Raw genomic sequence first — 57,671 nt, 5'->3', positions numbered from 1 at the left:
TACATTTTCGACCTGGGCATGCATCCTTCTATTTTCGTCCCGGATCATTTTTAGATACCGTTGTAAAAATTCTTTATTTCCTTCAACCTTCGGATTTTTAAGCGCGTCTAAAGCTAGATTAATGGTAGCAATAGGTGTCTTAAACTCATGTGTCATATTATTAATAAAGTCAGATTTGATCTGTGATATCTGACGTTGCTTAAATACCTGCGATAAAGCACTGGCATAGGCCAAAATAATTACCGCTGTAAACAACAGTGACAGAATAGCCATTCCTATAATTGAACTCAACACTTCCTTATTCTTATCTGTAAAGTTAACATGCAACATATAGTTGGTATTCAACTCTTCGTTAACGAACAAAGGAACACTAGTTGTCTCCTTTGGATCAAACACAAATTTCTTAGTACGAACCTTGGTTGCTAAATCGTTACTATATACCGCAAACTCGAAGTTTGTCGTTAATTCCCGTTCATCTAATTTCGCTCTAAGCAACCTAGCAATTTCTTCTTCAGTAACTCGCTTATGGATGGGTGTTTTAGCCGAAATATTTTTAAAAGCCTTCTCAAACTGCACTCGCTGATAATCGCGCATCGTGTTAAAAGCTTCGGTCACGATCTCTGTTTCTGTCTTTCCATCCAGACCACCAGTAATCTTTGTGGTTTTTGTTTTATTTGTGATCTTCTTAAACGGGATGCTGTCTTCCTCAGGATCGAGAGAACCAGAAGACAATTTGTAATCCTGCTCTATGATTCCATCAGAAAAGATATATGTTTCATTGTCGTTCTCATTACCCGTTCTGTAGATAAGCTCACTAAAACTAACACTTTCGGGAGTAGTCAAACTATCTGCTAGCCCACTGTAAACATCAAAATATTCACCAAGTTCTCGCATTTCAATTTCATTAGAAACCTCATGCATTACCTGTCTTATATCAAAATTCAATTGGTCATCCTTACTGTTGAAAGAATTTGAGATCCAATACCCCTGAACAAAAATTATCCCCAAAAGGGATAGTGTCATCATTGCGATTAGTAAAGCAAAAAGCTTCTTGTTCATATCTCAAAAGTAAGATTTTAACATTTAGAAGACTTTCAGTTTAACCAAATGTTAACAAAATCAAATCATTACTTAATTTAACAGCGATTTATGGATATTTTTCACCTGTCTTTTTACGTCTTGTAAGTCGATATTTTCTATTACATAATCTGCTAATGCAATTTTTTTTTCATCGTTCCATTGATTGGCCATTCGCGCCCTGACCTCCGCCTCTGTGCTATTATCACGTGAAAGCACACGTTCTATGCGTAACTGTAAAGGTGCCACAACCAATATAGTAGCATCACAGTTCTTGTACCCCCCAGTTTCAAAAAGTATTGCAGCCTCTTTTATACAGTAAGGTGCGCACTGTTTTTTGACCCATCGATTGAAGTGCGTTGCCACTTTTGGATGTATTATTGAATTGACTTCTTGTAGCAGCTGTTTATCGTTAAAGATCTTTTCAGCTAAAAACGCACGATTTACCTTTCCGTCGATATAAGCCGACGGGCCTAATAACTGGGTTAATTTACGATGAATGATCTTTGACCTGTTCATAAGAGCTTTAGCCTCAATATCAGCAATATAGACGGGGATACCCAAATCTTCAAACATTCGGGCAACTGTTGTTTTTCCACTTCCAATTCCACCAGTAAGACCTACAATTTTCAAAATACGTTTATTTAAAGATGAGGAAATCTACTTTCTTTGTTTCAAATTCTACATCTGTGATCATGTCAGGTTGTTTCCGAAGATGTGGAATCATAAAGTTTTCGACCTTATTCCGCTCATTATAGTCGCAAACCAGTTCAAAATCGGATGCGCTGATCTCTTTAAAATCGTCTAAGGAAACATTAAAAGTAATAGAAATGAGTTCCGGAATTAATTTTACACGTAGACCTGAAGGGACATTTAATGGTTTAACCATCAGCGTTATGCGCTTTTGAGTATATTCCGCTACTTGCTGATAAGCTTTAATGTTTTCTTTGGACATTGTAATCTCCTTATTCTTCGGCTTTTTTAAAGCTAAAACAATGCTAATATCCTTTTCAACATTTTCTACGGAAATGGGAATAGTTTCAATATAATGAAGACTATCAACTAAATGTGCTGGCCCAGAAATGGTGATAGAATCTGGATCAGATCGCATAACTCCCACCGGTTTAAAACCTTCTTTAAAGTTAAGTTTAGCCGTTGGTCGAACTGGGATTTGTTTAGAAACTATACCGTTTAGGTGAACTTGAATTTCAGCAACCGAAAGGTTACGAAGTGTACTCGTATTGCTAAGTTGGTTACTAACAAGGCGTGCAAATTCTTCGGAAGAAACAACAACGTTCTCATCGCCTCGCTCATAATATTTTGAAACAGGGATATCAATGGAAGGTTTCTTTAATTTATAGAAAAAAACTTCAAAACCGGTAGTGAACAAGTCAAAAGAGACCTCTTCTAGATTATCTTGAGCTAAGAGCGTGTTATTAGGAATATTGACGTAATTCAGTGTAGCACCGACCGTGGCAGAATACTCTTTCGAAAACTTCGCAAGCACCCAAAATAAGGTCGCTAAAAGAAGAAAAAGTAGAAAACTCTTTAATTTTGCGTTGTTGACTCGTTTTAACTTGGTCTGTGGCATGGCCTGAATTTGCTCTTAAAATTAGTCAAAAAATAACTTCGGAAATTGTTTCTTTTCGTCTTTCTTCAGAAATCGAATGTAAAATGTAGATTTTAAAAAAGCCATTCCATAACCGAAAAACTGTACAAAAACGGCAAATAAAGTAAGTAATCCTATGTACAGACTTTTATTTTTAATCGTGGAATCAACAAAAAGTATGATTAGATACAAGGCCAAGGGAAGTATGGCCAACACATTAAAAAATAGTGCTCCGATCAAGGAAATTATGGTAAACAATACAAACAAGGTTGGAAACCAAAAAGTAAGTTTAGCAGCACTTGGGTGCCATTTGGTAAGTATGGGGCGAACAAGACCAAACTTCTTTACTTGGGTATAAAAGTTTTTCCAAGAGATGCGTCGTTTATGATAAACAAAGGCATCGGGTATAAAAGTTGTTTTAAAACCTGCCTTCCCAATACGGTGAGATAGGTCTGGATCTTCGCCTGGATGAATCTTAGAAAAACCCTCCGTTTTTTGAAAGGCTTCTTTTGAAATTCCCATATTAAAACTACGTGGCTCAAACTTCTTGACACTCTTTTTATTTCCACGTATTCCGCCGGTGGTTAAAAAAGAAGTCATTACATAATTTATTGCCTTTTGCAGTGGAGTAAAGGATTCATGTGCTCCGTCTGCCCCGCCATAACAATCGACATAATTTGTTTGAAGAAATTTACTAACTGTATTTAAGTAATGTGGTGGTAGTAAGCAATCTGAATCTAAGATAATAAAGTAATTCCCTTTGGCTCGTTCCATTCCGTAGTTTCGAGATGCTCCTGGACCACTGTTAGGCTTATAATAATACGAGATGTTTAGTTGATTTTGATATTTTTTAATGATCTCTTCTGCACGCTCTGATGAGCCATCTTCCACGATAACTATTTCAAAGGCTTGATCATACTCTAGAGAAGTGAAACTGCCTAACAACTCATCAATTTCGTTGGGGCGGTTATATACAGGGATAACAAATGAGAAATCTAATTTCATTGCCTGTAAAGATAAGGAATAAAAAAGCCACCCCAATTTAAATTGAGGTGGCTTTATAATTAAGTATGACTAAGGATTTACTCTTTGATCACTTTGTATACGCCTAATTGACCATTTACGATCACCTTCATTAAGTACGTTCCTGTACTTAAGTCTGAAACGTTAAGTTCAGTAGAAGTTGCATTGATCGTTTGACTCATAACACGTTGTCCGATGATACTGAATAATTCAATACTCTCGATAGTATCGGCAGCTGTCAAATTAATCGTCTCATTAGCTGGGTTTGGATAGAATCCAAATCCTTCAATGGTATTGTCATCTGCTCCAAGGTTTACACCATCGATCATAATATCGGTAGCACCACCATGATTAGCAACATAAACGTAATACGCCTGACCAGCAGTTGTATTAATTGTCGCTTGAACACCAGCTACACATTGATTCATTTGAGAATTGATGTGTACCAGATCAGTTTCTACAGCAGTTTCGTTTGGTGCTGTATAGAATGTTACAGAACTAGGTCCTGCTGGCGTAATGATTGTTGCTGTAGCAGTTCCGTTTCCTTCTGGAACGAAATTGTACCAAACTCCTTTTACACCTGCATTATCACAACCTGCAGGAGTTCCTGCTTCAGTAGTTGCAAATGGCATAGCCACATTAGGATCTGTATAAGGGAAACCTATTTGATCAACATCAATTGAGTTTGCGATCATATCGTTTGGTGGTGGTACACCTTCACAAGTAAGGTTTAGAGAAAATTCTCCTGTTGCACCTCCAAAACCATGTACAAGGATGTAATATGTTGTAGAACCATCTCCTTGGAAGGCTACTTCAGATTGTAATCCACATGAATCATCGTTATCACCAACACATGTCAATGCAGCACAATCAGTACCGCTATACACAGTTAATTTAGAATCGTAAGCAGTTCCACCATCACATAAAGAAACCGTGTAGTTAGTCAACAAACCAGTTGTATCAGTAAATGTATACCAAACACCTGGAGAAGTAATTCCAACACCACAATCGGTTGCACCTGAATCGATCGTTGCAAATTCGGTAGAACCAATTACGGTCTCACCACAACTCATTGCAATTGCATCTGCACACTCATCGTTTTCTGCAACAGTATTACACGTTACATCTAAGCTAAAGTTACCTGAAGAAGATCCAAAACCTTCAACCATGATATAATATGTTGAAGTTCCATCAGAAACAAAAGACACTTCAGACTGAAGTCCACATGAATCATCATTTACAGCAATCTCATTTGCTAGTGTACAATCTTCAAATACGCGTAATAAAGAGTCATAATCTGTACCTCCACCACAAAGTGAGATGGTAACAAATTCAGCAGCTCCTGTTCCAGTAAATGAGAAGAACTCATCTGGAGCAGCGTTTCCGCCAGAATCAGTATCATTAATTGTTTCACCAACAACAGAATCACCACAAGCTAATGGTATTGCATTAGCACAGTCATCATTTGTAATGATTTCAGAACACTCTCCAGCTACATTATAAACAGTCTCAAACGCACCATTTATTCCAGCCCATGAAACTCCACCGTCAATAGAAACAGCTTGTCCGTTACCCATTGCACCAGCAGACGATGACTCTGGAGCAGCACAACCAGTATTTACATTTGCAGATGGTGTAAAGAAAGATGAGATCCAATAGGTAGTTGTACCACCAATTTGTCCATTTAATACTACTGGAGTTAGATCAAATACAAATTCTCTTATATCAATAGTTCCATCTGTAAATAATATAGTTTCTGAAGTTGGAGCAAGTACTTGATTATCGATTATTACCCCAGCATCTGGAAGACCTGCGGCATCCCCAAGGAATGTAAAGTCTCCTGAAAGTGTAGCTCCTGTGTCAATTAATATGCTCATTGTAATTGTTTGAACAGCGAAATCTTCTGCATCGGCAATTGTAATATCATGTGCTAATAATTGATCCGGAGCAACTGAAGTTGGGTCTGAGCAGAAAAATGATTCAAAACTATTGCTAAGAACCTCTTCGTTACAAAGCATACCACCTGGAGCATCATCACAGCTATATGTTCTAAAGGTATAATCAAACCCAGGAAATTGATTGTATCCTGTATTTGCGTAAACATCACCACCAGCATAAGGATCATTTGTAGATCCAGCCACACAAGGAAGCGCAAGATCTCCTTCAATAGTGATGAAATAAGTATCTCCTGGTGTTACAGCAATTACGTTATCCCAAAATACATCTACCCAAACATCAACGCCACCAGTAACTGTTTTAGTTGCTAACATTGTTCCACCAGCATTTGGAAGCGCATCCCAAAGTGATAGAGTAACATCTAAACCATCAGGTGTACCGCCTGTAAATTTAATTCCTGCTCCAGCAGACATATCCTCAACAGCAATATAGCTTTGTGCTAAATCGCCTTGAGAAATGTTTGCCATACATGTATCTTCAACATCTTGATTAACTTCAAGCAAAGCCATAGCACAAGCGCCACCGCCGCCTCCCATAGGAGTACCTTCGATTGCTACTATACCTAATTCTGCACAGTCTGCGTTTACAGTACCTAAGCCTGTTGCCGCACCAGTTGTTGTATCTACAGAAGCCCATTGATTTACACCACCACCAATATAAGCAGCCATATACAAGGTTCCTGTATCAGGATCAAAATCTGCATCTTGTGCAAATGAAATATCAATTCCTAGAGGTCCAATCGTAGTAGTAGTTCCAGTAGTAAGATCTACTGACGACAACGTATCCAATCCGATATCTGCCATAAATGCATTGCCCGCGTTGTCAATGGCTAGCCATATTCCAATGCTACCTGCAGTAGTAGAAGTACCAATTTCAGTTAGTGTTCCAGTAGCAAGATCAACCGTATAAAGGGTTACATCATCTCCTAAACCGCTTAAAAGATACATAGTACTATCAGCTTCATTCCATGCTAATCCTCTAGTCCCGTGACCTGCCACTAAATTAGTTAACGGCCCAACAGTCGTTTCTACTCCCGTGGCTTTATCAACTGTAATTAATGTTAATGCTGTGTTATCCATAGCATATAGATCACCATTCCCATCAAGATCTCCTGAAAAAATAGCTGTAGTTGAAGTTCCTAATACATTAATATTGTAAGGACCTCCTACTGGGAAAGTTCCAAAGTCATCAGAACAGAATCCTGCATCTAGGGCAAATACATCGCCTGGAGCAGCCGCATTTCGATTAGAAGGATAAATAGAAGCGTAATAATTGTGTAAAAGTACTCGCTCATTATTGGTAAACAATTCTGCTGGCTCAGCCATTGCTGAATTTGCACTTTGTAAACGATCTAGCAAAGCACTTACTTCTGCCGAAGGTGCTGCCATTTGCCGCACTTGCTGTGTAGTGCTTCTGTCGAAGTTAGGCATTTGTACTGTCTGCTGCGCAAAGGCAACACTCGCAATTAGGAGTGCACAGAGCGCTGTAGTAATTCTCTTCATAATTTGATGTAATTTAATTGGTTAAGAAACAAATATAAAATTAAAATTATCAAGTTGGAGCTTTGTAGGAAGTAATTATCAGAGAAGATCCAATAAAAAAACCACCCCAATTTAAATTGAGGTGGCTTTATAATTAAGTATGACTAAGGATTTACTCCTTGATCACTTTATATACGCCTAATTGACCATTTACGATCACCTTCATTAAGTACGTTCCTGTACTTAAGTCTGAAACGTTAAGTTCAGTAGAAGTTGCATTGATCGTTTGACTCATAACACGTTGTCCGATGATACTGAATAATTCAATACTCTCGATAGTATCGGCAGCTGTCAAATTAATCGTCTCATTAGCTGGGTTTGGATAGAATCCAAATCCTTCAATGGTATTGTCATCTGCTCCAAGGTTTACACCATCGATCATAATATCGGTAGCACCACCATGATTAGCAACATAAACGTAATACGCCTGACCAGCAGTTGTATTAATTGTCGCTTGAACACCAGCTACACATTGATTCATTTGAGAATTGATGTGTACCAGATCAGTTTCTACAGCAGTTTCGTTTGGTGCTGTATAGAATGTTACAGAACTAGGTCCTGCTGGCGTAATGATTGTTGCTGTAGCAGTTCCGTTTCCTTCTGGAACGAAATTGTACCAAACTCCTTTTACACCTGCATTATCACAACCTGCAGGAGTTCCTGCTTCAGTAGTTGCAAATGGCATAGCCACATTAGGATCTGTATAAGGGAAACCTATTTGATCAACATCAATTGAGTTTGCGATCATATCGTTTGGTGGTGGTACACCTTCACAAGTAAGGTTTAGAGAAAATTCTCCTGTTGCACCTCCAAAACCATGTACAAGGATGTAATATGTTGTAGAACCATCTCCTTGGAAGGCTACTTCAGATTGTAATCCACAAGTATCATCGTTATCACCAACACATGTCAATGCAGCACAATCAGTACCGCTATACACAGTTAATTTAGAATCGTAAGCAGTTCCACCATCACATAAAGAAACAGTGTAGTTGGTCAACAAACCAGTTGTATCAGTAAATGTATACCAAACACCTGGAGAAGTAATACCAACACCACAATCGGTTGCACCTGAATCGATCGTTGCAAATTCAGTAGAACCAATTACGGTCTCACCACAGCTAATTGCAATTGCATCGTCACACTCATCGTTTTCTGCAACATCAGTACATGTAATTGCTAAACTAAATGCTCCGTTCGCAGCAGCATTGAATCCTTCAACAGCGATATAATACGTAGTTGTTCCGTCTGAAACGAAAGATACTTCAGATTGAAGTCCACATGAATCATCATTAGTAACAATTTCAGTACCACCACACGAATCATAAACTGTAAGTCTTGAATCATAAGATGTACCTCCATCACATAGGGAAACAGTTACAAATTGAGAAGCACCTGTACCTGTAAATTTAAACCACTCATCAAGCGAGTCATTATTTCCACCTTGATCTGTATTATCAGAAGTATCTCCTAATACTGTTTCACCACAAGCAACAGCAGTTGCATTTGCACAGTCGTCATTATCAACTGGCGGTGCATTCTCAGTAGTTGCCCAAGCAACCTGTGCTAATGCTCCAGATAAAATTCCATCAACCAAAGTTGTTGCGCCTGATGCAGTGTCAAGAGATCGTAATTGAGACTCAAAAACAGTTGCGTTAAAAGCACTAAGAAAAACAGTATCTGATGCTCCGTCATAGAACATCCCTTGTCCGAAGTTACCATCAAATCCAGCAGCACCAAGAAGCGTTGCAGCCCCAGTACCTAAATCGACACTATACATGTTGTCATCAACAATATCAAATACATAACCTACTCCTGCACCATCAATTGCAAAAGAAACAGCTATTCCCGCTCCACCTGCAGTACCTAATGGCCCAACTAATGCAGTGCTTAGAGCTCCAATATCAACGGTGTGTAAGTTTAAAGATGTAATAGCATATAGTGTTCCAGATAGAGGATCAAATTCAAGTCCTGTTATATCTGCTAGCCCTACATTTCCAAGAGATGTATATACTCCGGTTACTAGATCTACACTCCAGGCATCTCCAACATTATCAATTGCATAAGCTGTTCCTGGATTTGCAGGATCTGCAGCTCCAGCACCTTCAAAGTTAACTGTACCTGAGTTTGGCCCAATAACAGTAAAGTTTGTTGGAGCCATCAAATCGAAACTACCATAATCACCATTTACGTTCTCCGGACCATAAGCAAGACCAGACATTGGTGGTGGTGTTGAACCACAGCTATATGTTCTAAAGGTATAATCAAAACCTGGAAACTGTGTGTATCCGGTGTTTGCATAAGTATCACCACCTGCATAAGGATCATTTGTAGATCCAGCCACACAAGGAAGTGCAGCATCACCCTCTATCGTAATAAAATAAGTGTCTCCTGGCGTTAGTGTAACCACAGGATCCCAGAACACATCAACCCATTCGTCGGTAGTTCCTGTTGTAGTCCCGGTAGCTAGCATAGTTCCTCCTGCATTAGGAAGTGCATCCCAAAGAGATAAGGTAACATCTAACCCGTCTGGTGGAGTACCTGCTGTAAATTTAATTCCAGCACCCGCAGATTGAGGCTCAACGGCGATATAGCTCTGCGCTAGATCTGTTTGAGTCACAAATGCCATACATGTATCTTCTACATCTTGGTTAACTTCAAGTAATGGCATCGCACAAGCACCGCCACCGCCACCGCCACCAGCAATAACTTCAACTTCCCAACCACAAGTGTTTACCACTGCCGTTGCTGAAAATTCAAAAGTAAGTGCATCAGACGTAGAATCAAAAACGGCCGAACCATTTGCAGCAATAAGACCTGCCAATGTATCTGTATTCGTATTTAAGTTACTGTCATAGATTTGTGGTGAACTTGTATCTGGACCATCATAAATGTTTAATACATCAAAGTTTCCAAAAATATTAAATGACAAAAATTCTACAGATAAGTCTGTTCCCGTTAAGGTAGTTACTGTAGTACAACCACAATTTGGATAGTCACCAAGGTCTCCCGAAGAAGTTGTAGAACAATCTCCTCCTGGTCCTCCGTTAGTACCATCTGTTGGATCGTAAAAGAAATCTCCCACAACTACCGGAAAAGTTTCAGTAGCACCCGCGTTAGGAATAATCGCTGCTAAAGCACCTCGATTAGTCGAATTTAAATGCCCACGAAGCCTTTGCAGCTCATTAGCTGTGAAATGATCTTTAATTGAGTTTATCTGATTTCCCAGATTTTCATAGCGAGCTACAAGATCCTGTATAGGAACTTGTGACTCAGAAGTCTGCATTGATGCAGCCTGCTGTAACTCACGTTCAGTATCTGAAAGTGAGGATTGCGCACTCATGGTCAGCGATATGCTAAACATAATGCAAAATAGAAAAGTAATTCTTCTCATAATTGTTAAAAGTTTAATTAGTTAATACTTCCTTAAATGTATCGAAAATAAAAGTAAAACCGAACACAAATTCGATAATATCACACATTTACAAGATTAAAAACATCAAAAAACCCCACCTTAACATTTCAAGGTGGGGTTCTCAAATAAATTTTATCTTTTAAATTATTCTTTCATAAAATAATCCATTACCTCATTACTCACTCCCATATTTGAAAAGCCACCATCATTGTATAAATTCTGGAGCGTTACACGCTTGGTCAAATCACTAAATAAGCTTACCGTGTAGTTTGCGCAATCCTCGGCAGTAGCATTTCCTAACGGAGACATTTTTTCAGCATACGCAATAAATCCGTCAAAGCCTTTTACTCCTTGCCCTGCGGTAGTAGGTGTTGGGGATTGAGAAATAGTATTAACCCGCACTTTTTTATCTTTTCCGAAGAAATACCCAAAACTACGTGCAATCGATTCAAGATAGGCCTTGTTGTCTGCCATGTCATTATAATCTGGAAAAACACGTTGTGCGGCCATATAGGTAAGCGCTACAATACTTCCCCATTCATTCATCGCATCTTTCTTATATAACGTCTGCATGGTTTTGTGAAAGGATACGGCCGAAACGTCCCATCCCTTTGTTGTCCAATCATAATTCTGATCCGTATATTTTTTACCTTTTCGCACATTTACCGACATTCCTATCGAGTGCAATACAAAATCTAATTTACCTCCTAAGATCTCTACAGCCTGGTCTACCAAGTTCTCAAGATCTTCAATACTTGTGGCGTCTGCGGGAATAATCTGAGAACCTGTTTTCTCCCCAAGCGCCTTAATTTCACCCATTCTCATGGCAATAGGTGCATTGGTCAAAACAAACGTACCTCCTTCTTCATGAACACGTTCTGCGGTTTTCCACGCAATTGAATTGGGATCAAGTGCCCCAAAAATAATTCCTCTTTTTCCTTTTAGTAAATTATAAGCCATAATATCTTTCCGGTTTATATTAGTCGTTTATGTAATGTAAAGATACATTAATTAAGTAATTCTTTCGCGTGCGCAATACTTGCATCTGTAAGTTGAGAACCTCCTATCATCTGCGCGATCTCTACAATTCGCTCTTCTTCATTAAGGGCTTTTAAACGTGTTACGGTCACATCTTTCTCATCCTCTTTATACACTTTAATATGGTGCGTTCCTTTAGCAGCAATCTGCGGAAGATGCGTAATACTAATGATCTGCATTGACCTACTCATATTTCTCATGATCGTGGCCATTTTATGTGCTATCTCACCCGAAACACCCGTATCTATTTCATCAAATACAAGTGCTGGCAATTTCCGGTACTGTGCTAAAACAGCCTTAACAGCAAGCATAATTCTACTCATCTCCCCTCCCGAAGCGATCTTTTTTAAAGGCCCCATGGCAGTACCCTTGTTCGCAGTAAATAACAAGGTAAGGGTGTCGGTCCCATTAATCCTAAAGGTTTTAGACGCTAAAAGATCAAATGAAAAGCGGGCGTTTGGAAGTCCTAATTCAGATAAATAGTCTTCTAACTTTTCTTTTAACTTCGGAATTGCCTGTACACGTTTTTGGTGTAGTTCTTCGGAAACTGTTAAAACCTGTAATCGTTGCTCCTCGCGTTGCTTTTCAAGTTCGGCGATACGTTGATCAACCGTTCCTGTGACATCGATCTTGGCGGCTAATTCGGTTTCAATAGCCACCAATTCTTCTACCGAAGCCACATTGTGTTTTTTCTGAAGTTTATAAAGTGTTTGAAGCTTTTCATTCACTTCTAAAAGTTGCTGCGGGTCTGCATCAACCCGTTCTCCTTCAGAGTCAAGGGCCTCTGTTATATCTTCCAACTCAATGATCACACTATTTACCCGTTCCCAAAGCGAATCATACGCTACAGAAAAGTTTCGCAACCTTCCCAATACAATACGCGCTTCCTTAGCTGTTTCTAAGGTTCCTATGGGCTCTTCTGTAAACAACTGGGTGATCTGCTGAATTCCTTCGGAAATTTCTTCAGCATGGTTTAAAAGCTCATAACTTTCTTCCAGTGCCGTTTGGTCTATTTTTTCGAGCGAAGCTTCTTGTAATTCGTTATATAGAAAGGTATTGTAATCTAATTCTTTTGAGGCTTCATTTTTCTTCTGAAGCACTAATTCAAGCTCGTCAACTATCGTTTTAAACCTATCCAAACGTGTTGTATACTCTCTTAAAAGTTCGCTATTTCCAGCCAGCGCATCTATGACCTCCATCTGGAATCCTTCTTGAGATAAGGCTAAGGTTTCATTCTGACTGTGAACATCAACCAAATATGGCCCTAATGCTTGCAACTGATTTAAATTGACTGGAGTGTCATTGACAAAGGCACGCGATTTACCTCCTGGAAGAATTTCTCGACGAATGATCGTGTGTGCATCATAATCTAAGTCGTTTGCCTTAAAAACCGATTCTAATTGGTGGGCTCCTATTGCAAATTCGCCTTCAATTACACATTTTTTTGAAGCGTCCTTTACACTCGCTAATTCGGCTCTATTACCTAAAAGCAGCGCTAAGGCTCCTAAAATTATTGATTTTCCTGCACCAGTTTCCCCTGTAATAATGGTAAATCCTTCCTGTAGATCTACACGAATATCTTCAATTAAGGCATAATTATGAATGGCAAGGGTTGTGATCACAGCGTATATATTAGCCGTTTATTGGCAGTCAACTAATGTAAAAGAGATTTGTTACTTCTGCAAGAAAATGCAGCTCTTTAAAAGGTAATATTACTCCAGTTGGTTCGCTTGGTTGGAGCCATGCGATTCAAATTCTCAACAAGATCGGTGATGGTAACCTTGGGTCCGCCAGTAAATACAGCCTCGATCTCGTCGCTTTTGGCATCAAAGAAGGTGCGTAGTAGGTATGAATTTGGTCGGCGGTCATTGATACTCTTTAAAGTAGCAACGGCCGTCACGATCTCGTTCTTCGCCGTTTTTTGATTGTTGTGCATCACATCCAATCCTTTGCGATGGTACTCATACATAGCAGTATGAAATTCTTTATACACATTAGAGATCAATGCATCATTATAACGATAGCGTGATTGTGTTCCATCGGTGGGTTTCCAGCCTTGAAAATTTGATGACGCTGCGGTATTTACAATTTGCTTTGCTGTCTCAAAATATTCTTGTCCGCCATTCATTTCAAAAGTATCAGCATCTAAGCCAATAACCGTATACACATGAAACGCCAATACAGAGATTAAGTTAGAATCGAAATTATTGATATTAAAATTAAGCGGTTCAAATTCTTTATACTGAAAAGTTACCTGTCTGTCGTTGTAGTTATAAACAGGGCTATCGTAAGACGAATTAAAGATGGGTCGCGAAGACTGTATCTGCAAAGATCCTGAAAAGGTGTTACTTTCAAAATCATTTACGATCACTGTAAAATTACAATCAATACGTTCCTGATTTTTGTAGATCTTATTAGTCCATTTGGTGTTGCTTAAAAACTCGGTCAGCTGAGTTTCAAGTGTTCTAAAAACCTGATTATCCGGCTGAGATGTCTGTGAAGCGTCTACCGTAACGGTAGCATTAAGCTCCTGTCCTTGGGCCGTAAATATAAAGCAGAAAACTACAAGTAAAGTAATGATACTACGCATGAAATTGATCTATAATATGATGTAAAATATCTTTTGCGACTTCGGTCTTAGATTTAACTTCAAAAGGGATGACTTTATTGTCTTTAGTAAGTAAAGTAACCTTATTGGTATCCGATTTAAATCCTGCGCCTTTATCCTTGAGCGAATTTAACACAATTAAATCTAAATTCTTTTTAATGAGCTTGCTTTTTGCATGCTCCAATTCATTTTCAGTCTCTAAAGCGAAGCCAACTAAATATTTATTTGCTTTGATCTCTCCCAGCGAAGCCAAAATATCTTTTGTTTTTTCTAACTGTAGAATCAATGAATCGTCTTTTTTCTTTATTTTTTCTGAAGCAACCGTCTTTGGGCGATAATCTGCCACAGCGGCGCTTAATATCGCGATATCACATTTTCCGAAATACGTATGTGTTGCCTGATACATTTCTTCTGCGGAAGTAACCCGAACCACCCGAACATTTGGATGCTTTAGCACCAAACTCGAAGGCCCCGAAATTAGTGTAACCATGGCTCCAAGACTAGCAGCAACCTCAGCGATCCCATAGCCCATCTTTCCACTTGAATGATTTCCAATAAAACGAACCGGATCGATCGCTTCATAGGTTGGCCCTGCGGTGATTAATATTTCCTTTTCGCGTAGCGGAAGGGATTTTGACAGGTCTTCTTCAAGAAAAGCGACAATGTCTTCGGGTTCTGCCATACGACCTTTCCCTACAAGACCACTTGCCAGTTCACCAGAAGTAGCTTCAATTTGTATATTTCCGAAGCTATCTAAAGTATTAAAAGTTGCAAGTGTTGAAGGGTGCTTATACATGTCCAGATCCATTGCTGGAGCATAGTAAACAGGACATTTTGCAGAGAGATAAACTGCCAACAATAAGTTATCACAATTGCCAGTAGCCATTTTAGATAAGGTATTGGCAGTGGCTGGAGCGACTAAAAACAAGTCTGCCCAAAGGGCTAACTCGACATGGTTATTCCATTGGGCATTTTCATCATCTTCGTTCGTAAACGAAGAAAAGACTTCATTCTTTGAAAGTGTAGATAAGGTTAATGGTGTGACAAATTCTTTAGCCGAAGGTGTCATTACAACCTTGACGTTTGCACCACTTTTAACCAATAATCGTACAAGAAAAGCTGATTTATACGCGGCTATACCGGCAGTAACGCCCAAGAGTATATTTTTTCCGCGTAGTACAGACATCGCTTATTCTTCTATAGCTTCTTCTGCAGTGTTACGGTAATAGATCTTGTTTTCGATCCATTCCTGTACAGCCAATGCATGTGGCTTTGGAAGTTTTTCATAATATTTAGAAACCTCGATCTGCTCTTTGTTCTCAAAGATCTCTTCCAAGCTATCGTTATAGGTTGCAAACTCGTCTAATTTCTCTAAAAGCTCTTTTTTAATGTCCCCATTAATTTGATTTGCTCTTTTTGAAATGATCGAAATTGCTTCGTAAATATTATTTGTCGGCGCATCGATAACATTCTTATCCATGGTCGTAGTCGTTACGGGTGCTTCCGTGTTTTTGATATCTGCCATACTATTTAATTTATTGTGTTAGGTGTTTCGGCAGCCGCCAAACGCTGGTCTATATCCAACGCCATTTTAGCTGCATCCTGCATTAGGTCACTATTCTTGTAATATTTTATAAAGGCATTATAATACCCTTTGGCTTTAAGCAAGCGTTCTTTTACCAACGATTGGATACTTCTTGTTGCCAAGATATACGCTGCTTCCATTCTTCCGTAGAAAGCATCTTTACGCAATTCAGAACCGGGATGATCTGAAATAAAATTATCAAAAGCTTCTATCGCTGCCTTGTAATCTGCGATCCTCAGGTATTGTGCTGCGACTTCAAAGTCTTTTTTCTCCAATTTTCCACGTAATTCAGAAACCATGGTATTGGCATCTTCTCGATAATCGGTGTTTGGATATTTATTTACAAAACTCTGTAACTTTTCTAAGGCCGTATAGGTGTCTTTTTGATCTAGTGTAAAGACAGGCGAAAGCTCGTAATAGCTTCGTGCACTTCGGAAGGAAGCCACTTCAACACTGTCACTTTTAGGATATGACGTTTCAAAACGCTCAAACTGATAGCCCGCCAAATAATAATCTTCCAAAACGTAGAAGGTGTTGGCATACATAAACATAAGGCGTTCTGCCTGTGGTTTCCCACGATATGCAGGAACTATGTTCTCCATTAAAACCAAGGCTTTTTTATACTTTCCTCTGTTGTATAATGAATCTGCCATTGCGTACTTTTTTCCTGTATCGTCTGAACGCAGCACCTGTTGGTACTTACTGCAACTCGACAGGAAAACCGAAGCAAAAAACAATAATAAAAAAGGTATTTTCATCTTTCTAAAAAACATCGTGCAAAAGTAGTAAATTAAACGTGATAATAAAAACTTATTGTGCAGCTAAACACGGCAGCTAACAATGTGTTGCTGTTATTTTGTTATGATTAAATACAATCTTCGTATTAAGAGGCGTTGAAGCTATCTGAAAAACGTTCAATTTTATTGTATAAACCCGCACCAACATTAACAAGAGGCAATCTTACGGTATCCCCGCAAATGCCCAATATTTTAAACACCGCCTTAATACCCGCTGGGTTCCCTTCGGCAAAAATATAATCGATCACTGGTGCCATTTTGTGATGAATAGCATATGCTTCGTCTACCTTTCGGTCTAGTCCGAGTTTTACGAGCTCTGAAAACTGCTTCGGAAAACCTTGACCAATTACTGAAATAACCCCCGCCCCACCGGCAAGGATCATCGGTAGTGTGATCATATCATCACCACTAATCACTAAAAAGTCGTTTGGTGTTCCGGCGATCAATTTCATTGCTTGAACAATATCTCCGGCGGCTTCTTTGATAGCAACAATATTTTCAAAATTATGTGCTAATCGAATCACCGTTTCTGGTAAAACATTAGACGCTGTTCTTCCTGGCACATTGTATAAGATAATAGGCTTTGGAGCCGCTTTTGCCAATGCTGCAAAATGCTGATAGATTCCTTCCTGTGTTGGTTTATTATACATAGGAGAAACCGATAGAATCGCAGTAAAAGCAGTAAGATCGCGGGTTTGCATTTCATCAATCACTGCACGGGTATCATTACCTCCTATCCCCAAAACCAATGGGAGTCTTCCGTTGTTTGTTTTAACGATCGTATCAATCACCAATTGCTTTTCGTCCTTTGTCAACGTCGCACTTTCGGCAGTAGTTCCTAAAACAACCAAATAATCAATACCATTGTCAATGTTAAAATTAACAACGGCTTCTAAGCCTTCCACATCAACTGAAAAATCTTCTTTAAAGGGCGTAATTAACGCAACGCCTGTGCCTATTAGTGCTTTCATCTTTCTTGTATTATGATCAAAACTCATCATCATTTTATAAGACGAGTAAAAAACCGAATTGTTTCGTTAGATCTTTTTTAAAATTTTCAAATATTTTATCAATTCCTGCTTAAAAAGCTTTACGTTTTTAACATCAACCGCAATCAACAGGTCGAACAAACGCTCGTCTGCTCCTACAAAACCCACTTTAAATTTGGCATTACTTTGAGCGATCATCGCATCTAAAAACGCATTCTTATCATTGTAATAACCAATAAGTAGGTCGAAGTCTCTTTGTACAAACTCCTTTGCGTTCTGGTTATGCATCTCTCCCTTCCAGTTAAAATCTTTGCATTGCACTTGATTTTGCCGTAAAGAGGGTAATTTTTTTTTAGCTTCAATGAAAGAAAACACTTTTATATCCTTCGGTACAAGTCCGAGATCTGAATAAAAATCATAAAAGGTTTCAAATTCTTTAAAGATCTTTTCATCGACTAAAAAACCAACTGTTTTTACAGGGTCATTGACTTTTGACAAATCCCGATTCATCACATGACGTTCGGTAATTTTACGCAATGATCTTCTTTTTAATTTTTCAAACATATGGTAGCCCCTGACCTTACAAAAATACAGTTATTCAGTTTTAATTTTGACCTTTCATTAAATCATTTCCAGAAAATCATCTTCGGTGATAATAGGAACTCCCAAGCTTTCTGCCTTTGTACGTTTACTTGGTCCCATTTTATCACCGGCGACAACAAATCCAGTTTTTGCTGAAATAGAACTCGCTACTTTTCCTCCATTATCTTCTATCAATTTTTTGAGTTCGGTACGTGAAACTCTTTCAAAAACTCCTGAAACGACAAAGGTTTTTCCTTCTAAAGTATTGGTTTGATTCGCTAATTTTTCTGCAGAAATCTCCATTTGAACACCGTAATCTTTTAAACGTTGAATGGTATTTCGATTTTCTTCGGAAGCAAAAAAAGCAACAACGCTTTGGGCGATTCGCTCGCCGATCTCATCAACCTGTATCAAGCTTTCTTCCGAAGCAGCCGCTAAAGCATCAATGCTTTTATAATATTTTGCCAATTTTTTAGCTACTGTCTCGCCCACATAACGAATGCCTAAAGCAAATAAAACCCGTTCAAACGGAATATTCTTGCTAGCAGCTACACCTGCCACTAAATTTTCGGCGCTTTTTTGAGCCATTCGTTCAAGCGGAATGACTTCTTCAGCAGTTAAACGATACAGATCGGCATACGTATTAATGAGCCCGTTTGTAACTAACAAACCTACCGTTTCGCCGCCCAAGCCTTCAATGTCCATCGCTTTTCGTGAAATAAAATGTTGGATTCTACCAATGATTTGTGGCGGACACCCATCTGCATTCGGACAATAATGCTGTGCCTCGCCTTCTGCACGCTCTAAAGGAGTATTACATTCAGGACAATTTGAAATATATTTGGTTGGCTCAGATTGCGGGTCGCGCTGCGACAGATCAACGCCAATGATCTTTGGAATGATCTCGCCGCCCTTTTCCACAAAAACCGTATCGCCTTCGCGAACATCCAACCTCGCGATCTGATCGGCATTATGCAAAGAAGCTCGTTTTACAATGGTTCCTGCTAGCTCTACGGGAGTTAAATTAGCAACAGGCGTTATAGCACCTGTGCGCCCTACTTGATACGTGATCACCTCGAGTTTAGTCGATACCCGCTCTGCTTTAAATTTATACGCCATAGCCCAACGTGGCGCCTTTGCGGTATAACCTAATTCCTCTTGCTGCTGCAGATCATTTACCTTAACCACTACCCCATCGGTTTCATAAGGTAACGCATGACGATGCACATCCCAATAGTCAATAAAGGCCAAGACCTCTTCAATACTATGCGTTATTTTGGCAACTTCAGGAACTTTAAAACCCCAACTTCTGGCTTTTTCTAAGCTCTCATATTGGGTTTTAATCGCTAAACGCTCTCCTTGAATGCTATAAAGTAAAAATTCTAAAGGACGTTTAGCCACTTCGCCACTGTCCTGTAGCTTTAAGCTCCCTGAAGCCGTGTTACGCGGATTCCGATAAGGTTCTTCGCCAGCTTCAATACGCTCTTCATTCATTTTATTAAACCCGTCAAAAGGCAAAACGATTTCTCCTCTAATTTCAAAAAGAGGCGGATAATCACCTTTTAATTGCAAAGGCACACTGCGTATGGTTTTAACATTGGTGGTCACATCATCACCTTGAAACCCATCACCACGGGTTACAGCGCGAAGGAGTTTTCCATTTTCGTAGGTAATGCTCATGGAAGCACCGTCGTATTTAAGCTCGCAGGTGTAAGAGACATCTCCATCGACCATCTTTTTTATTCTTTTTTCCCAATCTTCCAGATCTTCCTGTGAATACGAATTATCTAAAGAATACATTCTATAAGTATGCGCTACCGTCTCAAAATTCTTTGTAACCGCACCTCCCACACGTAATGTAGGCGAATTTGGATCATAAAATTCTGGATATTTCGCCTCAAGAGCCTGCAATTCTTTCAGTTTAATATCAAATTCATAATCTGATATAGTTGGATTATCAAGCACATAGTAATTATGGTTGTGCCTGCGCAGTTCCTTTCTAAGTTGATCGATTTGTTCTTCGGTAGTCATACAACAAATATAAAAAAGAGGAAGGGTTTGATTTCAGCTTCCGAAGAGAGAATATCAACAAATATCTTTACTCATATTTGGGCGTTCCCCAGACACTCATTTCATTCGGTCTGCGTCGGGCCATTCGTTCCAATCTCTTGGCTGCACCAAGAGGATTTCCTCTTCTACCCCTAACGCTGCGGGAATAAACATCTTGCTAAAAAACAAAAAAGGCCCCCGAATGGGAGCCTCTTCCGAAGAAAGGTTTGTTAACTTATTCTTTAATAAAACGTTTGGTAACTGCTAAACCGCCAGAAACAAAACGCACAAAATACATTCCTGAAGCAAATTCAGAAACATCCATGGTGAGTTTGTCGCTTGTTGGCTTGATCGTTCTAACCAATTGCCCTGTGGTAGAAAAAACCATGATCTCATCAAAACTACCTTCCAAAATTTCGATGTTTAAAACCGACGTTGTTGGATTTGGATATAATTTTACATTCGAAATGGTCTTATCTGTAAACGCTTTGATCGGTGCTTGCGTAGCTCTTGGAATCACACGAAACGGTGCTGCTGTTACATTATCACCCGAGACAATAACTTGATCAAAATAGATCTGATCGTTATTCGCGCTCGCATCACAACGAATACGGAATCTGTTATTTGAATTAAAATTATAGGTTCCCGCATCTAACAAAATAGTATCGGTAAAGAACGCGCCATTGTTAAAGTCGGTTCCCCTAGCATAGTTTCCTACAACTTGAAAGCTCGATCCGTTAAAGAACTCAACAAAAAAGTCCTCTCCTACTTCCATACTATTGGCATACGTGTGAAATTCAATGGTCACCTGATTATTTCCTGAAAGATCTAATATTGGTGAAAGCGCATACGACGTTGAACTATTATCGCGTAATCGCACTGAATAGTTTCCTTCATATGATCTTGCCGGAAAATTTTGACGAGCACAATCGCTACCGCCATCAGACCATCCTTCAAGTCCTGTTTCAAAGTAATAACCAGCTATTACGCCAGCACCACCACCGCCACCTGTAGTTACACCTGTGGCCGTATTACTTAAAGCTGAAGTATTTCCTGCCGCATCAAAAGCACGTACATTGAAATCATATGTAGTATTTGCAACTAAGCCCGTTATTGTTGCGGCTGTCCCAACAATACTACCAATATTCGTTCCACCCACAAATACATCATAGCCCGTAACACCTACATTATCTGTAGATGCATTCCAGGTTAGATCCATCGTAGTATTGGTAGGATTTGAGGTCAACAAGTTTGTAGGTACAGATGGTGCTTGTGTATCACCACCACTGGCAGCACTTAGATTTACCGTATAATCTTCTACTTCACCCCATGTAAAGGTTTCGCAAGAGGTTGGAATTGCATTGTATTTCATAGAAACCCGCATCCGCACTGATGCTTCCGAAGTACCCGTAGGTACCGTAAATGATCCCGAACTAGGAGAGTCGGTAGATGGTGCTTTAGACCAAACTAATTCACCCGCATCATCGAAATCTTGATCATTATTATAATCAATCCAAGCCGCATATCCTTCATTATAAACTGTTCCCGTCCATGTTGGCGTAACGCTAACCGTATAGCTTTCACCTTCCGTAAGGTTGGTAGAAATACCCGTAAAATCTGAGTAAAACTGAGCTCCTGAACTGTTATTGATGGTATTCAACTGCACGTTACTGATGTATTCATCATTGGTATTCGTACTTGCTGAGTCACAATAAACAGCACCACCTCCTGCGATCGTTGTAAAAGAAGTGGTTGCACTACCCGCAGAAATGTTCCCAGCAGCATCTTGAGCTGTAACAGATGCACTATAAGACGTCAACGGACTCAACCCACTTACATTAAAAGTTGGATTTGGCGAAGTTCCTACCTGTGTTCCATCAATTGAAATATTGTATAGCGCTACACCCACATTATCGGTTGAAGCTGTCCAAGTTAAGGTCGCTGAATTTGACGTTATATTACTCGCAACCAAATTGGTTGGATCACTAGGAGCTTCGGTATCAGGTACACTTGGTTGTATTTGGAATTTTCCAACCACTCCCTTTCTACCGCTATTCATATACTCTGTAATATACCAAAATGAAGAATCGTCTGATGGATCTACATCCACTTTACTGTAATCACCATAACGGGTTCCAGAGAAGTTACTATTTCCATTGGCAATAAGCTCTTCCGCAGCAGTCATGGTCCCCAAAGGATCACCCGCATTACGTCCAGTAAAATAAGAACTCACTCGTATAGTTGACGGTGTTGACGGCCCAGACATGGAAGAATATCCCATCCCTATATTTCCTTGACCATCCATAGCTAAACTAGCATTCCATGCATGTTTCCCATTGGGCGCAGCATAAGTTCCTTCCTGATATAACGACCAAGGTTGGTTATCTCCACTTTGACGAAATTCTACCCATCGTACTGCCGCTAACTCGCCAGAAGTTGCATCAGCATCAACCACAAAGTTAAACAGTGCCGAATTGTGAGTTCCAAATTTCCGGAATTGCGCCTGATTCATGATGGTAGCCTGCAATGCGTCAATTGCAGAACCGCCTCCAGGCTGTGATAAATTGGAGAAACTTCCATTGTCAAAAACGCTAATAAAAGGAGTTACATTAATCTGTTGTGCCGCAGAGACAGAACTATTTGATGAATTGTTCCAATCAACATCAATAGTCCATACTTTAATATGATCTGTAGAAACACCGCTCCAAGCGTTGTCCTGCATATAAACAACGGTCGCGCCCCCTGCTGCAGGCAATGTGCCATCTGTTATATTTAATACTTGCGGACTAAAAAATCCACTCGTTACGATTCCAGGAAGATTAAAGCCTTGAATCCCTGCATTTGAATCCCCAGCTAGCATGGCTGAGCGCTCAAGCGCCCATACTTTGTTTGATGAAGTTGTATTGTCGGTGATATAATAACCATCACTCCAAATTGAAAGTTTCTGATAATCATTAATCGCTGAAATATTATAAATGTACCACCCCGCTGTTAGTGGGTTTGGCCCATCGGAAACTGCAATTTGAGCTCCACTACCTAAGAAAGTGAGTACCCAACGGTCTGCGGCGTTATCATATGAAACTGTAAGATCACAGCAACCTCCAGAAGGAAATATAGCTGGATTAGGAGCTACAGGAGCCTGTAACACATTTCCAGATTTGTCATAGACGGCAAAACCAGTATTAAATACAACCATCACATGATTAGGTCCAACCGCCAGAGAAGGATCTGTGGGTTGAGAGTTAGAAGTGTACGTGTCAAAAACAAGGCTCGGTGGGGACATTCGAACGCTTTGTTCCATTTCATTTCTATTTCTAATGAAATAGTCATCCTCTGTCTGAGGGTCTTGCCCTTGAACTATAAGGTTGGCAATAGACCGTTTGTCTTTTGCTTCGCGCACTGTATTATCGGGTGCGATTAAATCATCTGGCCTAGAGGCCATTGAGGTTACATATTCTACGGAAGATACCGTACCTACATAATTTGGTTGCTCGGTCACATTAATCTGTGCTTGTGCGGCACAAGTAAATATGAGAAGCAACATACTACTTAAAAGATAGTTTGCTTTCATGAATTGGTTTGTTATTGTTAATAGTATGTTAAATTACAACAATAAACTTTTGTTTCAGCAAAATGTCAGCTAAAAAGTTATAAACAAGATAGATAGCGCATAAAAATCTATGGGTAATTTTGCAAGAGGAGATTTTCTAGGTAATTTCCGAAGATAATAGAATCACCTTTCGTAATAATTATATCCTCTGCCTTGTAGATATTAAAGTAAACAGTATCAAGGTATTTTAAGCGTTCGAAGGAAAAAGGCTCATTGGCCAAAAGACCTTTCGAAGTTTTTCCGTCCAGATCGAGAATTTCGATCCATATATGTTCTTCATATTCGCCTTCGTGTAATTCAAGTTTTGCCATAAACCAGCGATCGGGATCTTTATTTTCTTCAAATTGCGAAATAAAAATGGGGAGGTTGTTTTCAGTAATCCGTATAGATTCTTGCAAGTACGCATCATCTTCATCGATCATACGAACTCCTTCCTCATTAAATAAGTCGTCAGGTGCTTGCTCTTCAGGAGTATTCTTACACCCAGCAAGTGCTATCGTAACCAACATCAAGTAGAAAAATGTTTTCATCTAGCAAATATAAAAACAAAACCGCAAGATGTCGAAATGATCTTGCGGTTTTGATACTTTTCAATCTCTTTTAATCATCTAAAAATACATTTCTCAGCAATGCTGCGCATAAACCACCGGCAATAGGTGCCACAATAAATAACCAAAGCTGACTTAAAGCCATGCCTCCAGCAAAAATTGCAGGACCTAAACTACGCGCAGGATTTACCGAAGTACCTGTGATAGGTATAACGACCATGTGTATAAGCGCCAACGATATACCAATGGCCAATCCAGCCATCATCGGAGAGGCGTTTTTTGCTGTAGTACCAAAAATGACCAATAAAAATAGAAAAGTAAAAACGAATTCAGCTATTAATGCCGATTTCATATCGTATTCACCGAGATACCCTTCTCCCCAGCCATTACTGCCTAAGCCCCACTCTGGCATGGAAAAACCAGCACTACCTGTTGCAATTACATAAAGAAGCCCGGCAGCAGCAATCGCTCCTATACATTGGGAAATGACGTACCCTACAGTGTCTTTACCTGATAATTTTCCAGCAGCGAGCATCGCAATTGAGATTGCTGGATTGATATGGCAGCCTGAAATAGGTCCGATAGTATAAGCCATCACAACCACAGCCAACCCAAATGCAAGTGAAATTCCTAGGAGTCCGATGCCCTCGGGGCCAGACTCAGAGACACTAGCGATAGTGGCGGCACCACAACCAAATAGAACAAGGGCAAAGGTCCCTAGACCTTCGGCAAAGTATTTTTTTGAAGATTTCATATATAATGGTTTTTTGTTATAGCATGAAGTTAGCTATTATTAGCTACTGACTGTCAATTTGTTAAAAAATGTGGCAATAAAGTTAATAACTAGCCTTTAGGTACGGTCTGGGCGTAACCATTTTGGAAGATTTGGCGCCTTAAATGCGCGCATTTTCTGGAGTAATTCTTCTTCGGAAGAGGCAATAAGAAGTAATTTATAATTGTCTATGCTTAAGAACCCTTTCTTAACCATGGTTTCAATCATATTTAATAGATCATCATAAAATCCATTTGTATTCAGCAAACCAATAGGCTTAGCATGTAATCCTAATTGCAGCCATGTGATGATCTCGAACAATTCTTCAAGTGTGCCAAAACCGCCTGGCATGGCAATAAAACCATCGCTTACTTCCTGCATTTTGAGTTTGCGCTCATGCATATTTTCTGTGGTGATCAATTCAGTTAAACCCAAATGAACCACTTCTTTTTTCTTTAAAAACTGAGGAATGATCCCTACAACCGATCCTTTAGCATCTAAGACCGTTTGTGCTAAGGTTCCCATAACCCCAATCTTCGCAGCACCATATACCAAGGTGATATCTTCACGAGCAAAAAGTTCTCCCATACGCACCGCAGCAGCTGTAATAGCTTCGTCATTGCCATCGCTACTTCCGCAGAAAACACAGATGTTTTTAAGAGATTTCATAGTATTAGTTGATATGACTTATAAACTACATTTGATCATTCGATCTTTGCCAAACATATCTTTCCTGATCTCTATGGTTTTATAGCCTTCGGCGATCAGCATTTGGCGCATTTCCTCACTAAGGTACGCATTAATCTCGAAATAGAGCTTTCCTCCTTTGCTCAGATACCTTTGCGCTAATTGAGCAATCGCTCTATAAAAAACCAATGGATCTTCATTAGAAACATATAAGGCTGTCTCCGGCTCATGCATTAAAACATTGTTGTGCATCGCTGCTTTTTCAAGCTGACGCACGTAGGGCGGGTTTGAAACGATGACATCATAGGCTTGAGGCAACTTTGACACTTTTAAAATGTCTTTTTTGCTAAAATCAACTTCTACCTTGTTTAAAACTGCATTTTGCCTTGCTATTGCAAGGGCGTCTTCGGAAATATCAAAAGCGGTCACCGAAACACGCTTAAGCTCCTTAGCAAGGCTAATTGCAATACAACCTGAACCTGTACCAATGTCTAAAACCGAAATAGATGTAAGATCTTTATGATCTGAGACCACCCACGAAACAAGTTCTTCGGTTTCGGGACGTGGAATTAAAGTGTGTTCATTAACACGGAAAGGCAAGCCAAAAAATTCCGTTTGCCCTAAGATATATTGAATAGGTTCAAAACGCTTTAAGCGCGTCAAAACCCCCTGGAACTGTTGTTTTTTTTCTTCGGAAATAGGACTTGCAGCGTTCAAACTTAGGTCGAGCCGACTGTAATTCAGAAAAGTATCAGAAAGGATCCAAAAAAACGATTGAATTTCCTCGGGCGGATACTCCCCAGCCAATTCCGAAGTAAAATATGTTTGAAATTCTTTTAAAGTCACAAGAGATGTGTTAGTGTAAATCTTTAAGCATATGTACCGGGCAGGAATAATGACCTGTATCACCCATTGGTCTGTCAATATACTTAAATCCGCTGCGCTGATACAACTTCTGAGCCGCTTCCATATAAGTCATCGTTTCAAGGTAACACTGATCAAAACCAAAGTTTTTTGCAGTATCTAAGCACTGTTTCATCATTGCAGAACCCACACCACGGCCCCGCGCAACGGGGAGATAATACATTTTTTGAAGCTCACAGACATTGCCGTCAAAATTGTCGAGTTGCGCAATTCCGGCGCCTCCAATGATCAATCCCTCTTCTTCAACCACAAAATATTGAGCGCGTTCTTTTTGGTACGTCTCATACATGCAGTCGAGCGCCGAATCAGCATAGGCTGTTCCTACTTTAGGAACTCCAAAATCAACCAATACCTGACGTATTACGGTTGCAATAAAGGGATTATCTTTTTTTTCGATCGGTCTAATAAGAGGTTGGCTCATCTGCGTAAATAACTGTATTTTTGAGGCGCTTATAACGCTCAAGCGCTTGTGAGCAAAGATAACGATTTAAACAGCTTTTTTTGCTTAAAGATCATACAACATATATGGCACGCTGTCTGCAATTGGCTCAAAATGGGCTTGGCACTACTTACCCCAATCCGTTGGTGGGAAGCGTCATTGTATACCAAGGCCAGATCATTGGGGAAGGTTGGCATTACAAAGCAGGAATGCCCCATGCTGAAGTCAATGCCATTAATGCTGTATCTGATCAAAGTGTACTTTCTGAAGCTACTATTTACGTGAGTTTAGAGCCTTGTAGTCACTTCGGAAAAACGCCACCCTGCGCCGATCTTATTATCGCTCGAGGCATTAAACATGTAGTAATTGGCACAACAGATCCAAACCCGCAAGTTGCCGGAAAAGGCATTCAAAAATTGATCGCTGCGGGTTGTGATGTTCGTTTGGGTGTTTTGGAAGATGAATGTAAAGCGCTAAACAAACGATTTTTTACTTTTCAGCAGAAAAAGCGTCCTTATATTTTTCTGAAATGGGCACAGACACAAAACCGGCTTATTGCGCCTTTAGTGCGTGATAAAAAAGCACCTGTTTGGATCACCACCAACGCTACCCGACAACAAGTTCACAAAATGCGCACTGAAGAGCAAGCTATTTTGGTAGGAACCAATACTGTTTTAACCGATAATCCTAGCTTAACGGCGCGTGATAGGAAAGGAAATTCACCTATACGGATCGTTTTAGACCGTCATTTGAAAATTCCGAAGAACACAAATGTTTATAATAAGGAAGCGCAAACTATCATTATCACTGAAAAGGCTCAAGATCCTGAAGAAAACATTTCCTTTGAAACAATCAACTTTCAGGAAAAGGTTGCAGAACAGATCGTTGATTTGCTATATCATTTTAAAATTCAATCGCTCATTGTTGAAGGAGGTTCAACTACCTTACAAACGTTTATTGATGCTAACTTGTGGGATGAAGCACATATCTACGAGGGCAGCACTACTTTTAAAGAAGGAATCGCCGCACCCAACGTGACTGGCGAACTCATAGCGACAAAAAATTATACTAATGATATTCTGCGAATTTTTAAAAACACCATGCTGTGATCTATTTGATATTTAGCGTAATTGCCTCTACCCTGATCTTTGTGATCTTTAAACTATTTGCCCGTTTTGAGGTCAATACCTTACAGGCTATCGTAGTAAATTATATCACGGCTTGTATTTGTGGGTTAATTGGCTTTAAGAGCTCGCTTGTTTTGTCTGAAATCCCTCAATTTGAATGGTTTTATTACACTTTAGTTCTGGGGAGTCTCTTTATAATTGTTTTTAATCTAATGGCGATTACAACACAGCGTAGCGGACTCTCGGTAGTGTCGGTTGCAACTAAGATGAGTGTGGTGATTCCTGTAGTTTTTGGATTGTTATACTATAAGGACAGTCTGAATTTTTTAAAAGGGCTTGGAATTGTGCTAGCCTTGGCCGCTGTTTATCTTGCTTCGGTTAAGTCGAAACAGGGAATTGTGATAAAGCGAAGTAATTTGATCTTTCCCGTACTTGTATTTCTAGGAAGTGGTATAATAGACACGAGTATCAAATTTTTAGAAGAAGCTTTTGTTGCCGAAGATGATATTCCTTTGTTTTCAGCAACTGTTTTTGCAGCTGCCGGAACCTTAGGCATGGTATACCTAGTATTTAAAGGCGGCTTAAAAATTAAGTTGAAAAATCTGATAGGCGGAATTGCATTGGGAATTCCTAATTACTTTTCAATCTATTTTTTGGTTAAAGCCTTGCGAAGTGGAGTATTTGACAGCTCTGGGATCTTTACCGTGAATAATGTGGCCATTGTTATGCTCTCCACTTTGGTTGGAATAGTGGTCTTTAAAGAAAAATTACTTCCAAAGAATTGGATCGGTATTTTACTAGCTGTTTTAAGCATCATTTTAGTCGCATTAGCCTAATAATCATGGAAACGGAGAAAGACACCTATAAAACGATCACTAAGCCCAGTAAAGAAGCTTTATTTAAGGAACGTGGAAGTAAATTCTTTGGATATGCCTTTCCAGTTACTTCTGAAGAGCAAGTAAAAGAACACCTTGATGAACTAAAAAAAAAGCATCATACAGCACGTCACTGGTGTTATGCCTGGCAATTGGGAAAAACCTACGAAAGCTATAGAGCGAATGATGATGGAGAACCTACAAATAGTGCGGGCATGCCTATCTACGGACAACTGCAGTCTTTTGATGTTACCAACGTACTTGTGGTGGTAGTACGCTATTTTGGCGGAACTAAATTAGGCGTTGGAGGCTTGATACAAGCCTATAAAACGGGGGCACAGCTAGCTTTGGAAAATTCTAAGATCGTTACCCGAACTATAGATAAGGATTTTTTGATCACCTTTAAGTATCCTGAGATGAATACCGTAATGCGTATTTTAAAGGATGAAAAGATCGATATTCTAGAACAACATATGGAGCTGGATTGTAAATTTAAGATTGCGGTTCGAAAAAAAGACGCCGAGCGAATTTTTCACCTTTTTGAAAATACTTATAAAGTGAGTATCAAAAAACTGGGGGACTAGAACCGCTATTTCCGAAGAAAAAAAAGCAGATAAAAAACACTAAAAACTGTTTAACTTTTAAGTGAGTTTATCTAACAGATACGAAGGTGCTTTTGTCAGCTTTTTTGTAAGACTATTTACAAATACCAAGGTGGTTGACGCCGTGATTAAAAGTTCATCCTTTTCATTGTGTATTTCATAGTAAAACTCAATTTTGACTGTAGGAGTTTTCTTTAATTTTGTTGTAATCGAAATTATGTCGTCATAATAGGCTGGTTTCTTGTAGTCTATGGTTAGGTTTACTACCGGAAGATGAATGTTGTTTGCCTCCATCCACTTGTAAGAAAAGCCCAATTCACGTAGCCATTCGGTTCTTCCCTGCTCTAAATATTCGGCGTAGTTCCCGTAGTAGACCACACCCATTTGATCGGTTTCACCGTATCGAACTCTTAGTTTTGTACAATTTTCTTTCACAGTTTTTATAGTAAAAAGGGGGTATTTTTTTGTAACTTGTTCCCTAATACAACATGAGGAAAAAAAACTACAAATTCAATAGGGTTTCTATTTTTTTTTTCAATAATTTGTTCACATATTTGCAACGTTAAAGAACCGCACTGAAATGTTCATTTTCATCATTCTTTAGCCACTCATTAACTAACTGAATAATTTCTAATTTTAACTATGAGCAAAACTGCCCAATCAGTTTGGAACAATTGTTTGTCCTTTATCGAAGATAACATTACTTCACAAGCGTACAAAACTTGGTTCGAACCTATCAAGGCGGTTAAGTTAACAGATAGCGCTCTTAGTATTCAGGTTCCTAGTAAATTTTTCTACGAATGGCTTGAAGAGCATTATGTCAAATTACTCAAGGTTGCTCTTACTAAAGAATTAGGCACCAATGCGAAACTCGTATATGTGATCAAAATGGAGAACACCTACGGAAACAAGCAGCCTTTTACAGAGCGTATTCCTAGTTCAAACCGAAGCAACTCACAAGCCTCTCAGGAAGTTGACGTCCCTTTAAAAAATAAAAGTCCGGAATTAAAAAATCCGTTTATCATCCCGGGCATTCGCAATGTCAAGATAGAATCTCAACTCAACCCTAATTATAATTTTGAAAATTTCCTGGAAGGAGAATCAAACAGGTTGGCGCGCTCTGCAGGTCTTGCAGTAGCCAATAAGCCTGGAGGAACTTCTTTTAACCCACTACTTATTTTTGGTAGTGTTGGTTTAGGGAAAACACACTTAGGGCATGCTATTGGGGTTCAGATAAAAGACCAATACCCTGAAAAAACGGTGCTTTACATTTCCGCGGAAAAGTTTACACAACAGTATATTGAGTCTGTCAAGAAAAATAATAGAAACGACTTTATTCATTTCTACCAGATCATTGATGTTTTGATCGTAGATGATATTCAATTGCTTTCTGGGAAGGCAGGAACACAAGATGTATTTTTCCATATCTTTAATCACTTACACCAAAACGGGAAACAAGTTATCTTAACAAGTGACAAGGCTCCTGTTGATATGATCGATATTGAACAACGGTTATTATCTCGTTTTAAATGGGGTCTTTCCGCAGAGTTGAATCATCCAGATTACGAAACACGTGTTTCAATCATCAAGAACAAACTGTATCGAGATGGTGTAGAAATGCCAGAAGATATCGTTGAATTTCTTGCAAACAATATCAAAACAAATATTCGGGAATTGGAAGGAGCTATCATCTCGCTTATTGCACATTCATCGTTCAATAAAAAGGATATTACCATCGAGCTTGCCAAGAAAATTGTTGATAACTACGTTAAACACACAAAACGCGAAGTTTCTATAGACTACATTCAGAAAGTAGTTAGTGAATACTTCCAAATGGATGTTGACACCTTACAAAGTAAAACACGTAAACGCCATATTGTTCAAGCTCGTCAACTAGCTATGTTCTTTGCTAAAAAATTCACTAAAGCATCATTGGCATCGATCGGCTCTCAAATTGGGCAACGTGATCATGCTACAGTACTACACGCCTGCAAAACGGTTGACAATCTCTCTAGTACAGATAAGCAATTCAGAAAATATGTTGAAGACCTCAACAAAAAGTTAACACTTTAATTAAATCCTGCCATTGTGCAGGATTTTTTTTATCTTCTTTTCTGAAATAACCCAAAACTCAACATCTTGAAAACAAAAATTTTAATGGTATGTCTTGGTAATATCTGCCGCTCGCCTTTGGCTGAAGGCATCCTAAAATCGAAGATAGATCCAACACGATTTGAAGTTCATTCGGCAGGAACAGGCGGATGGCATGTAGGTGAAAAGCCAGATCCACGAAGTATGGAAGTTGCTAAAAAACACGGACTTGACATTTCAGATCAACGAGGTAAAAAATTCTCTGAATACGACTTTGAATTATTTGATCATATTTTTGTAATGGATAATAGTAATTACACCGATGTAATTAGACTAGCTAAAACCCAAGCCGAAAAGGAAAAAGTATATCGTATTTTAGATGAATTATTCCCTGGAGATAAGGTCGATGTTCCAGATCCGTACTATGGCGGCGATAATGGTTTTGAAGATGTGTATCAAATGCTCGATCAAGCCTGTGAGAAAATTGCCCAACGCCTCTAGTTTATAAGTCGGTGATTTTCTGTACATTTAAACTTCAAAAACGTAGCTATGAAAAAAATTCCTCTTATACTTCTCCTATGCCTTATTTTTGGGGTAGCAGATGCTCAAATTACTATAAACTTTATACCATTCGCAGACGGCTTCAACAGTCCGTTAGATATTCAAAATGTGGGTGATGATCGCCTTTTTATTGTTGAACAAGGTGGTAGGATTAAAATCTTAAATGCAGACGGCACCACAAACCCAACACCATTTTTAGACATCTCTTCACTTGTTTCAAATGGTAGTGAACAAGGTTATTAGGATTAGCCTTTCATCCAGAGTATGCAACTAACGGCTATTTTTATGTCAATTACACCAAAATCGATGGGAATACACGTATTGCTCGCTTTTCGGTAGACCCAACCGATCCTAATATTGCCCTGTTCGATTCAGACCTTACAATGATTGAATACGATCAACCCTTTTCTAACCATAACGGCGGAGGCATTGCATTTGGACCCGATGGATTTTTATACATAGCCACCGGAGATGGTGGTAGTGGTGGTGATCCGGGGAATAGAGCACAGAATACTGAATTATTGCTTGGCAAATTACTCCGTATCGATATCGATTTTGTAGGAGGTTCTCCGTATTCAATTCCTCCAACAAATCCGTTTGCTGGAGATCCTTCTAAAGCCGAAGAAATTTGGGCGTACGGACTTCGGAATCCGTTCCGTTTTTCCTTCGATTCCCTAACAAATGATCTTTGGATTGGCGATGTTGGCCAAAATGATGTAGAAGAAATTGATCGTGTTGCTTCAACGGAAGCAGGCGTTAATTACGGATGGCGCTGTTACGAAGGCTCCGAACCATTCAATACCACAGGCTGTCCAGACCCAGGTGTATTAGAATTTCCTTTTGCCGAATACTCTTCAGCATCAGGTTCCGGAAATTGCTCTGTTACGGGCGGTATAGTTTATCGAGGAACAGCGTATCCCAACGAATACGGACTCTATTTTGCAGGAGATGTTTGCAGCCAACGCATCTTTACAGTTGATGACGCTGGAACTCTTATTGACCACGGAAGTAAAGGTGGCTCTTGGGTGGGTTTTGGAGTAGATAAGGACCAAGAACTTTACGCTGCCGATATTGGCGGAACTATTTATAAATTTGAAGGTACTATTTTAGGCGTGAATGATTTCGATGCTGCCGAAATAGCAATGACTCCCAATCCTGCAAATGATCAAATAACCGTTACCCTTGAAAACAGCTTGATTGCTTCTATTTTAATTTCTGATATAAAAGGTAGCTTGCTTATTTCCGAAGAAAACCTATCAGAAAGTTCTAAAACACTATCAGTTTCAAGTCTTAGTACGGGTCTGTATATTGTAAAAATAGCAACCAATGACGGAAAATCGGCTTTTAAAAAACTCATAATAAAATAAGGCATTTTCATGAACCCCAAAAATGGAAACCTCTATCTAATACCCTGCACTTTAGGAGACACACCTCCTTTGGAAGTATTACCCTTATTGGTAAAAAAGGCAGTAGAACACATTGATCACTATATTGTGGAACACGAAAAATCTGCAAGACGCTTTATCAAGCAAATAGTTCCGAGAAAATCACAACCCGATCTAAAGTTTGAGCTGATCAATAAATTTACAAATGAAGCAGACATACCTCAAATGCTTGCACCCTGCTTTGAGGGTTATGACGTAGGTGTGATAAGTGATGCAGGCTGTCCTGGGATTGCCGATCCTGGCGCTGCCGTAGTTGAACAAGCCCATCTTAAAGGAATAAAAGTAGTTCCACTGGTTGGCCCCTCCTCTATTCTTTTAGCAATGATGGCAAGCGGATTCAACGGACAGAATTTCGCTTTTAACGGGTATCTCCCCATTGATAAAGCAGAACGAAAGGAAGCAATTAAACGGTTAGAGCGAATTTCCGAAGAAAACCACCAATCACAATCTTTTATTGAAACTCCCTATCGCAATAACCAAATGCTAGAGAGTCTTGTAACGGCCCTACATCCAAAAACACGTATTTGTGTTGCTTGTGATATAACCCTTTCTACGGAATATATCAGAACCATGACCGCAGATGCCTGGAAAAAAAATAAGGTAGATCTTAATAAAAGACCTACCTTATTTATAATTCAAAAGTAGTTTTCCTACAGTAAATTGGCTTTTGCCTTTTTATTGGGAACCACACTGGAAGTATCATAACCCGAAAACTTCTTTAAATAATACCCTATAGAAGTTCCAAAGGCATCTTCAAAGTCTTCAGCCCCGTAACTGCGTAAATATTTCTTTACAGCGCCAGCACCCGCTAAATGGGCAGCTGCTAGTACGCCAGATTCTGTCACGCGAATACCATTCACATAACGACCTTCAAAACGCTTGATGTCACGACGCAAGATCCATTTATTACGAGATGTATAGGCATTAAACGCCTTTTCTTGTAAACGTGAGCTACTTAAAAAGTGATCGGTATTATAAACACCTATCATTTTTAATGTAGACCTTCCAAATTGGTATTTGCCCATATAGCCCAATTCGTTGATAATAGAATAACGTCCTTGTGACTCTTTAAAGCCTAAAGCCTCTTTAAACCCAACATATCCTTTATCTAAGAATAAGTTAAAACTAGTTAGTTCAATAGGCTCATTGAGCACGTCTTCTTCTAAAGGAACATCATAACAAAGTTCCAAATCCCCCATGCGATACATAGAAAAATCAAATCTCTCTTTCGAAGAGAAACCCGTGGTAACCAAAATTACCGCGAGAAGCAATAACAATACTGGATATACACTTTTTTTCATTTGTTTAAATTTCGAGTGTGAATTTTCCCACTCTGATTTCAGCGCGCAAAAGTACAACAATTTTGCCGTATTTTCAGTATATAGTGTTAAACTATGTTAAAACCGTAAAACACGCAGACTTTTACACTGTTTCCTTAACAATTCTTTAATAAAACTACGTTAGAAAGACTAGTAAACCACAAACATTGTTACACAGTAATTAACAAAGTTTTCCACATTTTTAGGATCGCCAAATGCTTAAGACTGTCCGTATCACGGCAACTTTTCACGATCTTAATTCAAAAAAAATAGAATTTCGAAGAAAAAATAAATTTTTAATCGGTTGAAAATCGGCAGATTAGTAGAAATGTAGAAAAAAAACTATCTGTTTACGCCATTGGCATTCACCCACCGAACATATTCTTGCTTGTTTCGGTTATGCTGCGCAAGTGTTTTTGCAAATTTATGATAACCAAAGTTTGTTACATCGGCCACAAAATAGAAGTAATCGTGCTTTTCATAATTTAAAACTCCATCTACAGAAGAGATATCGGGCATAGCGATAGGTCCTGGTGGCACTCCTGTATATTTATAAGTATTGTATTTGGAGTCAAGTTCAAGATCTTTATACAAAACACGTTTGATCACTTGGTCAAAATCGTTTTCTGCTAATTTCTTCGCATAGATCACTGTAGGATCAGCTTGTAATAACATTCCGGTTTTTATACGATTCATATAAACACCAGCTACACGCTTTCGTTCATCAACCTTTGCCGTTTCCTTCTGCACGATTGCTGCTAACGACATTACCTCATCGCGTGTAAGTCCGATATTCTTCGCCTTTTCATTGCGAGTATCGTTCCAAAACCGATTGTATTCTTTTAGCATCTTACTTCGGAAATCGGCTGCAGTTGTATTCCAGTACACTTCATAGCTATTCGGAATATACATCCCTAGTGCCGTCTCTTCTGAAAAACCAGAGGCTTCAAGAAATCCGGGATCTCGGAAAGAATTTAATAAAGTTAAGCTGTCGGCTTCCAATTGATTGGCCAGATGCCCCGCTAACAACTCAAGCCGTTCTTGATTATTAAATTTGACCACAATAGGTGTATTCTCACTGCGTAGGGTGTTGATAATGTCGTTGTTATTCATTCCCTTCTTTATAATATAATGTCCGGGTTTGATATTTGAAGGATATCCTTTTCTATTAGCAACCGCTTCAAAAGCCACCATATCACGAAGTAAGGGGCGCAACTCATTATTTACATCACTAAAACGAGCATTTGTAGTTATATATACATGCGCTTCTTCATTATTAAAGGCCGTATTGTCTGTAAACACACTTGAATAGACATAATAGGCAAAACCAGCCATGGCTACAAGACCCAAAAGCGCTACGATCCAAAGAATTTTTTTTAAGTACATATAATAAGTTTACTTTTTAATATATAATTACTGCTTTAATAACTGGTAGAAATACTCATTTTTATACTTCCCTTCCTGAAAGATCCAGTCTTTTTTTGTACCAGTACGTACAAAACCTACTTTTTCAAATAAGTGAATACTTCTAGCGTTATCTTCTGAAATACTAGCATACACTTGGTGTGACTGTAAATGAGTAAAAGCGTAATTACAAACGGCTTCTAGCGCTTCTGTAGCGTATCCTTTCCCGCGATCTATTTCAGAAAATAAAATGATCCCTACTCCTACGCGATGGTGTCTTGGCTCAAAATCAAAGAGATCTATAAAACCAATGGCGCGTTCATCTTTAGCAATAGTGATGACCAAACGCAATTGTTTGACTTCAAATATATCGCGATGCGCATTCAGTAAATAATCTTTTAGGATAGCCCTTGAATATGGTGTGGTGGTATTGCTAACTTCCCAAACGCTTTCGTCGTTTTCGAGCGTATACAAAAACTCAAGATCTGTAGGCTCAAGTGCTCGTAATTTGATATGTTCTCCCTGTAGTGTTAACATGGCCATATTCCTTTAAAAACCTCAATTGCTGGCCCTTTTAACCAAATATCATTATAACCGTTCTCTACTTTTCTAAACGTAACGTTTAACAAGCCGCCCGGTGTTTGTAATTGTACTTCATTAGACTTGGTTTTTCCATTAGCATGCATGGCGAGAGCAACAGCTGTTACGCCGGTACCACAGGACAAAGTTTCATCTTCTACGCCTCTTTCATAGGTGCGAACTGAAAAAATGTCACTTTCTAGTTGTTCCACAAAATTTACATTAGCCCCTACTTTTCCATAGAGATCATTTCTAATTGCGCGCCCGTCGTTAAAAACTGTAAAATCTTTTAAATTTTCAACAAGCTGCACATGGTGTGGTGATCCTGTATCTAGAAAGGTATAGGTATCATTTATTGCAATGTTTTCAACCGAATTCATCTTTAACGAAACGCTTTCCTCATAAATTAAAGCTTGATGCATTCCATCGACGGCTTCAAAGTTAGCCTCAGTAGAAACGATCCCTAGGCCATGTGCAAATTGTACAATACAGCGTCCGCCATTTCCACACATTGTGCTCATATTTCCATCAGCATTGTAATACACCATGGTAAAATCTGCCATTTTATGTTCCTCTAAAAGGATGAGTCCGTCAGCCCCTATGCCAAATTTTCTGTCACACATTTGCGCTACCAGTTTGGTATTATTTTTGGGGAAATTTCCAGAACGATTATCAATCATGATAAAGTCGTTTCCAGTTCCTTGATATTTATAAAAGGATATACTCATTGCCACGCAAAGATATAAAAACCCGCGAGGTATTACGGGGCGTAATTCGTGTTAAATAGTCGTTAAAACTGAAATTCAAACGAAATATAATCGTCTTATAATTGTTAACTTTTATGTAATCTAAAAATGAACTCGAAAATGAAAAAGACATTCAGCTTATTTATGGTGGCACTTTTAGCCGGTGCAGTAACATTGGGAGGTTATAAATACTTTATAGAAGCAGATACTTCTCCAATATCGGTTCAAAGCGAAACCGCCTCTTTTATCCCAACATCATTTAATTCAAATGCAGCTTTTAACAATACAAATATTGATTTTGTTGCGGCGGCCGAAAAGACGGTCCATTCAGTGGTACACGTTAAAAATACAACGGTTAGCACCCAACCTAACAGTATGATGGAGTACTTTATGGGTCGCGGAACGGCTCGTGAAATGGTTGGTTCTGGTAGTGGTGTAATTATCACCCCAGACGGTTATATAATTACAAACAATCATGTAATTGACAATGCTTCGGCCTTAACGGTCACTTTAAATAACAATAAAACATATGCCGCCGAATTGATAGGAGCCGATCCTAAAACCGATATTGCTCTGATCAAGATCGAAAATGATGGCGACGAATTTCCTTATGTGACCTTTGGAGATTCCAACGATATTAAAATTGGAGAATGGGTTCTTGCCGTTGGAAACCCTTTTAATCTTACCTCAACGGTTACGGCCGGAATTGTAAGCGCAAAAGCACGCGATCTCAATGAATTTGACGGAAATCCGCAGTCGTTTATTCAAACCGATGCTGCCGTAAATCGCGGAAACAGTGGTGGCGCTCTTGTAAATACACGCGGGGAATTAATTGGTATTAACACGGCAATTACTTCCGAAACAGGATCATATATAGGTTACGCCTTTGCGGTACCTTCTAACAATGCGCGTAAAGTGATTGAAGACATCATGGAGTTTGGAAACGTTCAGCGTGGGATCTTAGGAATTACGGGAGGTAATCTCAATTCGCAACGCGCAAAAGAGCTGGGCGTAAATGAAACTGAAGGCGTATACGTAGCGGGGGTTGAAGCCGGAAGTGGTGCCGATAAAGGCGGAATACAAGAAGGAGACATCATTCAAGAGCTCGACGGACTCAAAGTTGGAAAGTTTTCAGACCTAACTGGGTATTTAGGGTCAAAAAGACCTAATGATGTGGTTAATGTTCGTGTGCTTCGGAATGGAAAACACAAGAGCATTCCGGTAACTTTAGTAAAATTGGAAACTCTAGAAGTAACCGATCTTGGTATCGAAGTAAAAAATGCAAATCAGGCCGAACTTCAAAACTATGGTGTAAAAAATGGTGTGATCGTAAATAAATCATTGACCAGAGATATGCAGCAATTTGGTTTAGATGGCACCATCATTACAGCGATCAATGATAAAAAAATTAATGATATTGAAGATGTAAAAAACTTGATTGACAATCGCATTTCTGGTGCTCCATTAAAGCTTACTGTTGTAAATCGACGAGGAGAATTCAACTCATTTATATTTAGATAAACATATTACTAAGTGTTTTTTTAAGAAGCCTGTTGTACTCATTGCAACGGGCTTTTTTGCGTCTAAAACTTATAACTCAATCCTGTATAGATTCCAAAGATATAAGGCCTAAAGGTACTGCTGTTATTAGTGTAGCTATTAAATGGCACTTTCAGTACAGGCTCTAGATTAAACTGAAACGCTTTGCTGAAGTCATAATGAGCACCTAACCCAAAGGTGCCGCTCATCGTTAGCTTGTTTAGATTATTTGAACTACCAAAAGGAGTGGTAATATCATCCTGAGTTCTGTTAATTACTTGCGATCCTAAGATAAGTGCACTAACACCGCCAACTAAATGTACACCCAATTTTGAATCTACAATGGCAAATGAAACTTCTAATGGGATCTCAAAATAACCAATTTCTTGCGTGAGCTCAATAGCTGGGGCATTTGGATCAATCTCTTGCGGAATACCCAAACCATCTCCACTTCCACTCCCTAGTACATCAAACCCGTCAAAATCTAAAAAACCTAAAGCATCTGTAGCATCCTGAATCCGTACATTTTCTGTAGTATAACTTACATTTGTTTTGCCAAAACCACTACGCAACTGTAACCTATCAGTCACTGTATAGGCAATCTTTACACCATAACTTACATTTGCCTCAGACGTTCTCGTGTTTGAAGAAAAAGCAGGGTCTAGAGAAGATCCATCTTCAAAACTTCCGTAGAAAACCGGCGCTAATTGGGTTGTTACTGCCCACCGACTTCTATTTTTATTTTCTGTAATAGTAGTGTCGACACCTTTGTTTTTTTCTGACAATACCTCCAATAGGTCTGTTTTTTTCTTTGCCTCGGCTATTACAGTCTCTACACTATCCTTCGGAAGTAAAATGTTCTTTTCCATTAGAATTTTGTTGGCATCATTTTTTTGATCGGAATCTGTAACACGCGTTTCCCTTTTTCCGAAGAAAACAGAATCCGGCTGTTTTACTATGATCTTGTTATTTGTTTTATTCTTAAAATTCTTCGACATTTCTGAAGCCACGCTACTCGTAGTGTCAATTTTTAAAACTTCAAGCTCAGTCTTTAACAGATTGTTTGAACTTGGTGCTTTTTGCTGATCTATTTCCGCAGCCACTTCCGACGAAGTTGGAACACGATTGTTTTTTTTAAATGTCTTTTTAGGCAAATCATTCTTGCGCTGTGCTGCTTTCTCAACAACAATCTCTCTTTCTTTCTTCGGAAGATCTTCTGGCTCTTGCACCACTTCTTCCGCCCTTAAAATTTGTTGATTATCCTGCAATAATTCTTGTGCCTCAGCTTTCGTAACTCGCTCTGAATTAACTTTAGGGATCGTGTCCTTTGTTACATCCACAATTTGAACATCGGTATCATTTCCGAAGGAATCATCAAAATATATCGAGCCTAAAAACAGCAGCAGACTCAAACCTGCAGCCACGCCAGCCACTTTTCCCCAAAGTGGAATGATCATACCTCGTTTTTTCTTCTTTCGTTTGTCTAACGCGTCAGTGATATTAGTCCAAACCCCATCGCTTGGAGCCGTCTGTAAAGCATCTAGCCGATCTTTAAAGACTTTCCCTATTTCTTCTTTATCTGCCATAGCTCGTCAGTATTTTTTCTTTTTCCAAAAGCCTTTTCTTTAAGAGTTGTTTTGCTCGGTGTAGATTCGATTTAGAGGTAGTTTCTGCGATGCCAAGTAGCTTCGCAATTTCTTTGTGTGAAAAATTGTCTAATTCATACAAACTAAAAACCAAACGATACTGATCTGGCAGTGCTTGAACCAGCTCAAGAATTTCATTTAATGTATGTTTTGGCTGTTCGATCTCAATGATGGGCTCTGTGATATATGTATCCTCAATAGGCTTGGTATAAATGTGTTTTTTATACTTATTGATGGCGTTATTGATGGTAATGCGAGTCATCCATCCTTCAAAACTCCCTTGACCGTGATACTGATGGATCTTTGTAAAGATGGCTATAAAACTCTCTTGTAAAATATCTTCGGCTTCATCGTAATTTCTGCAATATTTGAGACAGAGCGCGAACAATTTGACTTTATATGTATCATATAAAAGTCCTTGTGCACTTCGATCGTCTTCCTTGCATTTTGCGATGAGGGTAGTTATCTCCAAATAGGCAGTCTTGTTAATACGTTATATTTCAGTAGAAATTTGCTCAAAAACGGCTATAAATCCATCAACACATGCTTCAGAAATAGTGATCTCACCATCTTGCAGATCATCCAAGATCAAAACCCCAAGTCGTTGCCCGTCCACGATCTGAATATACTTGTTATCGTTATAATTACACGAATTATCAATAAGCTCATAATTATATGTTCCAGGTTCTAATAATATATCACCACCCGTATTAAGAACAACATTAATGGTATTTGCCTGCGTATCAAATTTCCAAATAATCTGTCCGGGTTCATACGTTATTGTATGTGGAAGAATAGGGCTTGGCGTATAGGAAATTAGCGTCCATGATGAATCAAGCGTTATTTCATTGGCGGTGTCATCATCACTTTTACATCCTAACAATACTAGTGCGATACTAATTAATAAAAGCTGTTTCATAATACTATTTTTAAAGTTTATTAATCAATTAAAACGGCTATTGCTTCGATTGTAACATGGTCAATACAATCGCCATTGGCCTCAGACCAGTTAAAACGAACCGCTAGAGGGAATTCTACCGTGTTTAGATCAATATCTGAATTTTCGGGTAAGGTTTGAAACTGTCGTATACGTAAGTCATCTCCAATTGTCAAAAGCCAGTTTCCACAACAACCACACTGCGCAACATCCAGTCCCAAAATAGTCCCTTGAGATTCATAGGTAATAGCCCCATCATCATCATTTCCGCAGAACGAAAAGCTCAAACCAATAAAACAAAATATTAATAATTTTAATTTTTTCATAGCAATTCCTTTTTGTCTTCATAAGTATGACAGCTAAAACGAAAAAGGTTGCGTACAAGCTACGTATAAATTTTCCTTCGGAAGAAAAAACGCGCTAATGAACGGCTGTTACTAGCATCTTGTATAGGTTTTTTTCTTCGTACTTTATTTTTACAATTATGCTTTACCGAAACCACAGAAATAACTACTTTTGCAGCAAATTTTAAACCCCGTTCTTACCCATGTAGGAACCTAAAAACCACATAACTATGAGTTTTGATGACGTTTATGCAAAAGAACTGTCTTTTCAAACCGACCGCCGCAAGGCCACTGTAGAATTTATCAATATTGTAAGTGATTTATGGTATGATAAATCTATTGAATTGGTACTCTTTAGAAACCAACTAATTGATCGCAATGTTAGTGAGATCCTAAATCTTCACGAATATGCAGGTGAATTTGTACAAAAGCCTATTTCTATTTTTGATTCGGTTGAAATTGCGCAAGCAATCAAGACTTTAGACCTTCCGCCAGCAAAACTAGATATTGGTAAATTAACCTACGAATATCACCTTGAAGACAATCAGTATCCAGATGCCGTTGCTTTTGTAAGTGATAAACTTGGAGATGCCAAAGAATCTAAAGACATCACACCTAAAGATGTTGTTTTATATGGCTTCGGAAGAATTGGTAGATTGTTGGCACGTGAGCTAATGACACGTACAGGAAAAGGAAATCAAATGCGCTTACGAGCCATTGTAACCCGTGGTGCCATAGATCAAACAGTTTTAGAAAAAAGAGCCTCGTTACTTCAATATGATTCAGTACATGGTGACTTCCCTGGTACCGTTCGGGTAGATCTAGAAAACAAAGCTCTTATCATAAATGGTACGACCGTACATATCATTTCAGCAAACGCTCCGGAAGATATCGACTATACAGCTTATGGTATCAATGATGCCCTAATTATTGACAACACAGGGGCTTTCCGCGATAAGGAAGCTTTAAGTCGTCACTTAACTGCCAAAGGTGCCAGTAAAGTATTACTTACTGCTCCAGGAAAAGGTGTGCCAAATATCGTTCACGGAGTTAATCATAAAGAATACGATCCGAAAAAGGTTGATATCTTTTCTGCTGCCTCTTGTACAACAAACGCGATCACGCCAGTTTTAAAGGCGATGGAAGATTCGTTTGGTGTAAATCACGGTCATTTAGAAACTATTCACGCATATACCAATGATCAAAACTTGGTAGATAATATGCACAGTAAATATCGTCGTGGACGTGCCGCAGCCTTAAACATGGTGATTACCGAAACTGGTGCAGGTAGTGCGGTTTCAAAGGCGTTACCTTCTTTTGAAGGAAAATTAACGTCAAACGCGATTCGTGTACCCGTACCAAACGGTTCATTGGCAATCTTAAATTTAGAGTTGGAAACAGCTACTTCTAAGGATGCACTGAATTCAACACTTAAAAAGTATGCCTTAGAAGGCGACTTGGTGGAGCAGATCCAATATAGCTTAAACAACGAATTGGTATCAAGTGATATTGTAGGTTCTTCGGCACCTTCTATCTTTGATAGCAACGCAACCATTGTTACTAAAGACGGAAAGAGTTGCGTATTATATGTTTGGTATGACAACGAATATGGTTACAGCCATCAAGTAATTCGTTTGGCTAAATATATTGCAAACGTAAGACGTTATACGTATTACTAGTATTTCTGAAATTTCTTCGGAAAAAAATAATGAAAGGTTCAATCAACAGGTTGAACCTTTTTTTTGTGAGTTTATTAACCGTGATTTTAAAGCCTTTCCGTGAAATTTGTGAAAACGGAAAGATTTAATATGACGTCAAAAACGAAAAGAAAAGCCTACAAAAAGAAACGATATACGGTCCCTCTTATTATTTTAGGCCTTCTCATCATTGCACGTATTTATTTGCCCTACTGGGTTAAAAACTACGTAAATGAAGTGTTAGCAGACATTCCTGGCTATTATGGTCAGGTGGAAGACATCGACATGGCACTCTACCGTGGCGCCTACGTTATTGAAGGCATGTATCTCAACAAAGTGGATGCAGAAACGCAGATCTCTTTTTTAAAATTTCCAAAGAATGACATCTCTATTGAATGGAAATCCCTCTTTAAAGGTGAAATTGTTGCCGAAATTATCATGACCAGCCCCGAAGTGATCTATATATTGGAAGATCAAAAATCAACACCCGCCGAAGGTGAAGCCGATATAGACGATTGGACCAAAGCCTTAACCGACCTAGTCCCACTGGAAATTAACAATTTTACCGTCCATGACGGAAAGTTCGCTTTTGTACAATTAGAAAGTGATCCAAATATTGATTTGCAGATCGCTCAGATCGAATTAACCGCAGATAACCTCCGCAATGTAGTTGAAAAAGAACGTATTCTCCCCTCTCCTGTGACAGCTACAGGGGTTTCGATTGGTAATGGGGCCGTAAAACTAGATGGCGCGGTCAATATTATTAAGGAGATTCCAGATATGAACCTCAACTTTTCACTGGAAGATGCTGATGTCACCGCTATCAATCCGTTTACACGTCATTATGCTGGTATCGACTTTAAAGAGGGCAAAATGGGCTTATATAGTGAGATCGCGATAGCCGACGGCTATTTAAAAGGTTATATGAAACCCCTACTTAAAGACACCAAGCTCATCAGCAAAGAAGATGGCTTTTTAGGTGTTTTATGGGAAGGCTTTGTAGGTTTCTTTAAATTTATTCTGAAAAACCAAGGCACAAATACCTTGGCAACCCGTGTTCCTATTGAAGGCGACCTCAACAATGTTGACGCTGGTGTTTGGCCCACGGTATTCAATATTTTTGAAAATGCTTGGATCAGTGCTTTTAAAGGCGAAGTTGATGATGATATTGACTTCGAAGATGCTTTTAACGATCCAAATTTGACCAAAGAAGAAAAACAAGAACTTCGTAAAAAACGTAGAGAACAGCGCCGTGCCGAACGAGAAGCAGACAGCACTGATGGTTTCTTTAAACGATTATTTGATGGCGATGAAGATGAGGAGAAAAATGATTCAATTAAGGCGGCGAAAGAAAACGAAACTAATTAATTTTTATGCGCTTCATGAAAAAATGATATGTTCGCGAAAAATGCAAACATTATTTAATGTTCAGAAGTTGAGGGTTACATATATATGAGTACTAGCGCATAAAATTAATCTAGACAAGATATTATCGACGGGAATTGTAGTTTGTAATTGTTAGCATGCCGCCAAAAGATTTATCTTTAACGGATGAAAATTCTAACCGCCACCCTAGCAAACCTCGACCAACTCGCTCCACTATTTAATGGCTATCGCGTATTTTATAAGCAACCTTCAAGTATTGAGGCTGCAAAGGCTTTTCTTAGCGATCGGTTTCAGAAGAATGATTCAGTGATCTTTTTGGCTGTAGATGACTTCGGAAATGGGATGGGCTTCACCCAACTTTATCCCAGTTTTTCTTCCGTAGCCATGCAACGAACCTATATTTTAAACGATCTATTTGTTTCCGAAGAACACCGCAATAAAGGCGTTGCCGAAGCAATCATGGAACATGCAAAAATATTTGCCAAATCACAGAATGCACGTGGACTCACACTGGAAACAGATGCTGATAATCCTGCGCAAAAATTATACGAACGTTTAGGCTGGGTAAAAGACACCGAAGTATTTCATTTTACTTGGGAAGCATAATCTCCTTGATTTCTCGTACTTTTACGTTTTAAACAGTACAATTATGGATCATCTTACCAAGCTAGAGGAAATGCTTGATCAAGCAAACCTCGAAATCAAAAATGGAAAATACGAAGTCGCTTCTAATATTTTAGAAAAGATCTTAGACATCGACCCGAACTTCGGGAAAGCCTATAACCACCTGGGGTATTTGTATGAAGTTAAGTTCAAAGAATACGAAAAAGGAGAGACTCTCTATAAACTTTGCCTAGAGAAATCGCCTATGTATCCTGCGGTTTATTATAACTACGGGGTGTTACTTTCTACCCTCGGAAAGTATGATGAGCTTAAAGAATTATTAGATAAGGCCCTCACCATTCCAGGCACAACCAAGTCAACTATTTACAATGAATACGGTATTATGTATGAGCAGCAAGGTCAATTTGACCAAGCCATCGAATACTATAAAAAAGCAGGTCTGGGAACCTTAGACAAAAATGTCATGGATCGTGCCAAAGCTTCCATAGAAAGATGTCGCGCTAAAAAAGATTTTGCATAGCCTATGCGTATAGATATCATTACCGTTTTACCCGAACTTTTAAAGAGTCCGTTTGAAGCCTCTATCTTAAAACGAGCCATTGAAAAAGGTCTCGTGGAAGTTCATATGCACAACCTTCGTGATTTTTCAACAAATAGTTATAATCAAATTGATGACTATCAGTTTGGTGGTGGTGCGGGTATGGTAATGATGATAGAACCTATCGATAAATGCATTTCACAACTCAAATCGCAACGTGATTATGATGAAGTGATCTATATGACGCCAGATGGCGAAACGCTTAATCAAGGCATAGCAAATACGCTTTCCCTAAAGGAGAACATCATCATCCTTTGTGGACACTATAAAGGAGTGGATCAACGAGTTCGGGATCACTTTATTACGAAAGAAATTTCGGTGGGTGATTTTGTGTTAAGCGGAGGTGAACTCGCTGCCGCCATTGTTTGTGATGCCGTGATTCGATTAATTCCAGGGGTCTTAGGAAATGAAACGAGTGCTTTAACAGATTCCTTTCAAGACGATCTGTTAGCGCCTCCCATTTATACCCGCCCTGCAGAATACAAAGGCTGGAGTGTTCCTGAAGTATTATTAAGCGGACATGCAGCAAAGATTGAAAAATGGCGTGAAGAAGAAGCACAAAAACATACAGAAGCGCGTAGACCTGATTTACTGAAATAAAAAAATCATAAGCATGGAAACAATGACCGATATCTACAGTATTCTTAATTATTTTTCTACTTTTCTATTTTTTATCGCTGGCGTTATCTTATTTATTGCAAGCTTATCTCTAGCATCTAAAAGAAAAAACATCTATACTACAATTATGGTTGTAGCAAGTCTGGCGTCTATTATTTTATCCCTAAGTACTACCCTATTTTATTACCTCATTGGGTCGTTAGGAGGAGATTATGAATATGGCATGATTCTATCCATTTTAGGCGGCCTGTCATCAATAACATTTGCTGGAGCACTCCTCATGTTTGCTATGCATCACGTTAAAAAGCCGCTTGTCTAGATAACACCCTCAAATCATAACCTATGGAAGCTCGGTCTGTGGAAAAATATACGGTACCCCCACTTCCAGAACAGACGCGATTGTCTGATCTACCAGCAGGCACATTTGTTACCATTCGATCACGAAAAGCTTTTAAAAAAGCACTAAAAGCGGGTTACGTATTATTAAATGGCACTCTTGCGCATACTGCAGATTATGTCTCGGGTGGCGAAGAGATCGAGATCCAACAAATCCCACTTCCGAAGAAAAAACCAACCATAGATCTTGAATTAAATGTGCTGTATGAGGACGACTATTTAGCCATCATACACAAACCTGCTGGAATACTAGTAAGCGGCAATAAGCGAGTGACTGTTGAGAATGCCTTAGGAACCAATCTTACCAAAAGCCTACTCCCTGATGCATTAATACGTCCTGAGCCTATTCATCGCTTAGACTATCCAACTAGTGGCTGTCTTCTTATAGGAAAAACGATGGATGCGGTGCGTCGTTTAAATAAAATGTTTGAATTTAAACAAATTGAAAAACGATATTTTGCCGTAACTGTGGGGCTCCCGAAGAAAGAAGGCTACATTGAAACCACCATTGACAATAAAGGATCTAAAACCTATTTTAAATGTCGCAGTTTTAAGGAATCTAGAAAATACCAACGCCTTAGCTTACTTGAGTTAACGCCTTTTACAGGAAGAAAACACCAACTCCGAATTCATTTATCTTCACAAAACACGCCCATATTGGGAGATGCAACTTACGGAACTAAAGAAACGGTTGGAGGTGGCAGCGGACTCTATCTGCACGCCTATTCGCTAAAATTTACACATCCAATTACGGAACAAGTCATTCAAGTAAATTCGCCCATGCCCAAAAAATTTCTAAAACTGTTTCCTGAAATCGTTGGTTGATTTTATAGTATATTTGAGTTTAATTTCTTCGGAATGATACGGCTACTTCGAACAAACTCAGACAATTCAGATTTTCAAGCGCTTGTACATCGCTTGGATGCAGATCTAAAAATACGCGATGGTGATGAGCACGCTTTCTTCAACCAATACAACAAGATCGATACTATTAAACACGTTGTAGTTGCATATAGCAACAATAAACCTCTAGGATGTGGAGCATTCAAAGCTTTTTCGGATGATACTACAGAAATAAAAAGAATGTATACTTCGGAAGAGGCCCGCGGAAAAGGTATTGCAACTGCAGTACTCAAGGAGTTGGAAGCGTGGGTTCGTGAAGAAGGCTTTAGCAACATGATCTTAGAAACCGGATTTAGAATGCCGGAAGCCATTGCACTTTACACCAAACACGGTTTTAAAAGAACCGAAAACTACGGACAATATCAAGGAGTGGAGGCAAGTCGCTGCTTCTTAAAAAAGCTGTAGTTTTACTACCGAACTACCAGAATTTAGAAAGACGCTTTGGTATAGTGGTTATGGTGAAGGCTGGGCACTCTACAGCGAATCTTTAGGGGAAGAGCTAGGTTTATACACAGATCCGTATCAATATTTTGGTATGTTAGGTGCTGAGATGCATCGTGCGGTTCGATTGGTGGTTGACACAGGAATGCATACAAAAGCTTGGACGCGTGAAGAAGCGATTCAGTATTGTTTGGAAAACGAAGCTGAAAGTGAGGCAGGTATTATTTCTGAAATAGAACGTTATATGGCAAATCCTGGACCGGCATTATCATATAAAATTGGTCAACTAAAAATTAGAGAACTTCGGGCAAAGGCAGAGGCTGCCTTGGGTTCAAAATTTGAAGTCGCAGAATTTCACAATCAGGTTTTAGAGACGGGTTGTGTACCGTTAGCCTTATTGGAGGATAAAATTGATCGTTGGATAACGGCTCAGAAGTAGTTGTTCCTTAAACTTTCAAATATCCACTTGCCCATTTATAGCATTAGCGAAGGCCAGACACCTAACAAATAAAAAAACAAATATATCTTGTGTCATTGTAGAATTTCACTATTTTTGCAATCGATTTAAATCAACCTCTGGCGAGGTCCGCGAATGTTGGTTTAACTATAACTTTATCAATTCATTACAATGGAAGAGTTAATTAAATTTGTTCAAAACGAATTTGTAACCACAAAAGAATTCCCAGAATTTGGCGCCGGTGATACGATCACTGTGTACTACGAAATTCGCGAAGGAGAAAAAACCAGAACACAGTTCTTTAGAGGTGTTGTTATTCAGGTAAAAGGAACAGGATTAACACAAACGTTTACAATCAGAAAGATGTCTGGTACTGTAGGTGTTGAGCGTATTTTCCCAGTAAATTTACCAGCACTTCAAAAGATTGAAGTTAATAAAAAGGGTAGCGTACGTAGAAAACGTATTTACTACTTTAGAGGTCTTACTGGTAAGAAAGCCAGAATCAAAGAAAAAAGACACTAGGATCTTTACACTATCAATAAAAAGCGCTTGTTTATCAAGCGCTTTTTTTATGAACAATTGTTAACAACCTAAGTTCATAACAGGTTAAAAACTAAACACCTACAAACCCTTGTTAATTCAAAATCCTGTATTATATTTGAGTATCAATAAACGGTAAAACGTTTTGCGATGTTGAAATCACGTTCGTTGTCATACGTTTTAGAATTATTATATATGTCAGGTATTCTTAGAATATTTGTCGTGGTAACTCAAAACAGATAACGTCACGAATTTTATCAGCTTTGTTTTGTTGTTTTAACGGTTTACAGGTCTTTCAGATTTGTCATTCCTAGAGAAAACAAAGTATAGGTTTGTTTTTTAAAACCCTGCATAATTTATTATGCTTCTAGTTTGAAAAAGCAACACCTGTTGAAATATATCACGATCGCGAGGAAATAAAAAACTTGCTTTAGATTTTGAAAATCGTTCGGTAACGATATGTTTCACAAGAAGCCATAACAATGTAGCAATACAGTGTTATGGCTTTTATCATTTTATTTGCTGTGTTTATCAAATATATTCTTTTGGCAGCTTTTAAGTGGTTGTACAATTCTTTATCTTCGCAACTACAAGCATTTCTTCATAAAATCTACCTAAACACATGACAAAAACAGCCAAGATCATTTATACAAAAACAGATGAAGCACCTGCATTAGCAACACATTCTTTGCTTCCAATTATTCAAGCATTTACTGCTCCCTCACATATTGAGGTCGAAACTCGAGATATCTCATTGGCAAGTAGGATTTTGGCTAATTTCCCCGAGTATCTTACAAAAGAACAGCAAGTAAATGATGCGCTTACAGAACTTGGTGAACTGGCAAAAAAACCCGAAGCAAATATCATTAAGCTTCCAAATATCAGTGCCTCTATTCCACAATTAATCGCAGCTATTGCCGAATTACAAGCTAAGGGATATCCTATTCCAAGCTACCCTGATGAGCCTGAAAATGAAAAGGAAAAGGCAATTCAAACAAAATACGATAAAATTAAAGGAAGCGCAGTAAATCCAGTACTTCGCGAAGGAAATAGTGATCGACGTGCTCCAAAAGCCGTAAAAAATTACGCCAAAAAGAATCCGCATCGCATGGGAGCCTGGAGTCCAGACTCAAAAACACATGTTTCAACCATGAGTCATGGCGATTTTAGACATACTGAAAAATCACTTACCCTAGCTGAGGCTGGATCATTACAGGTTGTTCATATAGATACGCAAGGAAATAAAACAGTATTAAAAGAATCACTTCCCGTACTAAAAGGAGAGATCATTGACGCTTCTATAATGAGCAAAAGAGCTTTATTAGCGTTTTTGAAAGAACAAATTAAGGAAGCAAAAGAACTAGGCGTCCTTTTCTCATTGCACATGAAAGCAACGATGATGAAAGTTAGTGACCCAATCATTTTTGGACATGCCGTACGGGTTTACTTTGCTGAACTGTTTGAAAAGCACGGAGAAGTATTTGAAAAAATTGGTGTCGACGTCAATAATGGTTTTGGCGACCTTATTGGTAAATTAGACGAGTTAACTTCCGAAGAAAAAACAACAATTCTTCAAGACATTGCTCTGATCTTCGAAAAAAATGCTGACGTTGCTATGGTAGATAGCGACCATGGAATCACAAACTTACACGTACCTAGTGATGTTATTATAGATGCTTCCATGCCTGCCATGATCCGAACTTCAGGGCAAATGTGGAATGCAGCCGGAAAACAACAAGATACCAAGGCAGTGATCCCAGATAGTAGTTATGCCTCAATTTATGAAGCTACGATCAATTTTTGCAAAAAACACGGTGCCTTTGATCCAACAACTATGGGGACGGTTCCTAACGTTGGACTTATGGCTCAAAAGGCCGAAGAATACGGCTCGCACGATAAAACTTTTGAAATAAAAACTGATGGTACCGTTCATGTGATCGATGCCAAAGGTACTTCCCTATTGACCCATACTGTGGAAGCTGGTGATATTTGGCGTATGTGCCAAGTAAAAGACCTACCTATTCAAGACTGGGTAAAATTGGCCGTTAATCGCGCTAGAGCAACAGGATGGCCAACTATCTTTTGGTTAGATGAAGATCGTTCACATGATATAGAACTTATCAAAAAAGTGAACCTTTACTTAAAAGACCACGATATCAGCGGCTTGGAAATTAAGATTATGTCACCAGAAAAAGCTACAGAATACACGCTTGATCGCGTAAGAAGAGGAGAAGACACTATTTCTGTAACTGGAAATGTGCTTCGCGATTTCCTTACCGATCTTTTTCCTATCCTCGAATTAGGAACCAGCGCCAAAATGTTATCTATTGTACCGCTAATGAACGGCGGAGGATTATTTGAAACTGGTGCTGGAGGTTCTGCTCCCAAGCACGTTCAACAGTTTTTAAAGGAAAATCACTTACGTTGGGATTCATTAGGTGAATTTTTAGCCCTAGCGGTTTCTTTAGAGCACCTTGGATCAACTTATAATAATCCAAAAGCTATTGTGCTTTCGGAAGCCTTAGACGATGCAACCGAAAAACTATTGGAAAATAAAAAAGGACCATCGAGAAAAGTAAAAGAACTCGATAACCGAGGTAGCCATTTCTATCTAACGATGTATTGGGCCGAAGCCATTGCAAATCAAACAAAGGATACAACTTTACAACAGCGTTTTGCCCCTATTGCCGCAAAACTAAAAGCTAGTGAAACTCAAATCGTTCAAGAGCTGAATGAAGTACAGGGCAAACCAGTTGATATGGAAGGCTATTATTCGCCTACAGATTCAGTCGTCTCAAACTATATGCGACCTAGTAAGACTTTTAACGATATTATTGCAGAGATAAAATAATTAAACAGAAAGCCTTCGGAAATGGAAGGCTTTTTTTATTGCTATGAAATACATCTATTTTGCCTTTGTTATTCTGACTCTCTTCGGAAGCCAGACCTTGTTGGCGCAAGAAAAATACACCTTAAGTGGAACGGTTTCCGAAGAAGAAACAGGGGAAACCCTTATTGGTGTAAACGTGCTAATTCCTACTTTACAGATAGGAGCCATAACCAATGAATACGGATTTTACTCGATTACCTTGCCATTGGGTGAATATGAAGTATTTTATAGTAGTATTGGGTTTCAAACACAAAAACTCAATATCAACTTGAGTAGCAATATCACACAGAATTTGTCGTTGCTAACAGATTCTGAGGAGCTCAACGAAATTGTGATCAAAGCTGATGTTGAAAACTTAAATATCAAAAAGCCACAAATGAGTGTTAACACACTCAAATCGAGTACGATCAAAAAAATACCTGTGGTTCTAGGTGAAGTAGATGTTATTAAGGCCATTACGCTTCTCCCTGGAATTACTAGTGCCGGTGAAGGTGCCAGTGGCTTTAACGTTCGTGGCGGTGCTGCAGACCAAAACTTGATCTTACTAGATGAGGCAACACTCTATAATTCTTCACACCTTTTCGGTTTCTTTTCGGTTTTCAATCCAGATGCTATAAAGGATCTTACTGTTTATAAAGGAGGAATCCCAGCACGCTACGGTGGCCGAATTTCATCTGTATTAGATATTTACCAAAAAGATGGAAATACCAAACAATTTAAAGCCAGTGGAGGTATCGGACTCGTTGCGAGTAGGTTGCTTTTAGAAGGCCCTATCAAAAAAGAGAAAGCATCATTCCTGGTTGGCGGAAGAAGTAGCTATGCGCATTTATTTTTACCGCTATTTGACAATGATAATGTTGCCTACTTTTATGACCTCAATACAAAGATTAGCTATAACATAAACGAAAACAACCGTTTGTTTCTGTCGGGTTACTTCGGAAGAGATGTTTTTAATATAGCCGATAGTTTTTCGAATACCTTCGGAAATACTACGGTTAATCTACGCTGGAATCACTTGTTCACCGACAAACTTTTTAGTAATCTGTCGGTGATCTATTCAGACTACTATTACGGACTCGAACTCAAGTTTGTGGAATTTCAATTCGATAGTGGCATTCGTAATTTTAACTTGAAATATGATTTTACAAACTATATTTCTAACAATATTGAATTAAAATATGGTTTGAATAGTATCTACTACAAATTCAACCCAGGAGATATTACACCAACAACGGCCACTTCAGGAATAAACCCGTTTAAACTGATCGATAAATATGCATTTGAAAATGCGGTATATGCAGAAGCAGAGATTAAAGTTTCAAACAAACTGAATGTTCAAGCAGGATTAAGACTCTCTACCTTCAATCGTTTAGGGCAAGACGAATTAAATATCTATGCCGATAATAATCCTATTTTGTATGATGAAGATTTAGATATCTATCAAAAAGCTGATCCCATTGGTACCGAATCCTTTGATCGCAGTGAAACCATTAAGTCTTTTGCTAATCTAGAACCGCGTCTTGGAGTTTCCTACCAACTAAACGAAACATCTTCCCTGAAAGCCAGTTACAATAGAATGACCCAATATGTGCATCTTATCAGTAATACAACTTCGCCTACTCCTTTCGATATCTACGCCCCTAGCGGAAAATATATAGATCCCCAGATTGGTGATCAAGTGGCGGCTGGATATTTTAAAAAGTTTGACAACTATGCGCTTGAAGTAGAAGGATTTTACAAAACAGTTCAAAATCGTCTCGACTATGTAGATGATGCCGATCTAATCGCCAATGATGCCGTAGAGCAAATTTTACTTTCCGGTGAAGCGCGAGCCTACGGAATGGAAGCCTTATTGCGAAAGACTGACGGAAAGCTTCAAGGTTGGATCGCCTATACGCTATCCAAAAGCGAGCAGCGCACGCCAGGACGAACTTCCGAAGAGATTGGTATAAACAATGGAGAATGGTACAATTCGCCTTGGGATAAAACACACGATATTTCGATAACTGCGCAATATGAATGGAGCAAAAAATGGTCCTTTGGTGCTAATTTAATCTACCAAACAGGGCAACCCACCACCTATCCAACTGGTCAATATGTGTATAATGACATCACAGTTCCGGTATACGAAGCAAGAAATAGCAGCCGACTACAACATTTTCATCGTTTAGATATTTCCGCAACACTTACTCCAACCAAGAAAAAAGAAAAACGATGGACCGGTGAATGGGTATTTAGCCTCTACAATGTGTACAATCGTAAAAACGCAGCGTCAATTTCATTCCGTGAAAATTCTGATACCAACCAAAATGAAGCGGTCCGTCTTTCTATCTTCGGAATAATACCCGCTGTTACCTATAATTTTAAATTTTAAGCCATGAAAAAACTACTCCTACTCCTTGTTTGTTTTGGACTGCTTGTCTCATGCGAAGACGTAATTGACGTTGATCTCAATGAAAGCGCTCCAAGGCTTGTCATTGACGCAAGTTTAAATGTTCTAGAAGATGGTAGTGCAAGTGCTATTGTAAAGCTTTCCACAACCACTGGTTTTTTTGACAATGTTATTCCATCTGTAGACGATGCTCAGGTAACTGTTATTGCCGAAGACGGCACTCCTTTTCCTTTTATTTTTACCACGAATGGTATATACACAAGCGATCTGATACCGCAACCAGATACAGATTATACCTTGGAAGTTATCTATCAAGGCGACACCTATAGCGCAACGCAAAGATTGGTTTCAAGCGTACCTTTCGATTTCGTTGAGCAAAAAGATGATGGAGGGTTCTCTGGTGAAGATATTGAACTAAAAATATATTTTACAGATCCCGCAGGTGTAGATAATTATTATTTTATTGAAGTATTGAGTGAGCAGAACGATGACGATCGCGATACCACATCAGATGAGTTCTTCGACGGAAATCAAATTTTTGCTTTTTACACCAATGAGGATATAGAGCCTGGAGATGAATTTCTCTTCAAACAATACGGCGTAGACAAACAATTCTATAATTTTATGCTCGTACTATTACAGCAAGGTTCAGATCAAGGCGGCGGACCTTTTCAAACACAACCCGCCACCGTACGTGGAAATATCGTAAATCAAGACGACCCCGATAACTTCCCGCTAGGCTATTTCCGTATTTCCGAAGAATACAGTCTAGAATATACTGTACAGTAAATTGTATCTTTAACGTATGACTTTTACCAAAACTACAGAATCGGACTCAAATTTTGACAATCTAGAACAGATGTCTATCGCCGAATTACTTCAAAACATTAATTCCGAAGACAAAACTGTTCCATATGCGGTTGAAAAAGCAATTCCACAAATTGAAGCTGCAACATTACAGGTTGTAAAAGCATTAAAGCAAGGCGGACGAGTATTCTATTTGGGAGCCGGAACTAGTGGGCGGCTTGGTGTTGTTGATGCCAGTGAATGCCCACCAACCTTTGGAGTAGACCACGGATTAGTTGTTGGCCTTATCGCTGGAGGTGATGATGCTATTCGTAAAGCCGTAGAATTCGCTGAAGATTCTACTGAACAAGGATGGATAGATCTAAAGGATCATCAAATAGGTATTAATGATATTGTTATCGGAATCGCAGCCTCAGGTACAACACCCTATGTTATCGGCGCCTTAGAAAAGTGTAATGCGCTGGGTATTATCACAGCTTGTATCACATGCAATGAAGCCAGTCCGTTAGCCCGCACTGCCAAATACCCGATCGTGGTGGTCGTTGGCCCCGAATTTGTAACCGGAAGTTCAAGAATGAAAGCGGGAACAGCACAAAAACTCGTTCTTAATATGATCTCTACTTCAGCCATGATCCAATTGGGGAAGGTTAAAGGAAACAAAATGGTAGACATGCAATTGAGCAATAATAAACTAGTAGACCGCGGAACGCGCATGATCATGGAAGCCCTAGAGATTAAGGAAGATGAAGCCGTATTTTTACTAAAAAAACACGGTAGCGTTCGCGCCGCAATAAATGCCTATCCTCATGAGTAAACATACTGATCAAAAACTACTCGTTCAAGGCCTTAAAAAACTAGCACTATCACTCCCGCTACTATTTCTAAGTCCATATGTGCTTACCCTCTCTTTTTTAAACAAAGAAACCTATGTATTTTATATCTTTTTTAGCATAGGTATCATTCTTGGAATCCTAGCCGTATACCTCGTATTTAAAGGTATAAGTACGGTTATGAAATCTATATTTTAAGTTTTTTGGGCAACTAAGTCCGCGTTGCGTACTTACCGCGCTGTACGTTATATCCCCCAAGGGACTTGGGGGGATGCCACTGCCATCGCTGTTGCGGGGCTTGGGCTGCTACATTGTACATAATTAAAAAAAAATAAACATGGTGCAACCTATCTTAGGGATAGACCTCGCAAACAAATGACAAAACAGCAAAACCGCTCTCATTTACGTGCAGTAGCGTACAAATTCGGTCGGTTTTGCTGCCACCTCACTCGTGTGAGACTAGCTATTAGTTGATTTAAAAAAAAGATGTGGCCTATCAATTGGTAGGGTCTTATAAAAGTCGGCTTGAGATAATACAAAACAGCAAAACCGCTCTCATTTACGCGCAGTAGCGTACAAATTCGGTCGGTTTTGCTGCCACTTTACTCGTGTGAGAGTAGCTATTAGT

At 39.0% G+C, this 57,671-nt stretch carries 53 protein-coding genes and 2 pseudogenes (1 of these 55 running past the window's edge); 25 read left to right on the top strand and 30 right to left on the bottom strand.

Features of this window, described 5'->3' with window-relative positions:
• From ACY2RU_RS13035 to ACY2RU_RS12935, 21 genes are all read right to left on the bottom strand, one after another.
• Window positions 1-1,059: the 5' portion of a sensor histidine kinase gene (locus ACY2RU_RS13035; protein ID WP_490138909.1), read on the bottom strand. It extends 504 nt beyond the left edge of the window; only the first 1,059 of its 1,563 coding nucleotides appear in the window; it begins with the start codon at window positions 1,057-1,059; its stop codon lies beyond the left edge, outside the window.
• Between the two features lie 72 nt (window positions 1,060-1,131).
• The gene (coaE, locus tag ACY2RU_RS13030) at window positions 1,132-1,710 is read right to left on the bottom strand and encodes a dephospho-CoA kinase (protein WP_490138908.1); all 579 of its coding nucleotides are present in this window, start codon (window positions 1,708-1,710) and stop codon (window positions 1,132-1,134) included.
• A 7-nt stretch (window positions 1,711-1,717) separates the two neighbouring features.
• On the bottom strand, window positions 1,718-2,668 hold the full coding sequence (locus ACY2RU_RS13025; protein WP_490138907.1) for a CdaR family protein: 951 nt from the start codon (window positions 2,666-2,668) through the stop codon (window positions 1,718-1,720).
• Between the two features lie 21 nt (window positions 2,669-2,689).
• Complete coding sequence (locus ACY2RU_RS13020) at window positions 2,690-3,691, bottom strand: glycosyltransferase family 2 protein (protein WP_490138906.1); 1,002 nt, start codon at window positions 3,689-3,691, stop codon at window positions 2,690-2,692.
• 77 nt (window positions 3,692-3,768) lie between these two features.
• Window positions 3,769-7,167, bottom strand: coding sequence for a T9SS type A sorting domain-containing protein (locus tag ACY2RU_RS13015; protein ID WP_490138905.1), 3,399 nt, complete (start codon window positions 7,165-7,167; stop codon window positions 3,769-3,771).
• Between the two features lie 151 nt (window positions 7,168-7,318).
• The gene (locus tag ACY2RU_RS13010; protein WP_490138904.1) at window positions 7,319-10,600 is read right to left on the bottom strand and encodes a T9SS type A sorting domain-containing protein; all 3,282 of its coding nucleotides are present in this window, start codon (window positions 10,598-10,600) and stop codon (window positions 7,319-7,321) included.
• 165 nt (window positions 10,601-10,765) lie between these two features.
• Complete coding sequence (locus ACY2RU_RS13005; RefSeq protein ID WP_490138903.1) at window positions 10,766-11,581, bottom strand: enoyl-ACP reductase FabI; 816 nt, start codon at window positions 11,579-11,581, stop codon at window positions 10,766-10,768.
• Between the two features lie 47 nt (window positions 11,582-11,628).
• Window positions 11,629-13,281, bottom strand: a complete 1,653-nt coding sequence (recN, locus tag ACY2RU_RS13000; RefSeq protein WP_490138902.1) for a DNA repair protein RecN — start codon at window positions 13,279-13,281, stop codon at window positions 11,629-11,631.
• Window positions 13,282-13,358: 77 nt separating this feature from the next.
• On the bottom strand, window positions 13,359-14,249 hold the full coding sequence (gene porD / locus ACY2RU_RS12995) for a type IX secretion system protein PorD (RefSeq protein WP_490138901.1): 891 nt from the start codon (window positions 14,247-14,249) through the stop codon (window positions 13,359-13,361).
• A complete protein-coding gene (gene coaBC, locus ACY2RU_RS12990) occupies window positions 14,242-15,453 on the bottom strand; it encodes a bifunctional phosphopantothenoylcysteine decarboxylase/phosphopantothenate--cysteine ligase CoaBC (RefSeq protein WP_490138900.1) in 1,212 nt (403 codons plus the stop codon). Before coaBC ends, porD begins: the two co-directional genes overlap by 8 nt.
• Window positions 15,454-15,456: 3 nt before the next feature.
• Complete coding sequence (locus tag ACY2RU_RS12985) at window positions 15,457-15,792, bottom strand: DNA-directed RNA polymerase subunit omega (RefSeq protein ID WP_490138899.1); 336 nt, start codon at window positions 15,790-15,792, stop codon at window positions 15,457-15,459.
• A 5-nt stretch (window positions 15,793-15,797) separates the two neighbouring features.
• The gene (locus tag ACY2RU_RS12980) at window positions 15,798-16,610 is read right to left on the bottom strand and encodes an outer membrane protein assembly factor BamD (RefSeq protein ID WP_490138898.1); all 813 of its coding nucleotides are present in this window, start codon (window positions 16,608-16,610) and stop codon (window positions 15,798-15,800) included.
• Window positions 16,611-16,735: 125 nt separating this feature from the next.
• On the bottom strand, window positions 16,736-17,620 hold the full coding sequence (dapA, locus tag ACY2RU_RS12975; protein WP_490138897.1) for a 4-hydroxy-tetrahydrodipicolinate synthase: 885 nt from the start codon (window positions 17,618-17,620) through the stop codon (window positions 16,736-16,738).
• A gap of 66 nt (window positions 17,621-17,686) precedes the next feature.
• Window positions 17,687-18,175, bottom strand: coding sequence for a DUF6913 domain-containing protein (locus ACY2RU_RS12970; RefSeq protein WP_490138896.1), 489 nt, complete (start codon window positions 18,173-18,175; stop codon window positions 17,687-17,689).
• Window positions 18,176-18,259: 84 nt separating this feature from the next.
• Window positions 18,260-20,251: an NAD-dependent DNA ligase LigA gene (gene ligA, locus ACY2RU_RS12965; protein ID WP_490138895.1), complete on the bottom strand. Its 1,992-nt coding sequence runs from the start codon at window positions 20,249-20,251 to the stop codon at window positions 18,260-18,262.
• 253 nt (window positions 20,252-20,504) lie between these two features.
• A complete protein-coding gene (locus tag ACY2RU_RS12960) occupies window positions 20,505-23,840 on the bottom strand; it encodes a GEVED domain-containing protein (protein ID WP_490138894.1) in 3,336 nt (1,111 codons plus the stop codon).
• Between the two features lie 107 nt (window positions 23,841-23,947).
• On the bottom strand, window positions 23,948-24,409 hold the full coding sequence (locus ACY2RU_RS12955; RefSeq protein ID WP_490138893.1) for a DUF2314 domain-containing protein: 462 nt from the start codon (window positions 24,407-24,409) through the stop codon (window positions 23,948-23,950).
• Between the two features lie 70 nt (window positions 24,410-24,479).
• On the bottom strand, window positions 24,480-25,181 hold the full coding sequence (gene aqpZ, locus ACY2RU_RS12950) for an aquaporin Z (RefSeq protein ID WP_490138892.1): 702 nt from the start codon (window positions 25,179-25,181) through the stop codon (window positions 24,480-24,482).
• A gap of 96 nt (window positions 25,182-25,277) precedes the next feature.
• A complete protein-coding gene (locus ACY2RU_RS12945; protein WP_490138891.1) occupies window positions 25,278-25,868 on the bottom strand; it encodes an LOG family protein in 591 nt (196 codons plus the stop codon).
• A gap of 18 nt (window positions 25,869-25,886) precedes the next feature.
• Window positions 25,887-26,732 carry a peptide chain release factor N(5)-glutamine methyltransferase gene (prmC, locus tag ACY2RU_RS12940; RefSeq protein ID WP_490138890.1) on the bottom strand — a complete coding sequence of 282 codons (846 nt, stop codon included), beginning with the start codon at window positions 26,730-26,732 and terminating at the stop codon, window positions 25,887-25,889.
• Between the two features lie 10 nt (window positions 26,733-26,742).
• The gene (locus ACY2RU_RS12935) at window positions 26,743-27,231 is read right to left on the bottom strand and encodes a GNAT family N-acetyltransferase (protein WP_490138889.1); all 489 of its coding nucleotides are present in this window, start codon (window positions 27,229-27,231) and stop codon (window positions 26,743-26,745) included.
• A gap of 80 nt (window positions 27,232-27,311) precedes the next feature.
• Here ACY2RU_RS12935 and ribD point away from each other — a divergent pair, with 80 nt between their 5' ends.
• Genes ribD through ACY2RU_RS12920 form a run of 3 tightly spaced genes read left to right on the top strand, consistent with a single transcriptional unit; the run spans window position 27,312 to window position 29,835 of the window.
• A complete protein-coding gene (gene ribD / locus ACY2RU_RS12930) occupies window positions 27,312-28,358 on the top strand; it encodes a bifunctional diaminohydroxyphosphoribosylaminopyrimidine deaminase/5-amino-6-(5-phosphoribosylamino)uracil reductase RibD (RefSeq protein WP_490138888.1) in 1,047 nt (348 codons plus the stop codon).
• On the top strand, window positions 28,355-29,212 hold the full coding sequence (locus tag ACY2RU_RS12925; RefSeq protein WP_490138887.1) for an EamA family transporter: 858 nt from the start codon (window positions 28,355-28,357) through the stop codon (window positions 29,210-29,212). The genes ribD and ACY2RU_RS12925 overlap by 4 nt, the downstream gene beginning before the upstream one ends.
• A 5-nt stretch (window positions 29,213-29,217) precedes the next feature.
• On the top strand, window positions 29,218-29,835 hold the full coding sequence (locus tag ACY2RU_RS12920) for an IMPACT family protein (RefSeq protein ID WP_490138886.1): 618 nt from the start codon (window positions 29,218-29,220) through the stop codon (window positions 29,833-29,835).
• Between the two features lie 57 nt (window positions 29,836-29,892).
• Here the strand turns inward: ACY2RU_RS12920 and ACY2RU_RS12915 are convergent, their stop codons facing one another.
• Complete coding sequence (locus ACY2RU_RS12915; protein ID WP_490138885.1) at window positions 29,893-30,288, bottom strand: acyl-CoA thioesterase; 396 nt, start codon at window positions 30,286-30,288, stop codon at window positions 29,893-29,895.
• 207 nt (window positions 30,289-30,495) lie between these two features.
• On the opposite strand from ACY2RU_RS12915, the gene dnaA reads away from it, so the two are divergent.
• The 6 genes and pseudogenes from dnaA to ACY2RU_RS12885 all read left to right on the top strand — a co-directional run bounded on the left by dnaA (window position 30,496) and on the right by ACY2RU_RS12885 (window position 34,595).
• Entirely contained in the window at window positions 30,496-31,926 is a 1,431-nt protein-coding gene (dnaA, locus tag ACY2RU_RS12910; protein ID WP_490138884.1) for a chromosomal replication initiator protein DnaA, read from the top strand.
• Between the two features lie 66 nt (window positions 31,927-31,992).
• The gene (locus ACY2RU_RS12905) at window positions 31,993-32,445 is read left to right on the top strand and encodes a low molecular weight protein-tyrosine-phosphatase (protein ID WP_490138883.1); all 453 of its coding nucleotides are present in this window, start codon (window positions 31,993-31,995) and stop codon (window positions 32,443-32,445) included.
• Between the two features lie 48 nt (window positions 32,446-32,493).
• A complete protein-coding gene (locus ACY2RU_RS12900) occupies window positions 32,494-32,748 on the top strand; it encodes a hypothetical protein (RefSeq protein ID WP_490138882.1) in 255 nt (84 codons plus the stop codon).
• 53 nt (window positions 32,749-32,801) lie between these two features.
• Window positions 32,802-33,425: pseudogene (locus tag ACY2RU_RS12895) on the top strand (PQQ-dependent sugar dehydrogenase); the annotation flags it as partial.
• 222 nt (window positions 33,426-33,647) lie between these two features.
• Window positions 33,648-33,872, top strand: a complete 225-nt coding sequence (locus ACY2RU_RS12890) for a T9SS type A sorting domain-containing protein (protein WP_490139273.1) — start codon at window positions 33,648-33,650, stop codon at window positions 33,870-33,872.
• A gap of 9 nt (window positions 33,873-33,881) precedes the next feature.
• The gene (locus ACY2RU_RS12885) at window positions 33,882-34,595 is read left to right on the top strand and encodes an SAM-dependent methyltransferase (protein WP_490138881.1); all 714 of its coding nucleotides are present in this window, start codon (window positions 33,882-33,884) and stop codon (window positions 34,593-34,595) included.
• Between the two features lie 5 nt (window positions 34,596-34,600).
• Here the strand turns inward: ACY2RU_RS12885 and ACY2RU_RS12880 are convergent, their stop codons facing one another.
• The 4 genes from ACY2RU_RS12880 to dapF all read right to left on the bottom strand — a co-directional run bounded on the left by ACY2RU_RS12880 (window position 34,601) and on the right by dapF (window position 37,980).
• Window positions 34,601-35,251: a peptidoglycan-binding protein LysM gene (locus tag ACY2RU_RS12880; RefSeq protein ID WP_490138880.1), complete on the bottom strand. Its 651-nt coding sequence runs from the start codon at window positions 35,249-35,251 to the stop codon at window positions 34,601-34,603.
• Window positions 35,252-35,611: 360 nt separating this feature from the next.
• A complete protein-coding gene (gene mltG / locus ACY2RU_RS12875; RefSeq protein WP_490138879.1) occupies window positions 35,612-36,655 on the bottom strand; it encodes an endolytic transglycosylase MltG in 1,044 nt (347 codons plus the stop codon).
• Between the two features lie 27 nt (window positions 36,656-36,682).
• Window positions 36,683-37,210 carry a GNAT family N-acetyltransferase gene (locus ACY2RU_RS12870; RefSeq protein WP_490138878.1) on the bottom strand — a complete coding sequence of 176 codons (528 nt, stop codon included), beginning with the start codon at window positions 37,208-37,210 and terminating at the stop codon, window positions 36,683-36,685.
• Window positions 37,204-37,980 (bottom strand): diaminopimelate epimerase, encoded by a 777-nt coding sequence (dapF, locus tag ACY2RU_RS12865; protein ID WP_490138877.1) that lies wholly within the window; start codon window positions 37,978-37,980, stop codon window positions 37,204-37,206. Before dapF ends, ACY2RU_RS12870 begins: the two co-directional genes overlap by 7 nt.
• A gap of 138 nt (window positions 37,981-38,118) precedes the next feature.
• Here dapF and ACY2RU_RS12860 point away from each other — a divergent pair, with 138 nt between their 5' ends.
• Window positions 38,119-39,519 carry a trypsin-like peptidase domain-containing protein gene (locus ACY2RU_RS12860; RefSeq protein ID WP_490138876.1) on the top strand — a complete coding sequence of 467 codons (1,401 nt, stop codon included), beginning with the start codon at window positions 38,119-38,121 and terminating at the stop codon, window positions 39,517-39,519.
• Between the two features lie 62 nt (window positions 39,520-39,581).
• Here the strand turns inward: ACY2RU_RS12860 and ACY2RU_RS12855 are convergent, their stop codons facing one another.
• The 4 genes from ACY2RU_RS12855 to ACY2RU_RS12840 are packed head-to-tail and all read right to left on the bottom strand — an operon-like array spanning window position 39,582 to window position 42,446.
• Window positions 39,582-41,123, bottom strand: a complete 1,542-nt coding sequence (locus ACY2RU_RS12855; RefSeq protein ID WP_490138875.1) for a porin family protein — start codon at window positions 41,121-41,123, stop codon at window positions 39,582-39,584.
• Window positions 41,113-41,655, bottom strand: coding sequence for an RNA polymerase sigma factor (locus ACY2RU_RS12850; protein WP_490138874.1), 543 nt, complete (start codon window positions 41,653-41,655; stop codon window positions 41,113-41,115). The genes ACY2RU_RS12855 and ACY2RU_RS12850 overlap by 11 nt, the downstream gene beginning before the upstream one ends.
• Window positions 41,656-41,676: 21 nt before the next feature.
• Entirely contained in the window at window positions 41,677-42,102 is a 426-nt protein-coding gene (locus tag ACY2RU_RS12845) for a hypothetical protein (RefSeq protein WP_490138873.1), read from the bottom strand.
• Between the two features lie 20 nt (window positions 42,103-42,122).
• Window positions 42,123-42,446, bottom strand: a complete 324-nt coding sequence (locus tag ACY2RU_RS12840; RefSeq protein WP_490138872.1) for a hypothetical protein — start codon at window positions 42,444-42,446, stop codon at window positions 42,123-42,125.
• 248 nt (window positions 42,447-42,694) lie between these two features.
• Between ACY2RU_RS12840 and ACY2RU_RS12835 the strand changes: the two genes are divergently transcribed.
• From ACY2RU_RS12835 to ACY2RU_RS12765, 15 genes and pseudogenes are all read left to right on the top strand, one after another.
• Window positions 42,695-44,143 (top strand): glyceraldehyde-3-phosphate dehydrogenase, encoded by a 1,449-nt coding sequence (locus tag ACY2RU_RS12835; RefSeq protein ID WP_490138871.1) that lies wholly within the window; start codon window positions 42,695-42,697, stop codon window positions 44,141-44,143.
• A gap of 129 nt (window positions 44,144-44,272) precedes the next feature.
• The gene (locus tag ACY2RU_RS12830; protein ID WP_490138870.1) at window positions 44,273-45,529 is read left to right on the top strand and encodes a DUF748 domain-containing protein; all 1,257 of its coding nucleotides are present in this window, start codon (window positions 44,273-44,275) and stop codon (window positions 45,527-45,529) included.
• 183 nt (window positions 45,530-45,712) lie between these two features.
• Window positions 45,713-46,153: a GNAT family N-acetyltransferase gene (locus ACY2RU_RS12825; RefSeq protein WP_490138869.1), complete on the top strand. Its 441-nt coding sequence runs from the start codon at window positions 45,713-45,715 to the stop codon at window positions 46,151-46,153.
• Between the two features lie 43 nt (window positions 46,154-46,196).
• On the top strand, window positions 46,197-46,691 hold the full coding sequence (locus tag ACY2RU_RS12820) for a tetratricopeptide repeat protein (RefSeq protein ID WP_490138868.1): 495 nt from the start codon (window positions 46,197-46,199) through the stop codon (window positions 46,689-46,691).
• Window positions 46,692-46,694: 3 nt separating this feature from the next.
• Window positions 46,695-47,369: a tRNA (guanosine(37)-N1)-methyltransferase TrmD gene (trmD, locus tag ACY2RU_RS12815; RefSeq protein ID WP_490138867.1), complete on the top strand. Its 675-nt coding sequence runs from the start codon at window positions 46,695-46,697 to the stop codon at window positions 47,367-47,369.
• Between the two features lie 13 nt (window positions 47,370-47,382).
• On the top strand, window positions 47,383-47,706 hold the full coding sequence (locus ACY2RU_RS12810) for a hypothetical protein (RefSeq protein WP_490138866.1): 324 nt from the start codon (window positions 47,383-47,385) through the stop codon (window positions 47,704-47,706).
• 23 nt (window positions 47,707-47,729) lie between these two features.
• A complete protein-coding gene (locus tag ACY2RU_RS12805) occupies window positions 47,730-48,608 on the top strand; it encodes an RluA family pseudouridine synthase (RefSeq protein ID WP_490138865.1) in 879 nt (292 codons plus the stop codon).
• Between the two features lie 33 nt (window positions 48,609-48,641).
• The gene (locus tag ACY2RU_RS12800) at window positions 48,642-49,091 is read left to right on the top strand and encodes a GNAT family N-acetyltransferase (protein WP_490138864.1); all 450 of its coding nucleotides are present in this window, start codon (window positions 48,642-48,644) and stop codon (window positions 49,089-49,091) included.
• A gap of 10 nt (window positions 49,092-49,101) precedes the next feature.
• Window positions 49,102-49,566 (top strand): annotated as a pseudogene (locus tag ACY2RU_RS12795) (DUF885 domain-containing protein); the annotation flags it as partial.
• Between the two features lie 189 nt (window positions 49,567-49,755).
• A complete protein-coding gene (gene rplS / locus ACY2RU_RS12790; protein WP_490138863.1) occupies window positions 49,756-50,106 on the top strand; it encodes a 50S ribosomal protein L19 in 351 nt (116 codons plus the stop codon).
• A 640-nt stretch (window positions 50,107-50,746) separates the two neighbouring features.
• Window positions 50,747-52,975, top strand: coding sequence for an NADP-dependent isocitrate dehydrogenase (locus ACY2RU_RS12785; RefSeq protein ID WP_490138862.1), 2,229 nt, complete (start codon window positions 50,747-50,749; stop codon window positions 52,973-52,975).
• A 43-nt stretch (window positions 52,976-53,018) separates the two neighbouring features.
• Window positions 53,019-55,388, top strand: coding sequence for a TonB-dependent receptor (locus tag ACY2RU_RS12780; RefSeq protein WP_490138861.1), 2,370 nt, complete (start codon window positions 53,019-53,021; stop codon window positions 55,386-55,388).
• 3 nt (window positions 55,389-55,391) lie between these two features.
• A complete protein-coding gene (locus tag ACY2RU_RS12775; protein ID WP_490138860.1) occupies window positions 55,392-56,195 on the top strand; it encodes a DUF4249 domain-containing protein in 804 nt (267 codons plus the stop codon).
• A 16-nt stretch (window positions 56,196-56,211) separates the two neighbouring features.
• Window positions 56,212-57,027, top strand: coding sequence for an N-acetylmuramic acid 6-phosphate etherase (murQ, locus tag ACY2RU_RS12770; protein WP_490138859.1), 816 nt, complete (start codon window positions 56,212-56,214; stop codon window positions 57,025-57,027).
• Window positions 57,020-57,241: a DUF6095 family protein gene (locus ACY2RU_RS12765; protein WP_490138858.1), complete on the top strand. Its 222-nt coding sequence runs from the start codon at window positions 57,020-57,022 to the stop codon at window positions 57,239-57,241. The genes murQ and ACY2RU_RS12765 overlap by 8 nt, the downstream gene beginning before the upstream one ends.
• Window positions 57,242-57,671: the final 430 nt, after the last annotated feature.

It is taken from the genome of Ulvibacter sp. 2305UL32-6, from assembly GCF_058148545.1.
This window is presented reverse-complemented; position numbering and strand designations above follow the sequence as displayed.

Excerpts from the sequence above, each read along its gene's own strand:
- ACY2RU_RS13010 (WP_490138904.1), bottom strand. The coding sequence starts at position 10,600 with ATGAGAAGAATTACTTTTCTATTTTGCATTATGTTTAGCATATCGCTG.
- ACY2RU_RS12900 (WP_490138882.1), top strand. The coding sequence starts at position 32,494 with ATGAAAAAAATTCCTCTTATACTTCTCCTATGCCTTATTTTTGGGGTA.
- ligA (WP_490138895.1), bottom strand. The coding sequence starts at position 20,251 with ATGACTACCGAAGAACAAATCGATCAACTTAGAAAGGAACTGCGCAGG.
- ACY2RU_RS13005 (WP_490138903.1), bottom strand. The coding sequence starts at position 11,581 with ATGGCTTATAATTTACTAAAAGGAAAAAGAGGAATTATTTTTGGGGCA.
- ACY2RU_RS12920 (WP_490138886.1), top strand. The coding sequence starts at position 29,218 with ATGGAAACGGAGAAAGACACCTATAAAACGATCACTAAGCCCAGTAAA.
- ACY2RU_RS12835 (WP_490138871.1), top strand. The coding sequence starts at position 42,695 with ATGAGTTTTGATGACGTTTATGCAAAAGAACTGTCTTTTCAAACCGAC.
- ACY2RU_RS13015 (WP_490138905.1), bottom strand. The coding sequence starts at position 7,167 with ATGAAGAGAATTACTACAGCGCTCTGTGCACTCCTAATTGCGAGTGTT.
- ACY2RU_RS13025 (WP_490138907.1), bottom strand. The coding sequence starts at position 2,668 with ATGCCACAGACCAAGTTAAAACGAGTCAACAACGCAAAATTAAAGAGT.
- ACY2RU_RS12860 (WP_490138876.1), top strand. The coding sequence starts at position 38,119 with ATGAAAAAGACATTCAGCTTATTTATGGTGGCACTTTTAGCCGGTGCA.
- ACY2RU_RS12785 (WP_490138862.1), top strand. The coding sequence starts at position 50,747 with ATGACAAAAACAGCCAAGATCATTTATACAAAAACAGATGAAGCACCT.
- ACY2RU_RS12810 (WP_490138866.1), top strand. The coding sequence starts at position 47,383 with ATGGAAACAATGACCGATATCTACAGTATTCTTAATTATTTTTCTACT.
- ACY2RU_RS13020 (WP_490138906.1), bottom strand. The coding sequence starts at position 3,691 with ATGAAATTAGATTTCTCATTTGTTATCCCTGTATATAACCGCCCCAAC.
- trmD (WP_490138867.1), top strand. The coding sequence starts at position 46,695 with ATGCGTATAGATATCATTACCGTTTTACCCGAACTTTTAAAGAGTCCG.
- ACY2RU_RS12945 (WP_490138891.1), bottom strand. The coding sequence starts at position 25,868 with ATGAAATCTCTTAAAAACATCTGTGTTTTCTGCGGAAGTAGCGATGGC.
- ACY2RU_RS12870 (WP_490138878.1), bottom strand. The coding sequence starts at position 37,210 with ATGTTAACACTACAGGGAGAACATATCAAATTACGAGCACTTGAGCCT.
- dnaA (WP_490138884.1), top strand. The coding sequence starts at position 30,496 with ATGAGCAAAACTGCCCAATCAGTTTGGAACAATTGTTTGTCCTTTATC.
- ACY2RU_RS12840 (WP_490138872.1), bottom strand. The coding sequence starts at position 42,446 with ATGAAAAAATTAAAATTATTAATATTTTGTTTTATTGGTTTGAGCTTT.
- ACY2RU_RS12885 (WP_490138881.1), top strand. The coding sequence starts at position 33,882 with ATGAACCCCAAAAATGGAAACCTCTATCTAATACCCTGCACTTTAGGA.
- ACY2RU_RS12960 (WP_490138894.1), bottom strand. The coding sequence starts at position 23,840 with ATGAAAGCAAACTATCTTTTAAGTAGTATGTTGCTTCTCATATTTACT.
- ACY2RU_RS12820 (WP_490138868.1), top strand. The coding sequence starts at position 46,197 with ATGGATCATCTTACCAAGCTAGAGGAAATGCTTGATCAAGCAAACCTC.
- ACY2RU_RS12775 (WP_490138860.1), top strand. The coding sequence starts at position 55,392 with ATGAAAAAACTACTCCTACTCCTTGTTTGTTTTGGACTGCTTGTCTCA.
- coaBC (WP_490138900.1), bottom strand. The coding sequence starts at position 15,453 with ATGTCTGTACTACGCGGAAAAAATATACTCTTGGGCGTTACTGCCGGT.
- murQ (WP_490138859.1), top strand. The coding sequence starts at position 56,212 with ATGACTTTTACCAAAACTACAGAATCGGACTCAAATTTTGACAATCTA.
- ACY2RU_RS12830 (WP_490138870.1), top strand. The coding sequence starts at position 44,273 with ATGACGTCAAAAACGAAAAGAAAAGCCTACAAAAAGAAACGATATACG.
- dapF (WP_490138877.1), bottom strand. The coding sequence starts at position 37,980 with ATGAGTATATCCTTTTATAAATATCAAGGAACTGGAAACGACTTTATC.
- ACY2RU_RS12890 (WP_490139273.1), top strand. The coding sequence starts at position 33,648 with ATGACTCCCAATCCTGCAAATGATCAAATAACCGTTACCCTTGAAAAC.
- ACY2RU_RS12765 (WP_490138858.1), top strand. The coding sequence starts at position 57,020 with ATGAGTAAACATACTGATCAAAAACTACTCGTTCAAGGCCTTAAAAAA.
- ACY2RU_RS12780 (WP_490138861.1), top strand. The coding sequence starts at position 53,019 with ATGAAATACATCTATTTTGCCTTTGTTATTCTGACTCTCTTCGGAAGC.
- ACY2RU_RS12880 (WP_490138880.1), bottom strand. The coding sequence starts at position 35,251 with ATGAAAAAAAGTGTATATCCAGTATTGTTATTGCTTCTCGCGGTAATT.
- ACY2RU_RS12980 (WP_490138898.1), bottom strand. The coding sequence starts at position 16,610 with ATGAAAATACCTTTTTTATTATTGTTTTTTGCTTCGGTTTTCCTGTCG.
- ACY2RU_RS12855 (WP_490138875.1), bottom strand. The coding sequence starts at position 41,123 with ATGGCAGATAAAGAAGAAATAGGGAAAGTCTTTAAAGATCGGCTAGAT.
- rplS (WP_490138863.1), top strand. The coding sequence starts at position 49,756 with ATGGAAGAGTTAATTAAATTTGTTCAAAACGAATTTGTAACCACAAAA.
- ACY2RU_RS12825 (WP_490138869.1), top strand. The coding sequence starts at position 45,713 with ATGAAAATTCTAACCGCCACCCTAGCAAACCTCGACCAACTCGCTCCA.
- ACY2RU_RS12800 (WP_490138864.1), top strand. The coding sequence starts at position 48,642 with ATGATACGGCTACTTCGAACAAACTCAGACAATTCAGATTTTCAAGCG.
- ACY2RU_RS12845 (WP_490138873.1), bottom strand. The coding sequence starts at position 42,102 with ATGAAACAGCTTTTATTAATTAGTATCGCACTAGTATTGTTAGGATGT.
- ACY2RU_RS12955 (WP_490138893.1), bottom strand. The coding sequence starts at position 24,409 with ATGAAAACATTTTTCTACTTGATGTTGGTTACGATAGCACTTGCTGGG.
- ACY2RU_RS12985 (WP_490138899.1), bottom strand. The coding sequence starts at position 15,792 with ATGGCAGATATCAAAAACACGGAAGCACCCGTAACGACTACGACCATG.
- ACY2RU_RS12935 (WP_490138889.1), bottom strand. The coding sequence starts at position 27,231 with ATGAGCCAACCTCTTATTAGACCGATCGAAAAAAAAGATAATCCCTTT.
- aqpZ (WP_490138892.1), bottom strand. The coding sequence starts at position 25,181 with ATGAAATCTTCAAAAAAATACTTTGCCGAAGGTCTAGGGACCTTTGCC.
- mltG (WP_490138879.1), bottom strand. The coding sequence starts at position 36,655 with ATGTACTTAAAAAAAATTCTTTGGATCGTAGCGCTTTTGGGTCTTGTA.
- dapA (WP_490138897.1), bottom strand. The coding sequence starts at position 17,620 with ATGAAAGCACTAATAGGCACAGGCGTTGCGTTAATTACGCCCTTTAAA.
- porD (WP_490138901.1), bottom strand. The coding sequence starts at position 14,249 with ATGCGTAGTATCATTACTTTACTTGTAGTTTTCTGCTTTATATTTACG.
- ACY2RU_RS12805 (WP_490138865.1), top strand. The coding sequence starts at position 47,730 with ATGGAAGCTCGGTCTGTGGAAAAATATACGGTACCCCCACTTCCAGAA.